A 52,922-nucleotide genomic window follows, 5' to 3' on the forward strand; every position below is an offset into this window, starting at 1 on the left:
GATACAGATGTTGAAGATCGAGTGATCATCAACCTGGCCGGACAGTTGCGGGCCGCCGCCGTTTCGTTGACAGAACTAGGCCAGAAAACGCTGGTGCGGATGTACAAGAACAAAGACGTGCTGGACATCATGCGCCTGAACTATCTGCTGGATCGTAACGAGCTCAAGGCAAGCAAGATCGTTGATCGCAAACAATCGGGAAAAGGCCAGAAAAGGTCGTTTCTGGATGTTTATTCGATCAGCGACAGCGCCGATAACACGCCGTTGTGGCACGCGCATTTTCACTACGACGCCGAGAAGAGCCTGCCTCTGAGCTTCAAGGTCGATGGCGCTCATCTCAAGACGCTTGAACAAAGCAGACGAGGTATCGAGTCTCAGCGCCGAGATGAACGGGCCGGTTTGCCGCACGTCGGCATCTGGCGGCAAAGGTTCGATGGCAGAACAGCGAGCAAAATATTCGCCCTGGCAGACAGTCACGCCGCAGCCTCCGAGTAAATGCGCAAAGCCCGAACAGCAGGCTTTGATGTAGCCCCAGTACAAACAGGCAATGACGCCGAACGCTTATCAGCACGCCCTCGCGGGCGCGGATAAACACCCCATCAAGGAAGAAAGAATGTCACCAAAACCACCCGTCAGAGGCAACGCCACTGTCGATATACACCATCGCCCAGGCCCATCGCCGCAAGAAAATACGCCGCGCATCAACACTGGCGCGCCCCCCCTGCACCTGGGTGACAATCCGACGGTATCGGGCAGAAACACCGGCGGTGTCGATCTCGATGCAATCAGGCCGGCACCACAGATCACGGTTCACGAAACAACTGAAACAATGACGCTCGGTGCCACCCCCACACCCGCTGTGGAGTCGCTGGAGCATTACCGGATCAGCGCGCCGCCCACGTTGGCGGCCGCCGATGCCGAGGGTTTCAGGACATACAGGGGGCGCCGATACGTCGACGAGCCGGGGGGCGCCATCGTGCCGGTCAAGCAAGATCCGGACACGGGACTGTACCGGGCCGCCCTGGCGAAAGAGTCGAAACCAACAGGTCCGGTGATGCTGCGTGACACCGCCAGCGGCCTGTGGCACCCGCTGGAAGACTTCGAGCCCATTACCTTTGCGTTATCTTCCACACGCCTGGAGGCTTTCCGCACCGGGCTGGACTTGAGTGACGCAACACCCGATAGCAATGGCCTGCATCAGTTCGACGGCAAACTCTACGTGGTGATCGAGAATCACACGTACCAGGTACTGCACGATCCAGACGCATCAACCCCGCTGGCCACCGTAATGCGTATCGTGCGAGGCGAAGATCCTGTGTCCAGCGACAACGGCAATCTGTATGTCGCGACACGCCCGGGAAGGTCGGAGCCCATCGTTTTCGATGCCATACAAGGCTGGGTCGGGATTACGGTAGCCGGTGCCGGCGGGATGGTGCGCAGTGACGCCAACCCCACAGCATCCCTGAGCCTGCCGGAAAGACTCTCGCTGATGCTCACTCGACTGCGCAGCCCAGAGTCCCGTGCCCGAAAACTGTTCCCGGATCACACCGAGGATCAGATCAGAGACTTTATCCGCTCACTGGGCAGTGATGTCCGCGACGTCTTGACCCGTCGCGAAACCGACTACAAGACACTCAAGGCCGAACTGAAGATCTGGATCAGAAACACGTCCACCGCTTCGCCCCAGGCAACAGCAAAAGGCTGGGCGCAACAGGTCGCCAATGACATCAAGCGCTGCTGGCGCCAGCAGACAGGGGATACATTTCGACTTGAGCCGGGCGATGGAACGCTACCGGCATTAACAGCGGATTTCAGCCATATCCGGCGCCTGGATCTGGACGCCGTCACCTGGTCAGACACCGCCGATACATTCCTCAGTGGATTCTCCGGCCTGGAGCGTCTGACAGTGACCCACTCTTCGCTCGATACACTGCCCGCCGCCGTTACTCATATGCCCCACCTGAGCACACTGGATCTGAGTTCGAACCGTATTGTGCTCAATGCACAAACCGCGGCAAAACTGAGCGCACTCGGCCAACTCAAGAACCTTGATCTGTCGGACAACCCGTTGGGCAAGCCACCTGACTTCACCGGCATGAGCGAACTCAAGACCCTGAACCTGAGCAATACACAATTGGATCAGTGGCCTATCGGCTTGCAGCACCAGACCGGACTCGAACACGTCGACCTGCGCAGGAACCGGCTGACAGAAGTCCCATCGGCCATCCTTTCCCCCTCCCCTGATCAGTTCGAAGCGATCGCCCGGATCAACAGCGTCACGCTGTTTGAGGGCAACCCATTCCCTGCCGGCTACTGGAAAACGCTTGAATTGTATTGGCAACGTGTCACAGCCGATCATCCAGGGCTGGGCACCAACAGCCTGCCCGGTGCGTTCAGGCTTGACGGTGATATCCCGGAGGTCGCCAACGTACAGCGGCTGTACCCGGACAAGTCGGCACAAGAGGCCAGAGAGTTTTTTATCGGATTGGACCCTGAGACAGAAGCCAAACTGGGTCGACGCCTTCAGGAACTGGATGTACTGGAAAGCCAGCTCGATGCCTATGTCGCCGACAGTCAACCCGAGCCGTCCGCCGTCGACACGCCGGCCAAAATACAGGCGCAACGTGTCGCCCAAACCCTCAAGAACTGCTGGCTTCAGGACTCGGACGAAATACTCAAGCTGCCTTCCATCAACGCGCCACTCCCGGCCCTGAGCGTGGACTTCAGTCATGTAAAGCAACTCAGTCTCAGCGCTGTTATCTGGTCGGGCGATGCCGATACATTTCTGTCCGGTTTTCCCAATCTGGAGCGTTTGTCCATTACCCGATCCAGGATTGAAACGTTACCCGGGCAAATTGGCGCGATGGACAAATTGAACAATCTGAACCTGAGCAACAACTACCTTGCACTGGACGAGCAAAGCGCTGCAACGCTCAGCGCCATGAGTCATCTGGAGATCATCAATCTTTCTGACAACCCAACGCTCACGCTAACCCCTGACTTCAGCAAGATGTCCAAGCTGAAATACCTGATGCTGAATAACACGGGAATCAATCAATGGCCGACTGGATTGCAGGACAAGACCGGGCTGCTCATTTTTGATCTGCACAATAATCGCTTGAATGAAGTACCGCAGGCATTTATCAATCCTGCGCCTGAACAGTTGCTGACGATCGCCCGGATCAATAGAGCCGCGTCACTCGGTGGCAACCATTTCCCTGCCGATTACTGGAGAAAATTCGACGACTACTGGCGTCGAGTGAACGAGGAACACCCCGATCTGCTGACCTCTTACCATGGAGTGATATTTGATACCGACAACTCCCCGGCGCAGCGGTATCGGCGATTATTTCCAGGCAAGGACATCAAGAAGTGCAGGGAATACCTCTGGAGCTTTGAGAGTGAAACCGCGGCAGCAACGAAACTCCAAAGTCTTGAACGGGAACACCGCGTACTGAAAAGTCAGCTCGACGATTGGGTTTTTTCTGGAGGCGGCAACCGCGGGGGCTACATTCGGGCGAATCAGTTAGCGGTCAACGCGCGAACCCGTCCTGACCGTGTCGTGGCAAGTGAGCGGATTCTGAGTTGCTGGAGGGGGGAAACACCGCAAAAACATGCCAATGACGGTACACCCATCGGCCTGGAACTGAATCTCGGCGGCCTGCGCCTGCCGAGCCTGCCAGACATCGACGCGGACTTCAGTCACGTCGGCTCGCTCAAACTGAGCAACATGAATCTGAGCACCTCGCCAGAAGGTTTTCTGACCCATTTTCGCCATGTGCGCTGGCTGGATCTTTCGCACAACCAATTGCGTGAATTGCCTCCTGCAGTTGGAGAAATGAATGGGCTGACTCGCCTGTTTCTGCAGAACAACCGGATTATCCTGACCGCCGACACTGCCCGCGTTCTGTCGCAGCGCACAACATTGCGAGCCTTGTGGCTGCACGAAAATCCGCAACTCGGTATCACCCCGGACTTCACCCTGATAACAGACATGCGCGAGATTGATCTGGCAAACACAGGCATCAACACCTTCCCTGCCGGGCTTGCCGATCAGCCACTGCTGGGCATTGTGAATCTGAACAACAACCGGATCGAGGAAATCCCCGATGCGGTCATAACCCCGCCGGCTGAACGACTCGCCAACAGTGCGCGGGTCAATAACGTGACCAGCATCACTAACAATCCATTGTCAGTGGCCACCCGCACGCGGCTGGAACAATACAACAACCGTCTTATCGAAGCCCAGATACCGATGACTAGCCAGCGCGATCTGGTCGCTACGGCGCGCGGCCATGTCCGGGCAGTCATCCGGATTGCGGCAAATGATCCAATGACGCGCTGGACAATAGGGCTATCGGAAGATCAGGTATCAGCCAGAAGAGTCCAATGGCAAACACTGCGTGATGAACAACGCTCGGATGGTCTGTTCAATACGCTTGCACGCTTGCTCGAGGTTCCCGACGGCCACAATGAGCTTCAGCGCCGGGTCTGGAAGCTGATCGACAGCATTACCGAAAACAATCCGGCGTCCGAACGCCTGCGCAAGGAGGTATTTGATCGGGCCGGCGAAGCGGCCTGCTGTGATCGGGCAGCCTTCACGTTCGCTAATCTGGAAACCCGGGCAATGGCGCACGATGCGCGTGCCCAGGCTCAAGACGAAGCACGGGGCCCGCAATTGTCTGCGCTTTCCAAAGCGTTGTTCCGCTTGCATGAAGTCGACAAAATCGCATCGGCGGACATTGCGCAGCGTGAGGCAAGAATCATCGAAGCGAGGGGGCCTCAGAGGGGCGCGGCCGCTCCAGCGCCACACGTGTCAGAGGAAGTCGAAATCAGACTCGCCTATCGATACTTCCTGAAAGACCGGCTGCAACTGCCGGGACAACCCGAACAAATGGGATTTGCCCGGCTGGCCAATGTGTCAAAAGCGCAATTGAATGCCGCGTACAAAAAAGTCATCGCTATGGATAACTCCCCTGAAGAATTCAAGGCGTTGGTGTCGAGGGAGTTCTGGCAGGAATTCATCACTCATAAGTACCGGGCACAATTCGAAGCGCACCGCCAGACGTTCCAGGATCGACAAGCCACCCTCGACGACGCGCACGTAGCTAACACGCTTGGGTTTAACGATTACGACGCACAATCCAGGGCGCTGCAAAAATCACTGGCGACCGAGGAAGAGGCACTGATCGAGTCGTTGTCCCGACAGGAACTGAGCGAGCATCCAGCCACCAACACTGACGAGGAAGCAGACGGCACAACTGAATAACACGCAAAAAGAGGAGCGCTGGCCGAATGATTTCGGCCAGCCATCACTCGTCGTCGTCGAAGTTGTAACTGCCCGGCGCGAGGTTTTCGAAACGCGTGTATTTACCGATGAACGCCAGGCGGATAAAGCCGATAGGGCCGTTCCGCTGCTTGCCGATGATGATTTCGGCGATGCCCTTGTGCTCGGTTTCCGGGTGATACACCTCGTCCCGGTACACAAACATGATCACGTCGGCGTCCTGCTCGATCGCTCCGGATTCGCGCAAGTCGGAGTTTACCGGGCGCTTGTTGGGGCGTTGTTCCAGGGAACGGTTGAGCTGCGACAGAGCCACTACCGGGCAGTTGAATTCCTTGGCGAGGGCTTTCAGGGATCGCGAGATTTCGGAAATCTCGTTGGTCCGGTTGTCACCGCTGGAGCCGGGGATCTGCATCAGTTGCAAGTAGTCGATCATGATCAGGCCGACATCGCCGTGCTCACGCACCAGGCGTCGAGTACGCGCGCGCATTTCCGACGGGCTGATACCGGCGGTGTCATCGATGAACAGCTTGCGATCGTTGAGCAGGTTCACCGCTGAAGTCAGGCGTGGCCAATCATCGTCTTCCAGTTGGCCGGAACGCACCTTGGTCTGGTCGATACGGCCGAGCGAGGACAGCATACGCATGATCAGCGATTCGCCTGGCATCTCGAGGGAATACACCAGCACGGCCTTCTCACTGCGCAACACGGCGTTTTCCACCAGGTTCATCGCAAAGGTGGTTTTACCCATCGACGGACGACCGGCGACGATGATCAGGTCGGACGGTTGCAGACCGCTGGTTTTCTCGTCGAGGTCGGTATAACCAGTGGACAGGCCGGTGATGGCGTTGTCGGTGTTGAACAACGTATCGATGCGGTCGATGGCTTTGGTCAGCAAATCGTTTACGCCGACCGGGCCACCGGTTTTAGGCCGGGCCTCGGCGATCTGGAAGATCTGGCGTTCGGCTTCGTCGAGAATCTCGGCGGCCGTACGGCCTTCCGGGTTGAAGGCGCTGTCGGCAATTTCAGTGCTGATGCCGATTAACTGGCGCAAGGTCGCTCGCTCTCGAACGATCTGCGCATAGGCTTTGATGTTGGCGACGGACGGTGTGTTTTTCGCCAGTTCGCCGAGATAACCGAGGCCACCGACTTGCGACGTCTGACCTTCCTTGTCCAATTGCTCGGCAAGGGTCACGACATCGATCGGCATGTTCTGATCGGCCAGTTTGGCGATCGCACGGAAAATCAAACGGTGGTCATGTCGATAGAAATCGCCATCGGAGACTTGATCGAGCACGCGTTCCCAGGCGTTGTTGTCCAGCATCAGACCACCGAGTACAGCCTGTTCGGCTTCGATGGAATGCGGCGGCACCTTCAGGGCGGCGGTTTGCAGATCGTATTGCTCAGGAGCGGATATTTCGTTCATGGCCACTTGGAGTCAGGGTTGAAAACGGGAGTACCAGAAAGACAAAGGGCACGACCTGTAAACAGGATCGTGCCCGATGTTAACCGTCTGACGGGCAAGCCGCCAGCCGATCAGGTGTTACTTAAGCTGCTACCACGACAACGCGTACGGTGGCTTCAACTTCGGCGTGCAGGTGCACGGCTACGTCGAATTCGCCTACGTTGCGGATGGTGCCGTTCGGCAGACGAACTTCGCTTTTCGCAACTTCAACGCCGGAGGCGGTCAGTGCGTCAGCGATGTCGTGAGTACCGATCGAACCGAACAGCTTGCCTTCGTCGCCAGCGGTGGCAGTGATGGTCACTTCCAGCTCGGCCAGTTGGGCAGCACGGCTTTCAGCCGATGCTTTACGGTCTGCGGCAGCTTTTTCCAGCTCGGCACGACGCTCTTCGAACGCAGCCAGGTTGGCAGCAGTCGCAGCGGTCGCTTTGCCGAAAGGCAGCAGGTAGTTACGGCCGTAACCGGCCTTAACGTTTACTTTGTCGCCCAGGTTGCCCAGGTTGGCGATTTTTTCCAGAAGGATCAGTTGCATGTGGAAATCCTCTTAACTTTTAACCTTCACCGTTCGCGCTGTCGGTGTCTTTCGACACGTGACGACCGCGAAAATCAATCAGGCTGTCGACAATGGCCAGAACCACGAGCAACGGATAGATCAGCTGCATGAACAGCAACAGCGTGACGTACAACCCCACCAGCCAGAAACCGGCCAGTCGCTTCTGCCCGACCAGCCCGTGAATCAGGGCAAGTCCGGCGAACACCAGCGGTACACTGCACAACGGCGTCAACATGGCCATCTGTGCACCGAGATTCGGGCCCAGAAGCATCAACGCCAGCAGTAACATCGCCGGCCCCAGCGGGATTCGGATGGCGCGAAACTCGCGACCAAAACCACCCGGGTTGTACAACAACGCCTGCCAATGACGCCCGACAATCAGGCTCAGCACGCTGACGATCTGCAACAAAGCCGCAATCAGCCCGGTCAGGACCGGTGCAATCAGGGACGCGAAACGCGCTTGCTCATCGACCGACAATTGCTTGTAGGTCTCACCGAGAAGCGCTGGCATGACCTTTATAAGGGCCTGCGCGAGCATCTCGATCTGGGCTGCAAACGCCGCCCCGAGCACCACTGAAAACACCACTCCAATGGCTACGCTGACCAGCAGCGTGCGAACCCAGGACTCACTTGCGCGCAAAACCAACGCAAGCCCCGAAGACCCCAGCAGCACTAAAAGTGCGCGTGGATCATCGGCATACAACCACCAGACCAATGCCGGCAGCAGCCCCAGGGACAGAACGCCAAGGGCGTCCGTCAATCCGCGCCGCAGAAGCACAAGGCTCCCGGCGGCAGCACCCAACCAATACAACAACGGCAATGTTGCACATCCGGCCACCACGAGAGTGGCCTGCATACGGCCTCGCATGATGAACTCAGCTAAGGCACGCATGCATTCAATCCTTTGCTACTTGTCGACTGCCCGGTCTCAGCGGCCGTGGCTGTCGGTGTAGGCCAGCAGGGCCAGGAAGCGGGCGCGCTTGATAGCGGTAGCCAGCTGACGCTGATAACGAGCTTTGGTACCGGTGATGCGGCTTGGAACGATTTTGCCGGTCTCGGATACGTAGGCTTTCAGAGTGTTGAGATCTTTGTAATCGATCTCTTTCACGTCTTCAGCGGTGAAGCGGCAGAATTTACGACGACGGAAGAAACGTGCCATTTGATAGGCTCCTTAAAAGGTCCGTGGATTACTCGTCAGCGTTATCGCTGTTGTCGCTGTCATCACTATCAGCGCTATCAGCGCCTTCGTGCTCAGGACGGTCGCGACGCTCACGGCGCTCACTGCGGTTTTCTTCAGCCTTGAGCATCTCGGATTGGCCGGTAACGGCTTCTTCGCGACGGATGACCAGGTTACGGATCACTGCATCGTTGTAGCGGAAGTTGTCTTCCAGCTCGGCCAGGGCCTTGCCAGTGCACTCAACGTTCAGCATCACGTAGTGAGCCTTGTGAACATTGTTGATTGCGTAGGCCAGTTGACGACGGCCCCAATCTTCCAGACGGTGGATTTTGCCGCCGTCTTCTTCGATCAGCTTGGTGTAACGCTCAACCATGCCGCCGACTTGCTCGCTTTGATCCGGGTGGACCAAAAAGATGATTTCGTAATGACGCATGAATGCTCCTTACGGGTTGTAGCCTGCCGCTCAAAAACGGTCAGACAAGGAGTGAATGACACTTATGGACTTGCCGGTGCGGGGCACATGCGTGCCTGCCGTGACAGCAAGGGGCGCAATTGTAGAGAAGGGACTGAAGAGGTGCAAGGCAATTGGTGATTATTTGAACAATCACCAATCCTGCCTTCACCACAAACCAATGTGGGAGCGGGCTTGCTCGCGAATGCGATACATCAGGCAACATTGTTGTCGACTGACACTGCGCTTTCGCGAGCAAGCCCGCTCCCACAATTGATTGCATACAACTTTATTTCTTGGCGGAGGCCTTGGCTTTGACGCCACGCTGGCGCTGCGCTTCGAACAGGCATACACCCGTCGCCACGGACACGTTGAGACTGCTGACGCTACCGGCCATCGGCAGATTCACCAGATAGTCGCAATGTTCGCGAGTCAGGCGACGCATGCCTTTGCCTTCGGCGCCCATGATCAGGATGGTCGGGCCGGTCAGGTCCTGGTCATAAATGCTGACCTCGGCCTCGCCCGCCGTACCGACAACCCACAAACCGCGCTGCTGCAGCTTTTCCAGCGTGCGCGCAAGGTTGGTCACTGCCACCAGCGGAATTACTTCCGCCGCACCGCAGGCCACTTTACGCACGACGGGCGTCAGGGTCGCCGACTTGTCTTTGGGCACGATCACGGCGAGCGCACCAGCAGCATCCGCCGAACGCAGACAGGCACCGAGGTTATGCGGATCGGTCACGCCGTCGAGCACCAGCAACAGCGGCGCGCCTTCGGTGCGATCAAGCAACTCGTCGAGCATCGCCTCGCCCCAGACCTGGCTAGGACTCACGTCCGCGACCACGCCCTGATGCACGCCTTCAACCCAAGCGTCCATTTCACGTCGCTCTGCCTGACCGACCTGGACACGATTTTCATTGGCCAGTTCGATCAGGGTCTGCACACGCGGATCGTTACGGCTTTCGGCCAGCCAGATCTGCTTGACGCGCTTGGGGTGGTGACGCAACAACGCTTCTACCGCGTGAACGCCGTAGATTTTTTCCAACTGACTCATGACTTCGCCTTCGGTTTACGTGCTCCGCCACTTTTGGCTGGAGCAGAACCCGCCTTCGGCGGGCCTTTACGGTGCTTGCTCGGTTTGGCTGGCTTGCCGCCGGTCGCCTTTTCAGGCGCCGACCGCCCGGTCTTTCCCCCGGACGCCGCTTTACCACCGTTTTTGGCGTCGGAAAGCAGCGCTTTCTTCATTTCACGGCTTTTACGCAGCTCGGCATTTTTCGCCACGGCATCGCTTGGGTGATAGGCTTCGACAGCTTTTTCCTTGGCCGGACGGCGACTGGCGGTTTTTGCCGGCGCCTTTTCTTCCGAAGCCTTGGCGGCTGGAGCAGCCGTTTCGTGACCGCGTTTTTTGCGACCAATCGGTGCGCTGATGGTTTTTTCCGCCATCTCGAAGTCGATCTTGCGCTCCTCAAGATCGACGCGCATCACGCGCACTTCAACGGTGTCGCCGAGACGGAAGCTACGACCGGTGCGCTCGCCCGCCAGGCGGTGATGCACAGGATCGAAGTGGTAGTAATCACCCGGCAGCGCGGTGACATGCACCAGGCCTTCGACGTAGATATCGGTCAGTTCGACGAACAGGCCAAAACCGGTCACGGCGGTGATCACACCCGGGAACGATTCGCCCACGCGGTCTTTCATGAACTCGCACTTGAGCCAGTTCACTACGTCGCGGGTCGCTTCGTCGGCACGGCGCTCGCTCATCGAGCATTGCTCGCCGAGTTGCTCCAGTGCCGCTTCGTCGTACGGATAGATGCGCGCTTTCGGAATGGTCATCGCGCCGGCACGACGAACGTGCGGGGTGTCCTGTTTCGAATGGATCACGCTGCGGATCGCGCGGTGCGTAAGCAGATCCGGGTAACGACGGATCGGCGAAGTGAAGTGGGTATAGGCTTCGTAATTCAGGCCGAAGTGGCCCTGATTGTCAGCGCTGTACACCGCTTGGCTCAGCGAGCGCAGCATCACGGTCTGGATCAGATGGAAATCCGGACGGTCCTTGATGCTCGCCAGCAAGGCCTGATAGTCCTTCGGCGACGGGCCGTCCTTGCCTTTGTGCAGGGACAGGCCAAGTTCACCGAGGAAGGCGCGCAGTTTTTCCAGACGCTCCGGCGGCGGACCATCGTGGACACGATACAGCGCCGGGATTTCGTGTTTCTTCAGGAATTCGGCAGTGGCCACGTTGGCCGCCAGCATGCATTCCTCAATCAGCTTGTGCGCATCATTACGGGTGGTCGGGCGGATTTCGGCAATCTTGCGCTCGGAACCGAAGATGATCCGGGTTTCCTGAGTCTCGAAATCGATCGCGCCACGCACATGACGGGCGGCCAGCAACACTTTGTACAGCGAATAAAGCTGCTTGAGGTGCGGCACGACGTCGGTGTATTCGCCACGCAATTTACGCGCTTCGGCAACCTTCGGCGTTTCCAGCATCGCGCTGACCTTGTTGTAGGTCAGACGAGCGTGAGAATGAATCACCGCCTCATAGAAGCAGTAGTCAGTCATTTCGCCAGACTTGGAGATGGTCATCTCGCAAACCATGGCCAGACGATCGACATGCGGGTTCAGCGAGCAGAGGCCGTTGGACAACTGCTCTGGCAGCATCGGCACTACGCGCTCAGGGAAGTACACCGAGTTGCCGCGCACCTGGGCTTCGTTGTCCAGCGCCGAACCGATTTTCACGTAACTGGAAACGTCGGCAATCGCCACGTACAACTTCCAGCCACCGGAGAACAGTCGCAGCTTGCCAGGCTTGGCTTCGCAATAGACCGCATCGTCGAAGTCGCGGGCATCTTCGCCGTCGATGGTGACGAACGGCAGATGGCGCAGGTCGACGCGCTTCTCTTTGTCTTTGTCTTCCACTTCCGGCTTGAGCTTGGCGGCTTCTTTGAGAACCGCTTCAGGCCAGACGTGCGGAATATCGTAGGTACGCAGGGCGACATCGATTTCCATGCCCGGCGCCATGTAGTTGCCGACCACTTCAACCACATCGCCTTGCGGCTGAAAGCGTGGTGTCGGCCAGTGAGTGATCTTCACCTCAACGAACTGGCCGATCTGGGCGTTGGCATTGCGACCCGGGGTCACCAGCACTTCTTGCTGGATCTTCGGGTTATCCGCAACGACGAAGCCGATGCCGCCCTCTTCAAAGTAGCGACCGACAATGCTTTCGTGAGCACGGGTCACCACTTCAACGATCACACCTTCGCGGCGACCGCGACGATCGAGGCCGGAAACACGGGCCAGCGCGCGATCACCGTCGAACACCAAGCGCATTTGCGCCGGGCTCATGAACAGGTCATCGCTACCGTCGTCCGGCACCAGGAAGCCAAAGCCGTCACGGTGACCGCTGATGCGACCGAGGATCAGGTCGAGCTTATCCACCGGCGCGTAAGTACCACGACGGGTGTAGATCAGTTGAGCGTCGCGCTCCATGGCGCGCAGACGGCGGCGCAGGGCTTCGACCTGGTCTTCTGTGGTCAGACCAAACTCTTCGACCAGTTGCTCGCGGGCAGCAGGCGAACCCCGATCGGCGAGATGCGCCAGGATCAGTTCGCGGCTAGGAATAGGGTTTTCATATTTTTCCGCTTCACGAGCGGCCTCGGGATCGAGGGACTGCCAATCGGCCATTAGATAGTTTTCACCTTGTCTATATACGGGTTAGTTTGGCATAGGCGCCATCAAACGGGAAATTTCCGACTCTATAAGGCCCTTCTGAAGCCCTGTATCGAAGCTGGAAAGCCGTTTTGAACACCGCCGGTAAAAAAAACCATTTTTTTTGCTGGCAGGGGTTTACAGTTAAAAAGACGCTCCGTATAGTGCGCGCCATCGACGACGCACATGCGCTGCCGATACTGCCCAGATGGTGAAATTGGTAGACACGCCAGCTTCAGGTGCTGGTGACCTTACGGTCGTGGAAGTTCGAGTCTTCTTCTGGGCACCAATTTAGAGCTTGAGACTAGATCAGTTTCAAGGCTCACACAAAACCCGCGAAAGCGGGTTTTTTGCATTCTAAGGAACGGTTTTCTTAAAACTGATTTATTAAAATTAAATCAGGGGTTTACAGATTAAAACGCGCTCCGTATAGTGCGCCACATCAACAGCGGCAACGCTAGCGATGATTGCCCAGATGGTGAAATTGGTAGACACGCCAGCTTCAGGTGCTGGTGACCTTACGGTCGTGGAAGTTCGAGTCTTCTTCTGGGCACCAATTCAAATTCAAGGTTAAGGCCTTGGATTTCACAGAAACCCGCGAAAGCGGGTTTTTGCGTTTCTGGCATTTGAAAATCCATTCCCCTCGCCTTAGCAAACCTGCTCGTACGCCACAAGGCGCATTTGAGAAACAATATCGTTTATCATTGTTGCAAGTTTTTGCAATGCGACAGTGAGGAACCCTGCGAATGACGTTTCGAAATACCCTGCGCCGAGGCTTTACCTTCACCCTCCTCGGCCTGGCACTCGCCACTCCCCTCGCCCAGGCTGCCGATGCGGTTTCCCTGACTCTCTACAACGGCCAACACAAGGAAGTCGGCGACGCGATCGCCAAAGCCTTTGAAGCCAAGACCGGCATTCACGTCAATGTCCGCAAAGGCAGCAGCAATCAGCTTGCCAGCCAGATCATCGAAGAAGGCGACCGCTCCCCCGCCGACGTGATCTACACCGAAGAATCCCCTCCACTGAATAACCTCGGCGAACAAGGCCTGCTGGCCAAGACCGATGACGCCACACTGGCCGTACTGCCGAAAAAATACGTCGCTGGCAACGGCACCTGGATCGGCGTCACCGCTCGCGTTCGCGTGGCGGCGTTCAACCCGACACTGATCGACGAAAAAGACCTGCCGAAGTCGGTAATGGAATTCTCCGAGCCGAAATGGCAAGGCAAGATCGGCTTTGTGCCCACCAGCGGCGCCTTCCAGGAACAGGCCGTGGCCATCATCAAAATGCACGGTCGCGATGCCGCCGAAGAATGGCTGACCGGCCTGCGCGCTTTCGGCAAGACCTACAGCAACAACATGGTCGCGCTCAAAGCCGTCGAGAACGGTGAAGTCGCCGCCGTACTGGTGAACAACTACTACTGGTTCGCCCTGCAACGCGAGAAAGGCCAACTGGATTCCAAACTGCACTACTTCACCGGCGGCGATGTCGGCGGCTTGATTACCGTTTCCAGCGCTGCCGTGCTGAAATCCAGCAAACACCCAAAAGAAGCGCAGCAATTGCTCGCCTACATGGCCAGCGAAGAAGGCCAGCGCGTGATCACCCAAACCACCGCCGAATACCCGCTGCACAAAGGCATGGAATCGGATCGCGGCCTCAAGCCGTTCAGCGAACTGGAAGCGCCGAACGTCACACCGGCCGATTTGGGCAATGCTGAACAAGCACTGGAGCTGGAACGTGAAGTTGGCTTGAACTGATGACCGCATCGTTATCCGCCCCCGCCGCGCGCGGGGGGTACGTGCCACGGCGCAAGCGACCATCGATCTGGCTGGTACTGCCGGTATTGCTATTGGTGGTCTTGAGCCTGTTGCCGCTGGCCTACGTTGGGATAAAGACCTGGCAGGCCGGCTGGGCAGAGGCGCTGCATTTGTTGTGGCGCCCCTATGTCTTCGGTCTACTGCGCAATACGCTGGCCTTGATGGTCGGCGTGACTATCACCTGCGGCGTGATCGGCCTGTCGCTGGCCTGGCTGCTGGAGCGCAGCAATCTGCCGGGGCGGCGTTTGTGGGGTGTGATCCTGTGCCTGCCGTTCGCGGTTCCGGCGTTTGTCAGCAGCTTCACCTGGGTTTCGCTGAGCGCACAGTTCGAAGGCCTCGGCGGCGCGATTCTGGTGATGAGCCTGTCGAAATACCCGCTGATCTTTCTCCCAGTGGCGGCAACCCTGCGCAATCTCGATCCTTCTCTCGAAGAGTCAGCCCGCACCTTGGGGCAGAATCGCTGGGGCGTTTTTTTCCGGGTCACCCTGCCCCTGCTCTGGCCATCGCTGCTAGCGGGCTCGCTGCTGATCGCCTTACACATGCTGGTGGAGTTTGGCGCACTGTCGATCATTGGCCTGCAAACCTTTACCACGGCGATCTACCAACAATTCGAACTGGCATTCAGCAACGCCAATGCAGCAATGCTGTCCGCCGTGCTGCTCGCGCTGTGCCTGGTGCTGCTGTGGCTGGAACTGCGAGTGCGCGGCAAGGGCCGGCACGTGCGCACCGGGCAAGGTGCGGCGCGTCAGGCTGAACAGGTTCAGCTGGGGCCTTGGGCGGCGGTCGGCCAGTTGTATTGCCTGATCCTGGCGATCATTGGCAGCGCGATTCCACTGGGCATGCTGGCGTACTGGCTGGCTGTGGGCTCTTCGGCTGCATTCCCGGTTGCGGCCATTTCCGAGGCGCTGCTGTCATCGCTGGCGTTATCGCTGGGTGGCGCGGCACTGTGCCTGTTGCTGGCAGTGCCGGTCGGGCTGCTGGTGGTGCGCTATAAAGGCCAACTGGCGATCTGGGCCGAACGCTTGCCGTATCTGCTGCATGCGTTGCCGGGTTTGGTGATTGCGCTGACGCTGGTGTATTTCGCCCTGCACTACGTGCCTGTGCTGTATCAAACGTCCGGCCTGTTGCTGATCGCTTATGCGCTGTTGTTCCTGCCGCTGGCTCAGGCTCCGATCCGCACGGCACTGAACAAGGCAGCGCCGCAACTGGAAGAGGCTGCACGCACACTGGGCGCATCGTCGTTTACGGCGTTTTGCCGGGTGACACTGCCGATCATCTTCCCGGCATTGGGCGCAGCGTTTGCGTTGGTGTTTCTGGATGCGATGAAGGAATTGACCGCGACGTTGCTGCTGAGTCCGACCGGTCTCAATACGTTGGCAACCGAGGTGTGGGCGCATACGGCGAATGTCGAGTTTGCGGCCGCAGCGCCTTATGCGGCGCTGTTGATTGTGGTTTCTGGATTGCCGGTTTATCTGCTGACAACCCGGATGTACCTGAGCCGCTGAAACGGCCATCGCGAACCGACTCACTCCCACAGTGGAATGCATCCCCCTGTGGGAGCCAGCCTACTGGCAATCGGATCTGAATCACGCCCTGAACTGCCCCAGGCTCGCCTTGAGCTGGGCCGCCAAACCATCCAGCACCTTGCCACTGGCCGTGGTCTCCACCACCGCTTGAGCCGCTTTCTCGGCTTGAGCATGAATCGTCTCGACCCGCCCACGCACTGCCTGTGCACCTTGCGCCTGATGCGCCGCCGCCTGCGTGGCCAAACCAATTGCCGCGTGCACCTGCTCGACCGACACCTGCACAGATTGCTGTAAGCGCGCACTGTCACGCAGCACCAGCAAACCTTCGCTGGCCTGACGCCCAGCCTGACCAATCGCCTCCACCGCCTCCCGCGCGCCCTGCTGCAAAGCCACAATGTGCGCTTGAATGTCGCCGGTAGAACTCTGGGTTTTACTCGCCAGTGCACGAACCTCGTCCGCCACCACGGCGAAACCGCGCCCGGTCTCGCCCGCCCGCGCCGCTTCGATAGCCGCGTTCAGCGCCAGCAAATTGGTTTGCTCGGCAATCCCGTGAATCACTGTCAGCACGACTTCAATCTGCTCGCTCTGCTGCGCCAGTCGCTCGATGACTTTTGCCCCGGTATCGACCTGTCCGGCGAGCGCCTCGATCAGGCTGCCGACCTTGGCCGACGTGCGGGTGTTTTCATCGGTGGCCTGTCGAATGTCGACCACCTGCTTCAACGCCGCCTGCATGGCATGGCTTTCCGATTGCGCCTCATCAGCCATTTGCGACAGTGCGCGCAGACTTTCCGCCACTTCGTCGCGCTGCATCCCGGCCGCAGCATCCGCGCCGGCATTGCGCAGGGTCATCGCACCGATTTCCACACCCGTGCGCTGAGCCACGTCGCCCGCCTCGCGCACGATCGGCTGCAACTTATCCACAAAGCGATTGACCGCCGAGGCCATGTCGCCGATCTCATCCTTGCTGTTGATTTGCACACGCTTGGTCAGATCGCCCTCACCCGCTGCGAGATCATCCATCGCCACGTTGAGCATCTTCAGGCGATTGACCACACGATGACCCAAAACCACGGCCAACAACAGCAGCACACCCGCACCGACCAGCGCCAGGCCCATGCCGATCCGCCAGCGCAGAGTCGCGGCGGCGTCCTGCACGGTACTGGCAGTATTGGCTTTCATTTCTACCGCAGTCGATTGCGCCGATTGCAGGCGCGCGCGCATCGCGGTCGCACTGTCGGCTGCCGCGCCTTTGAGGCTGTCGCCAACCAACTGATCACTGCTGGCGATCAACGCCGAGAAGCGCTTATCCAGCGCCGCCAGATCGGTCTCTACGGACGCCGTGGAGACCCCCATCAACACCTTGCCGATTTCCACGCCATTGGGATTGATCGACGCCTCCAGGTAATAGACCGACGGATCGTGCTTCGCCGCATCCAGCACTTTATCCAGTGCACGCTCACCCTGGCCCTTTTCCAGCAAGGCCTTGTTGATCGGGTTTTCGCGATTGAGATAACGGGTCAGGTGCTGACCGGTCGCATCGTCGTACACAACGAACAGCACGCTGGGGTTGCGCTGGGCGCGCCGGGCGAATTCAGACAAGGTCGGTACATCGCTATCCCACATGGCGCGAGGTGCAACGGAAGCCAGCAATTGGGCCATGTCATTGGCCGAATCCTGCAGATCCTTTTCCAGTGTCGCGCGAAGTTGCGCCTGCTCTTCCTTCAAACGCGACGACAGACCCGCGGTCAGCCGCTGACGAGTGTTGGCGGACAAAGCATCAAGACTCGACGTGACTTCACGCCCTGCCTGCTCCAGTTCGCCGGAAAGTTTCTGGCTGTCAGCACCGAGCCGCACCGCCAGATCAGCTTCCAGCGCGGTGACCGTGCTCCGTGTCAGGGCGACGGCCACCAACACCTGCACCAAAAGGGCGATACCAAGGGTAACGAATACAGGCCGCAATAAACGGCTTTGTAACAGTGAGAGAACGGCCGACACTGTGAATACCTCTACGTCTGACGCCATTAATTTGATGGCACTCTTGTAGACAGAATCACAGCAAAGGTCATGCCGTCCAACAGGCATAAACGACAAAGGCCCCAATTAAGGGGCCTTTGTTTTTTACATCAACGACTTATCAAGCAAACGGATGGCGCAGAACGATGGTTTCGTTGCGATCCGGGCCCGTCGAAATAATGTCGATCGGCGCGCCGACCAGCTCTTCGATGCGTTTGATGTAGTTACGCGCAGCCTGTGGCAGCTCTTCCAGGGTCTTGGCACCCAGGGTCGATTCGCTCCAGCCCGGCATTTGCTCGTACACCGGCTCAAGGCCAATGTAGCTATCAGCGTCAGTTGGTGCGTCGATCACTGCACCATCAGCGTTCTTGTAGCCAACGCAGATGTTGATGGTTTCCAGACCGTCCAGTACGTCCAGCTTGGTCAGGCACAGGCCCGAGATGCTGTTCACATCGATAGCGCGACGCAGGATGACGGCGTCGAACCAGCCGCAACGACGGGCACGACCGGTGGTTGCACCGAACTCGTGGCCACGCTTGGCCAGGAATGCGCCAACGTCGTCGAACAGTTCAGTCGGGAAAGGCCCCGAACCTACACGAGTGGTGTAAGCCTTGGTGATGCCGAGGATGTAGTCCAGGAACATCGGACCAACGCCCGAACCGGTGGCGATGCCGCCGGCCGTGGTGTTGGAGCTGGTGACGTACGGGTAGGTACCGTGGTCGATGTCCAGCAGCGAGCCTTGGGCGCCTTCGAACATGATGTCTTTGCCTGCGCGACGCAGGTCGTGCAGTTCGGCAGTGACGTCGAGCATCATCGGCTTGAGCAGCTCAGCGTATTCCATGCACTCGTCGAGAGTCTTCTGGAAGTCGATGGCCGGCTCTTTGTAGTAATTGACCAGTACGAAGTTGTGGTAATCCAGCAACTCGCCCAGCTTGGCGGCGAAACGCTCGCGGTGGAACAGGTCACCGATGCGCAGACCGCGACGTGCAACCTTGTCTTCGTAAGCCGGGCCGATGCCGCGACCGGTCGTACCGATCTTCAGCTCGCCACGGGCCTTCTCACGGGCCTGATCCAGCGCAACGTGGTAGGACAGGATCAGCGGGCAAGACGGGCTGATACGCAGGCGCTCGCGCACCGGCACGCCTTTCTCCTCCAGCTTGTTGATTTCCCGCATCAGAGCGTCAGGTGCAACCACCACGCCGTTACCGATCAGGCACTGCACGCCTTCGCGCAATACGCCCGACGGGATCAGGTGCAAGACGGTTTTTTCGCCGTCGATCACCAAGGTGTGACCAGCGTTGTGGCCACCCTGGTAGCGCACTACGGCGGCAGCATGTTCGGTCAGCAGATCAACGATCTTGCCTTTGCCCTCATCACCCCACTGGGTGCCCAGGACTACGACATTCTTACCCATAACACTTGTCCTCATTCGCGCAAACTTGGTGCCGGCGATGGCCGGCAGGAAAACTCAAGAAGCCAGTGGCGATACTTGCCAAAGCCCGTTCTGCTGAATCAATTGCCGGTCGCAGTCCGCATCACGGGCGGCGGCCAAAGGTTGTCCAGGCAACGCCTGAACAACACGCTGACCCTCACTGCGCAACTGGCAAACCTGCTGCCAGAGTGCCGCATCCGTACTGTCAGGCATCCAGATACCGCCAGACGGTAGCTCGATTTCAGCACGCCCCAGGGTCACCAGGGTTTTCAAATCGGTAGAGAAGCCGGTCGCCGGACGGGCGCGACCGAAGTCGGCGCCGATGTCGTCGTAACGACCGCCTTGAGCGATGGACTGGCCAACGCCCGGCACGAACACCGCGAACACCACACCAGTGTGGTAGTGGTAGCCGCGCAGCTCGCCCAGATCAAAGTACAGCGGCAACTGCGGGAATCGCGCCGACAGACGCTCGGCGATTGCCAGCAAATCTTCCAGTGCCGCCAGCACCGGCGCCGGCGCATTGGCCAAACGCTCACGGGCGGCGACCAGCACCTCGCGGCCACCACACAGGTCGACCAGCGCACGCAGCATGCCGGACAGATCGGCCGGCAAGCCTTCGGTCAACGTAATGACCTCGTCGATCGCCTTGCGTTGCAGCGCATCGAACAACTGCTGCTCAACTTCACCGGACAGGCCGGCGGCGCGCGCCAGACCACGGTAAATGCCGACATGGCCAAGGTCCATGTGCACATCCGGCACATCGGCCAGGTGCAGCATGGCCAGCATCAGGCTGATCACTTCAACGTCGCTGCTCGGGCTGGCGTCGCCGTACAACTCGGCACCCAACTGGATCGGGCTGCGAGAAGACGACAGTGCACGCGGCTGGGCATGCAGCACGCTACCGGCGTAGCACAGACGACTCGGGCCTTCGCGACGCAGGGTGTGTGCGTCGATGCGCGCCACTTGCGGCGTGATGTCGGCACGGAACCCCATCTGCCGGCCCGATTGCGGGTCGATGACCTTGAAGGTACGCAGATCCAGATCCTGGCCCGCGCCGGTCAGCAGGGATTCCAGGTACTCGATATGGGGGGTCACGACAAACTCGTAACCCCAGCTCTGGAACAGATCCAACACCTGACGACGCGCCACTTCAATGCGCGCAGCTTCCGGTGGCAGTACTTCTTCGATGCCATCTGGCAGCAGCCAGCGGTCTACCGTTGCCATTACGCCTTCCCCTTTGATCCGGGCGGCCAGCACTAGGGCGAGCCTTGAGTGAAGCAGAAAATGATCAGGCCATTCAAAACGCACGCGCATGAACGACGCAGCGAAAGGCCTGATACCGGCCTCGCCCATCACTTTCCTCGAAAAACTGTCGAGCTATTCAGCCCGATGTTCTGCAGCAAAAACAGCAATCAAACGTGCAGACGCAAAAAAGCCGGGAATTTCCCGGCTGCCGCATCATACACACGTTTTCCCAAAGGATCACCCCGCCCGAGGTTTTAGCCGCCGGGCGGAATGATTCAGGTCAACGTCGTATCAAGGCTTGGACTTTTCCAGGTAACGGAAAAAGTCGCTGCTTGGGTCGAGGACCATGACGTCGGATTTGTTCGCGAAGCTTTCACGGTAGGCACGCAGGCTACGATAGAAAGCGTAGAACTCCTGATCCTGACCGTAGGCCTTGGAGTAGATCGCAGCAGCCTGGGCATCACCGTCACCACGAACCTCTTCGGATTCACGATAGGCTTCAGCCAGCAGAACGCGGCGTTGACGATCGGCGTCGGCACGGATGCCTTCAGCCAGCTCGTTACCCTTGGCGCGGTGCTCGCGAGCTTCACGCTCACGCTCGGTGCTCATACGCTCGAACACGCTGCGGTTAACTTCTTTCGGCAGATCGATACCCTTGACCCGGACATCGACCACCTCGATACCCAGCTCTTTCTCGGCCATCGTGTTCAACGAAGCAGTGATATCAGCCATCAGCGCGTCGCGCTCACCGGATACCACTTCATGCAGGGTGCGTTTACCGAACTGGTCACGCAGGCCGGATTCCAGACGACGGGACAAACGCTCGTCGGCGATCTGCTTGAGGCCGGAAGTCGCGGTGTAGAAGCGCTCGGCATCTTTCACACGCCACTTGGCGTAAGCATCGACCATCACGGCTTTCTTTTCCAGGGTCAGGAAGCGCTGCGTCGGTGCATCCAGTGTCATCAGACGTGCGTCGAATTTACGCACCTGGTTAACGTAAGGCACTTTCACATGCAGACCTGGCTGAACATCGGCCTCTACCACACGACCGAATTGCAGCATAACCGCGCGCTCGGTCTGAGACACGATGTAGAAGCAGTTCCAGCCAACCAATACCACAACGACGCCAACGATCAGGGCGATCAGCGATTTATTGCTCATCAGCGGGTCTCCCTTGTACGCGACTGCGGCAGGTCAGTGACATGCGGCGTGACATCCGAGTTTTTACTGGCAGCAGCCGAACCGGCGACCGGCGCATTGCTACCCGAACCGCTCTGAATCATCTTGTCCAGCGGCAAATACAGCAGGTTGCTCTGGCCGTTCTTGTTACCAGTCACAAGCACCTTGCTGGTATTGCTGAATATTTCCTGCATGGTGTCCAGGTACAGACGCTCACGGGTAACTTCAGGTGCCTTGCGGTATTCGGCGACCAGTTTAGTGAAGCGATCTGCCTCACCCTTGGCGCGAGAGACCGTTTCGTCGCGGTAACCGTTGGCATCCTCAAGGATACGCTGGGCCTGACCACGCGCCTCAGGCACGACGCCGTTGGCGTAGGTTTCCGCCTGGTTGCGCGAACGCTGTTCGTCTTCACGCGCGCGGATCACGTCATCGAAGGCTTCCTGCACTTCACGCGGGGCTGCCGCGTTCTGTACGTTCACCTGAGTCACGGTGATACCGGTGCGATAGGTATCGAGGAAGCGTTGCAGACGCTCCTTGATTTCGCTGGCCATCAACTCACGACCTTCGGTCAGCACCTGGTCCATGGCGGTCGAACCCACCACATGGCGCAGGGCGCTGTCGGTTGCATGCTGCAAGCTGATTTCAGGTTGATCGACGTTCAGCACGAAGTCCTGAAGGTTGCTGATCTTGTACTGCACGGTCAGCGGCACTTCGACGATGTTCTCGTCTTCGGTGAGCATTTGACCCTGCTTGGTATAGGCACGCTCACGCGTAACGTTTTCCATGTACTTTTTATCGATCGGCGGGAAATAGATGTTCAGACCCGGGCCAACGGTTTCGTAGTATTTGCCGAAGCGCAGCACGACGGCTTGCTCCTGCTCGTCGACTACGTAGACCGCGCTGTACAGCCAGACAGCCGCCAGCACGACCAGTCCGATGCCGAGCAGACCGCCGAAGCCGCCTCCACTCTTGCCCGAACCACCGCCGTCATCACCACGTTTCTTACCACCACCGAACAACCCGTTCAGGCTTTCCTGCAGCTTACGGAAGGCCTCGTCGAGATCTGGTGGCCCCTTGCGGTCGCCATTATTGCGGCGCTTGCCACCCCAAGGATCCTGATTGTTCGAGTTGCCACCCGGCTCATTCCAAGCCATAGCGCTCTCCATCTGATAAAGCAAAGACGCACCCACGGCGCGCCGACCAATGCTACAGAATGCCTGCCTTCACGGCACAACCGCTTTTTCAGGCTTTTATTGCAAAGTGTGTTGCTCGATGAACTCCATCGGCTGCAATCCTTCGCGGCTTACCAGTCGATTCAACTCGACCCGGGGCAAACGAACGGCCAGCAGACAGATGCCTTCTTCGTCGTGTTCTTCTTTCTGCACCGCACCGAGCTCAAAGAACTGCGCACGCAGTCGAGCGAATCGCTGCGGCAAGCGCAAGGTTCCCACAAACAAATCACTGCCGAGCAACTCGGCAATGGCTTGCTCAAGCAACTCCAGACCACTACCGTCCCGCGCCGACAACCAGACCCGCTGCGGTTTGCCATCGGCATCGCGCTGGATCTGCGGCTCAACACCCTCAAGCAGATCGAGTTTGTTGTATACCTCAAGGATCGGCAAGTCTTGCGCCCCGATCTCACCCAGCACCACCATCACCTGCTCGATCTGCAACATGCGATCCGGCTCGGCCGCATCGATCACATGCAACAGCAAATCAGAGTTGCTGGACTCTTCGAGCGTAGACCGAAATGCTTCGACCAGCTTGTGGGGCAAGTGACGTATGAAACCCACAGTGTCGGCCAGAACGATCGGCCCCAGGTCGTCCAGTTCCAGACGGCGCAAGGTCGGGTCCAGCGTGGCAAACAACTGATCAGCCGCGTACACGTCGGATTTCGTCACGTTATTGAAGAGCGTCGATTTACCGGCGTTGGTATACCCCACCAATGAGACGGTAGGAATATCCGCACGCGATCGGCCGCGTCGCGATTGCTCGCGCTGGCTGCGTACTTTTTCCAGGCGGCCCTTGATCTGTCGCAGGCGAACCCGCAGCAGACGGCGGTCGGTTTCCAGTTGGGTTTCACCCGGACCACGCATGCCGATACCACCACCTTGACGCTCAAGGTGAGTCCAGCCACGAACCAGCCGGGTGCTCATGTGGTCAAGCTGGGCCAGTTCGACCTGAAGCTTGCCCTCATGGGTACGGGCGCGTTGGGCGAAAATATCGAGAATCAAACCGGTGCGGTCGATCACGCGACACTCGAAAACACGTTCGAGGTTACGTTCCTGACTGGGCGTGAGAATGTGATTGAAAATCACCAGATCGGCCTTCTCGGCATGGACCAGGTCGCGTAGCTCCTCGACCTTGCCGCTGCCAATCAGGAATTTGGCGGTTGGCCGATGACGCGGCACGTTAAAAAACGCAACGGTCTCGGCGCCCGCCGAATTAGCCAGTTCCTGAAACTCCTGCGGATCTTCGCGCGCCTCAGGGTCCTGTCCATCCAAGTGAACGAGGATGACTCGCTCACCACCACCGTGGCGCTCAAAGAACAAAGGAGACTCCTATCAGGCGTTACCCGGAGCTGGATCAGCGTCGCCTTGTTCGTTTTCGGTTGCGCTAGGCAGACGAATTGGACGAACCGGCACTACTGTCGAGATAGCGTGTTTGTAGACCATCTGGCTGACGGTGTTTTTCAGCAGGATCACGAACTGGTCGAACGACTCGATCGTGCCTTGCAGTTTGATACCGTTGACCAGGTAGATGGAAACCCCAACTTTCTCTTTACGTAAAGTATTCAGGTAAGGGTCTTGTAGCGAATGCCCTTTTGACATGTGCCGCACTCCTTTAAGGATTCAATAATAAAAAATAGGTAATTCAGATGGCTTTGGCCGCCACACCCCCAAGGATAGACGGCAATTGCAAGGACTCAGCTCAATATGGAGATGGTCCCAAGGTATTTCAAGGCGCGTGGCAGATTGTCGCAATCAAGACTGTCCAGCCAGTGTAAATCTTCCCAACTGCGCAGCCAGGTGAACTGGCGCTTGGCCAATTGGCGCGTGGCGATGACACCGCGCTCCTGCATTTCGGCCAACGTCAGCTTGCCATCCAGATAATCCCAGACTTGGCGATAGCCTACCGCACGTATAGACGGCAACCCTGAATGCAGGTCACTTCTTTTACGCAGGGCTACGACCTCGTCGATGAACCCCTGTTCCAGCATATTTGTGAATCTTTGTTTAATACGCTCATGCAATACCTGGCGATTTGCCGGGGCAATGGCCAAGTTTGCGACAGTATAGGGCAATTGTTGCTGACCAGAAGCTGATGCTTCAGTACTTTGCACAGATTGTTGCTGGCGAAGGGCAGTCATGCTCTGACCGCTGACCCGATAAACTTCCAGCGCCCGACTCAAGCGTTGCGGATCGTTCGGATGAATACGCGCTGCAGACACCGGATCGATCACCGCCAATTGATCGTGCAGGGCTTGCCAGCCAAGGCGTGCAGCCTCTTCTTCGATTTGCGCACGCACCTCGGGATCGGCGGCCGGCATATCGGCCAGACCTTCGACCAAAGCCTTGTAATAGAGCATTGTGCCGCCGACCAGCAGCGGAATTTTCCCGCGGGAGGTGATCTCTGCCATCGCTTGCAGGGCATCGCGACGGAAATCCGCAGCCGAATAGGCTTCAGCCGGGTCGAGAATGTCGATCAAACGATGCGGAAATTCAGCCAGCAGCTCTTTCGAGGGTTTGGCCGTGCCAATGTCCATGCCTCGATAGACCAGCGCGGAATCGACGCTGATCAGCTCGCACGGCAGCACTTTGGTCAGTTCGATGGCCAGGTCGGTCTTGCCCGCAGCGGTCGGGCCCATCAGGAAAATCGCTGGAGGAAGCTGCTTCATCAACGACCGCGCAAGAACAGTTTGTCCAGATCGTCCAGACCCAATTGGGTCCAGGTCGGCCGGCCATGATTACATTGACCGCTGCGCTCAGTGTTTTCCATGTCACGCAGCAGGCCGTTCATTTCGGGCAAGGCCAGGCGCCGGTTGGCGCGGATCGCGCCGTGGCAGGCCATGGTGCCGAGCAGTTCGTTCAGGTGCGCCTGAATCCGGTCGCTGGTGCCGTATTCCATCAGGTCCGACAGCACATCGCCGACCAAACGGTTGGCTTCAGCCTGCTTCAGCAAGGCCGGAATCTGCCGAATCGCCAGCGTCTCCGGGCCCAGGCGCTGCAATTCAAAACCCAAACGCTGGAACCACGCTGCGTGCTCTTCGGCGCAGTCGGCCTCGCGCTGACTGACCGCCAGCGACTCCGGCACCAGCAACGGCTGGCCGCTGAGGCCTTCGCTGGCCATGGCGATCTTAAGGCGCTCGTACATGATCCGCTCGTGAGCGGCATGCATGTCCACCAGTACCAGGCCTTGGGCGTTCTCGGACAAGATATAGATGCCCTTGAGCTGCGCCAGCGCGTAACCGAGCGGTGGAATGTCTTCCTGTCCAGCGGGTAGCGCGTTGGCATTCGCTTCAGGCAGCGGCGCAAAAAACTCCCGGTAGGCGGCCTGAGCCTCGGCGGCCGGCGGCATCGCAGATTGCGGACGTGGCGTGTATTGATACTGATAAGCGCCGCCAGCGCTAGCGCCAGAGGAGGCATTGAGCGTCGGTTGCGCCTGCGGTTGCTCAAGCAGCGCATTGGCCGCCAGGCGCATTTCGCCCTGAGGTCCGAATTCACCGGCATCAAGGCCGCTTGGCCTGACGATGGCAGTGGTGACGGCGCCGGCAAGTTGGTCTTCCGGGCGCACATCGCCCAAAGCACGGTGCAGCGTGCCGTAGAGGAAGTCATGCACCATGCGTCCATCACGGAAACGCACTTCGTGCTTGGTCGGGTGCACGTTGACGTCCACTGCCGCCGGATCGACCTCGAAAAACAGCGCAAAGGTCGGATGACGGCCGTTGAACAGCACATCGCGATACGCCTGACGCACCGCGTGGGCCACCAGTTTGTCGCGCACCGCGCGACCATTCACGAAGAAATACTGCAAATCTGCCTGACTACGGTTGAAGGTCGGCAAACCGACCCAGCCCCACAGGTGCAAACCGTTGCGTTCGATCTCGATCGGCAACGCCTGTTCAAGGAAACCAGAACCACAGATGGCCGCCACACGTCGTGCGCGGGCCGCGTCATCATGGGCTTCGTGCAGGCTGAGAATGGTCTTGCCGTTGTGGCGCAGATGGAAAGCCACGTCGAAACGCGCCAGCGCCAGGCGCTTGATCACCTCTTGCAGATGATCGAATTCGGTTTTTTCGGTCTTGAGAAATTTACGCCGCGCAGGGGTATTGAAGAACAGGTCACGCACTTCCACCGACGTACCGACCGGGTGTGCCGCCGGCTGAACCCGAGGCGCCATGTCCCGGCCTTCGGTTTCGACCTGCCAGGCCTGATCGGCATCACGGGTGCGCGAGGTCAGGGTCAGACGCGCGACAGAGCTGATCGATGCCAGTGCCTCACCGCGAAAACCCAGACTCATGACCTGTTCGAGGTCTTCGAGATTACGGATCTTGCTGGTGGCGTGACGGGCCAGAGCCAACGGCAGATCATCGGCAGAAATACCGTTGCCATCATCACGCACTCGCAGCAGTTTGACGCCGCCCTGCTCGACATCGACGTCGATGCGTTTGGCACCAGAATCGAGGCTGTTTTCCAACAGCTCCTTAATGACCGAAGCCGGACGCTCAACCACCTCACCGGCGGCGATCTGGTTCGCCAGCCGTGGACTGAGCAGTTCGATGCGGGCTGCGCTCAGCTCCTGATTCATTCTTTGGACGCCAGTTCGGTGCCAGGAATGGTCAAGTGCTGACCAACCTTCAGTTCATCGCTTTTCAAATTGTTGACATTGCGCAACGTGACTGGCGACACCTGATAACGCACGGCGATCATGGAGAGCGTTTCACCCGGGCTTACCCGGTGATCCCGAGGTCCCTTGGCGATTTTCCCCGAATCACGCAGCCAGGCAATGTAAGTTCCCGGCGGTGGATTCTGCTGGAAGAACTGGCGCACGCCACTGCTGATCGACCGTGCCAGCGCCTGCTGGTGGCTCGATGCAGCAAGCTTCGAGGCTTCCTTGGCATTGGAGATGAAGCCGGTTTCAACCAAAATCGACGGAATGTCCGGCGACTTCAACACCATAAAACCGGCCTGCTCGACGCGCTGTTTGTGCAACGGCGTAACCCGGCCGATGTTGGTCAGGACTTTCTGGCCGACGTTGAGGCTGGAGGTCAGCGACGCGGTCATCGACAGATCGAGCAGCACGCCTGCCAGCATGCGGTCCTTGTCGTCGAGGCTGACGTTACCGGCACCACCGATCAGGTCGGAACGGTTTTCGCTGTCGGCCAGCCAACGGGCGGTCTCCGACGTAGCACCGCGATCAGACAGGGCAAACACCGAAGCACCAAAGGCTGCCGCGGAAGGCGCAGCGTCGGCGTGAATCGAAACGAACAGGTCGGCGCCCTTCTTGCGGGCGATTTCGGTACGACCACGTAACGGGATGAAATAGTCACCGGTACGGGTCAATTCGGCACGGAAGCCTTTCATCCCGTTGACCTGACGCTGCAATTCGCGAGCAATCTGCAACACCACGTCTTTCTCACGCTGACCGCGCGAGCCGGATGCTCCCGGGTCTTCGCCGCCATGGCCGGCATCGATCACCACAATGATGTCGCGCTTGCCAGCCGGGGCTGGCGGCAACTTGATTTCGGGCTTTGTCGGGGTGACTGGCACCGCCGGTACGGTGGCCACCGATGGCGTTGGCGCAGGCGGCGGCGCGGCGTCGGCCGGGTTATCAAACAAGTCGACCACCAGACGGTTGCCATACTGCGCATTCGGCGCCAGCGAGAAGCTTTTCGGGGTGACGGCTTTCTTCAGGTCGACGACCACTCGCAGGTCGGTCGGCGTACGCTGGGCCGAGCGTATCGCCGTGATCGGCGTGTTTGCAGTCTGTACATTCAAAGGCGCCCCCAAGGTGGCGCCATTGATGTCGATTACCAACCGGTCCGGAGCGGTCAGGGTGAAGACACTGTGCTGCACCGGGCCGCTCAGGTCGAAAACCAATCGCGTGTTGTCCGGCGCCCGCCACAGGCGCACGCTGTTGACCTTTGAGTCGGCCAAAGCGTTGACGGTTACTGCCATCAACAACAGTCCAGCGGCAGCCACCAACGCGCGAAAGCGCATACCTAACCCCATCATTTAATTGGATTCCAATGCCAAAGCGGCACACCAGGCCTCGCCACGCGAGCCTTGGGATGAAATTTTCAGCGAACGCCCGCTGTCTTGCGGGCTAATGGTAATGGTCAGGTCCGGCTTTGGCAAAAAGCCTGCACCTTTATCGGGCCACTCGATCAGGCACAGGGCATCGTCCTCGAAGTAATCACGAATACCGAGGAACTCCAGCTCTTCCGGATCGACCAGTCGATACAAGTCGAAGTGGAAGGCGCGGATTTCGCCCATCTCATAAGGCTCGACCAACGTGAAGGTCGGACTTTTTACCGCCCCGACATGCCCCAACCCACGAATAATCCCCCGGGACAGGGTCGTTTTGCCCATGCCCAGGTTGCCCTCAAGAAAAATCAGGCCATGGCCTTGGGTAACGCGGGCGATCCGTGCGCCAAAGTCGCTCATGGCCTGTTCATCGGCCAGGTACAGGGTTACTTCAGACACGGTGCAAGCTCCTCCAACAACTGACGAATGGCTGGAATCAGATCACTGGCCGCCAGCCCACGGCCGCATTTTCCTTGTTGCGCCCCGGCGTTGGCGTGCAGCCAGACCGCCAGGCACGCGGCATCGAAACCGTCCATGCCTTGTGCCAGCAACGCGCCGGTCAAACCTGCCAGCACATCGCCGAGCCCGGCAGTGGCCATGGCCGGATGCCCCTGGTGACACAACGCCAGACGACCATCGGGGTGCGCGATCAGGCTGCCAGCACCTTTGAGCACCACCACTGCGGTGTATTTTTTGCTCAATGCCAGCGCTGCGGCGGGGCGGTCGGCCTGCACCTGGGCGGTGCTGATCCCCAGCAAACGTGCCGCTTCGCCGGGATGCGGAGTGATCACGCAATCCTTGGGCAGACTGACGAAACCGCTCGCCAGCAGATTCAGCGCGTCCGCATCCCATACTTGCGGTAACGGCGCATTGGCGGCGGCTGACAATAACGCCCGGCCCCAACTCGCCTGTCCAAGCCCCGGCCCTACGACCAGCGTCGACACCTTCTCCAGCAAGCCCATCAACTGGTTGGCCGAAGAAACGCCGAGCGCCATGACTTCAGGAACGCGGGTCAGCGCCGCCGGCACATGCTCAGGGCGCGTTGCCAACGACACCATACCCGTACCGCTGCGCAGAGCGCTTTCACTGCTGAGCAGAATCGCCCCGCCAAAGCCATGATCGCCGCCAACCAACAGCAAATGACCGAAGCAACCCTTATGAGATGTCGGCTCGCGAGGGCCCAATAGCGCAAGATTAGCTACGTTGAGGCGCCGGGCACGGACAGCAATGTCACTGTAGATTTCAGCCGGGGCCTGCAGATCATTGAACACCCACTTGCCGACATGATCCGCCGCGTCGCCCGTGAACACCCCCACTTTCAAGCCTATAAACGTCACCGTGAGATCGGCACGCACGGCAACACCCAGCACTCGCCCGGTATCCGCGCACAATCCCGAAGGAATATCGACCGCCGTTACAGGCAAGCCGCTGGCGTTGATCGCATTGATGGCAGAGGCATAAGGCTCACGCACTTCGCCACTCAACCCCGTGCCCAGCAAGGCATCGACAACCACACCGCGCAACTCGGACCGGGCACTCCAGCCCTGCACAACGACACTCTCGGCCAAAGCCTCGGCGTGCGCCTGTGCTGCGTCACCCTGCAAGAGTTGCGGGTCGCCGACCGCCAACACCTGCACCGTCCAACCGGCCCGACGCGCCAAGGCAGCGACCAGATAACCGTCGCCGGCGTTGTTGCCATGGCCGCAAAGCACGGTCAGCTCGCTGGCGGTGGGCCACTGCCGAACCAGCGAACGCCAGGTCGCCTGCGCCGCGCGCTGCATCAATTCGAAGCCCGGTGTGCCGGCAGCCATGAGCCGTGCATCGAGTTCGCGCACCTGTGCGGCGCCGTACAGCGCGTCGGGTAATTCATCTTTCGTGTGCGGCATGCGTCTTCGGGCTCCGATGTCTGGCAGAATTATACGCACCTCAGCTCCGGTTTCTCTCGCCTCATGTCCGCCATTACTACAGACCTGCCCGCCCTCGCCCGATCCATCAAGGAATGGGGCCGCGAGCTGGGCTTCCAGCAAGTCGGCATCAGCGGCCTGAACCTGGCCGAGCATGAGCAGCACCTGCAGCGCTGGCTCGAAGCCGGCTACCACGGCGAAATGGACTACATGGGCGCCCATGGCAGCAAACGCTCGCACCCCGAAGAGCTGGTGCCGGGCACATTGCGCGTGGTGTCACTGCGCATGGACTATCTGCCCGGCGACACAAAAATGGCGCAAATGCTGGCGCAACCGGAAAAAGCCTACGTGTCGCGTTATGCCTTGGGCCGCGATTACCACAAATTGATCCGTAAACGCGTGCAACAATTGGCCGACAAGATTCAATCCGAGATTGGCCCGTTCGGTTTCCGCGCGTTTGTCGACAGTGCCCCGGTGCTGGAGAAAGCCATCGCCGAACAGGCCGGGCTGGGCTGGATCGGTAAAAACACCCTGGTGCTGAATCGCAAGGCCGGCAGCTTTTTCTTCTTGAGCGAACTGTTCGTCGATCTGCCATTACCGGTAGATGAACCGCACAGCACCGAACACTGCGGGCGCTGCACCGCGTGCCTCGATATCTGTCCGACCAATGCCTTCGTCGGCCCCTACGTGCTGGACGCGCGACGTTGTATTTCCTACCTGACCATCGAACTGAAAAGCGCCATCCCCGAAGACCTGCGCCCGCTGATCGGCAATCGCGTATTTGGCTGTGATGACTGCCAGATCGTTTGCCCGTGGAACCGTTTCGCCAAGCCCTCCGGGGAAAGCGATTTCAAGCCAAGGCACAACCTCAACAACGCCGAATTGGCCGAGCTGTTTTTGTGGGATGAAGAGAAGTTCTTGAGCAGCACTGAAGGTTCGCCGTTGCGGCGAGCGGGCTATGAGCGCTGGTTGCGGAATCTGGCCGTGGGGCTGGGCAATGCGCCCTCAACGATTGCGGTGCTGGAAGCGTTGAAGGCGCGACGGGATTATCCGTCAGAGTTGGTCAGAGAGCATGTGGCGTGGGCGCTGGAACAGCATGCCCGACCTGTGCACGCAGAACCGGCCAGTAAAGTGCTCAAATCCTGGCCGGGACATTGAGGCTCTCGGCTCATGCTGAACACTGCCTCGCCGCGTTATTTATGTTTATTTTTTTTCTTTGTAGTGCCCACCCATCTGTTTGATGATGACAATCCTGTCCTTCGCATTTTCAGTGAGATACACGCGATCACCCTTTGACAAATAAAGATGCATCAACCTGGACGATGAACTGGATGGCCCCTTCAATGGCGTGTATTCGGCGTGAAGGAGCGCGGCAGCGGAGGTCGGAGAGTTACCCTCCTCAATGAGCTGAATGAATAACTTAACCCTGGTCTCAGAGGCATTCCGCGCCTCTATATTAAGAAAATTCATCTTGTCTTTAGGCCTGACCACTGTCCATTTCTGTTCGACCTCGTCCTCAACCCGTGCGGTGGCTTTCGCAGACTGGGCTTTTGCCGCAGCCTTGGCGCCTTTTCCTTTGGCAAACGCTTTGGCCGCTTTACCCGCGCCTCGTGAACTAAGCCCTGACTGAAAGGCTGAAGCCAGCTTCCTGCCCGCGTTGACAGCAGCCTTGGCTCCGGCCGCCAGACCGGTACCCAGCGAAGCCAAGCCTAGCCCAGCACTGATCCAGCCCAATGCCTCTCCTGCCGAAGAATCCGGTGCATAGTGATTGACCAATTCGCTGGCAATACCCGCCAAGCCTGAAGCAACGGCCAGCCCCAATGCCGCCGCCGCCCATGGCGTCGCGGCCCCCATCGTCAGCACACTGGCAACAATCCCGAGCACACTGAGTCCGATGCCCAGAATCGATTGCCAGGAGATATGCCCGGTAGGATCAACACGATTGACGGGGTCGCCCAGGCAATAAGCGTAGGCATTCAATCCGCCCTCACCGAATGGACTCATGTTGTCGGGGGCGAGGAACCGCATCAATGTCGGGCTATAAGCCCTGTAGCCATTGCCCAATAGATACAGCCCGGTTACCGGATCCAACTGCTCGCCGTTGAACCCCGCCAGACTGAACAAACCACCCTCGGCGGGACGATGCCCGTAAGGGCTGTAAGTGCAATCAGTCAGTTGTTCTTCACCCAGTGCTGCCAACACACTTTGCTGCTGATCGGTGCCGAACAACTGCGCGCCGGCCTTCAATCCGAGTTGTTGCTGGCCCACGAGCAATCCACCGTGACGCAGGACACTGGATGAATTTTCACCGCTGACTTCATTGGCGACCCGGCCTTCGTGGTAATAACGCTGGGCAGTGGTGGTATTGGGTTGCGACAGTTCAACCAGGTGGTCAAAACCGTCGTAATGGTAGCCGCGAATAACCGAACCTGCGGCGCTGGTCAGTTGTTCCAGACGCCCGAACGCGTCATAGGCCAGGGTTCGCGCCTGATCATCCTTGATCATCCTGCCGTTGGCGTCGTATTCCAGGGTCACGGCCGATGGATAGTCGACATGAGAATGTTTGACTGCGCTGAGTTGTACTGGGTCCGGATTGTCGTAACTGAAGGTGGTCAGGTTCACACCCAGAGGGAACCGCGTCTGTACGGTGAGAAGATTATCAAGCGCATCGAATGTGAACGTCTGCTGAGCAATTTCTTTGCCGTACGGGTCCCGGGGCTTTAGGGGGCCGGCACAGTCGTACTGGATCAGGCGCCCACGCACATCGTAGACAAATTGCTCATCGCGCAACACTTGCGTGCCACGCCTGGACACTTTCTGCGCTAGTTTGCCGGCGAGCGTATAAGTAGACGCCAGCGTCTGGTCGGGCTGGCCCTTCACCTGGAAAGTACGGCAGATTTCACGACCGATATCATCATAGGTAAACCGAGTGATCATTTGACGTTTGATCGACGTCTCTTCGGTCTTCGTCCATTCCAGCATCCCCGTCTGGATGTTGTAGTGGAATTCGGTTTTCAGCGAACCCTGCAAGGTTGATAACAAGCGGCCATGGTCATCGTATTCGGATCTGCGTTCGGATCCGAGTACATCGATGCAGGTGATCGGTCGCCCCTCCAGGGAATAGGTAAAGGAGGTTGCTTTGCTGATAGCGCCGTAGGTCGTCGTTTCGGATTTGACGCGCCCGGAAGGGTAATACGTAAAACGACGCTCTCTGCCATTTTCGATACAGGTCAAGGGATGGCCGTTGACGGGGTCGTAAGTCAGGGTCGTGAGCAATGCCCCCGCCTTGCGCTCAGTCAGTAAACCGCCCCTATGGCGCAAATACGTGAATTCGATTTTCTTGCCGTCAGCGCTCTTGTACCACTGCGGCTGGCTGAAACCTGCTTCATAACCGGCCTCGGACTTGCGGCCGCCTACTGTACTTTGCGTCAGGCGATTCAATCCGTCATAGGTTTGCCGGCCCAACACTTTGCCATCGACCTGAATGCCGACCGGCAGCGCTTCGTCACTGTGATCGGCGTAGTCGGTGACCACCTCGCTGGCGTCGGGCAGGACACTGCGAATCATCCGGTCAAAAACGTCGTACTCATATCGAGTGGTATTGCCGGCCGGATCGGTCTGGCTGGTTGTACGCCCGAATCCGTCATAGGTGTAATCGGTTTTGCCAAGACTCTTGTGCTTCAGATTGAAGCTCTCGACCCTCAGGGGTTTACCAAACTCGTTGATGAGGGTAACGGTCTTGCCCATCCCCTGAAGCCAATTCGTTTGCTGGCGAAGGACCGGATCGGCCTCGCTATGTTCGACACGCCCATCGGCATGGAACGTCTTGCAGACCTGGCCCCAGTTATCGAATTCGTAGCGGGTGATCAACGGATAAGGCTTGCCATCGCGCCAATCGGTCAGCGTCACTTCTACCTTGTGACCCGCCGAATCATGAAGGGCGCAATAAAGAGTACGAGACGCAATGAGCCCATCCTCGTCCGGACGGTCGCAGTCCTTTTCCTGAACGGCGATCACTCGTTCCAGGCCATCATAGGTCACTCTTTGTTCGCCGCCGGCGGGATCCGTGGTGACCATCGTGGCCGGTTGTTGTTTGCTGGCGGCCAAAAAGGCCCACCTGGTAGCGGCCGCGTACGGGGTGCCGGGGGCAACCGTTTTGCACACTGCTCGGCCGATCGCGTCGTACTCATGTTCGATACGCTCGCCATCGATACCGACTTCTGACACCTGTAGCCCAGTGAGCGTCGAGAGCACGGCCTCACTGGTCTGCAGCGAGCCATCGAAGCCCTGCGTGCTGGACGTCACCCGCAGCCTGATACCTTCAAGCTCATAGGAGAATTGCGTGCAGGTCTTTTTATCGTTACGGGTAATGCTTTGCTGTTTCATGGCCCCGTGCTTGAGCGGGTCCTTTGGCGTATTCAGGTAACTCCTTTGGGTTTTCGAACGCAGGATCTCAACCCCCTCCACGCGCTCGAAATAACGCTCTTCAACCGGAAAGACAGATGCCAGTTCTGCGCCTTCCAGCGCAGGATGCAACGCATAGTCGTAGTACGTGACAGACGAGGCGCCACTCGCGGCCGCAGCGCTGACCGTTCTCTTTTTCTGGAACCTGGTGAAACCCAGCGGATCCTCCGGGCAGTTGTCCCCACCGCTTGCAGGATAATACTCCGACAAAGTCGTCACCCCACTCGGCTCGACATGTTTGAGCAGGTTGCCTTCGCCGTCGAACTCGGTGACGGTGGTTTCCTCGCGCTTCTGTTGGGTGCGCCGATCGAAATAAGTCACCGTCTGAACTTTCGGCATGCGGAACTGAGCCGGTTGCTCATTGAACAGTTTGGTAACCGAACAGTGATACTCGGTGGCGATTGTGGTCTGGGCATTGCCACATGTCGTGACCTCTGCGACCAGCAAATGGAATTTGTTGTAGGTGCGGTTAATCCGGGTGTGCACCTTGCCATTGACCACTAATTTCTCGTCCGAGGTATAGACGTAGTGGTCGGGCGCCAGGTAGAGAGGATCTATGTCATTGTCCCTGGCCGGGATGAGGCCCTGCCCGAGAAAGTTATGGTTGGAATACGTATATACCTTGCAAAGCCTGGGTTGGCGCCGGCCTGGGTAAATATCGTGAGCGATGACAAACGGAAGTGTTCGCTGCACGCCACTTACGAAGCGGTGACCTTGACGCTTGTAGCGAATGATTTCTACGCCGCGCAATGGATTGACGACGCGGCACAGATAGCTGGCCTCATCAATGACTTCATATTCCAGATCCCAACCTTTGCCGAGCGGAAGTTCGATTGCCGTTACCCGACTATTTTTCAGGATCAGGTTGTAGTCGGAACTGGACGAGGTATCGGGATGCCGGGTCAATGTCACCTGACCGGCCTTGCGCGTAACTCTCAACAGGCATCTCTTGGCGTCACAGACTTCGGTCAACATGGCAAACTGATTGAACGTCTCATGCTTGAGCGTGATGCTCACACCGTTCGCCGCGACAATTTTTTCTGCTACCGCGATATGAGTGCCGGCCTGAACTTTAAGCAGTTCACGCCGACCATCGCGGTATCGAACTTCATAGCGCCCTGCCCCGGCCACCAGTACCCTGGCAGTTTGCAGTTTCATTTCCTTGAACTTCAGGCCCGCAGATGTCTCGACAGCCTTGTAGCGCTCGCCGTTGGACAGCGTCATGACTTTGCTGCGCACGTCATACTGAGTCATGGTCAACGACCAGCCGAGGCCGAAACCGGCATCCACCTGATTGAGCGGGTTGAAACCCAGTGAAAGTGCAACCTCAGGGCCATTGAGATCCGCCGAACACAACTTGCCTAACGAAAAGGCGCACGTATACATGCCCGTGCGGGGGTCAACGCCTCCGGAAACAAACTCACCAAAGTTGAAAGCATTCGAGTGAACGGCGGAGGATGAATTACTTTTCATTGAAAACGTCCTTTATTTCCAGATTCAGATATTGGCCAGTCAGGTTGGCCAGCGAAAACTCGCTGGCCATGTATCGAAATCAGACAAGCTGTTTCATTGACCGCTTGGACTCACCCAGAACAAAAGTACGTTGTTCTTTATCACCATCAATACTAAGCCTGTGCTCCGAACCGAACTCATCGACCACTGCAAACTCGAATGCGCTTTCATTCTCCCGCGCCACTTGCAGGTCCGCGGAAACATACTGAACAAGCGTCAATTGTCCAGGCACTTTGTTAATCGGGACGGTTATGTAGCCGAGCGGGCTGCGAAACGTTGTTTTCAGCCCATAAATCGGCGCCATGTAACCATAAAAACATCTGCGACCATCCTGTGTGTCGGGAATATTGCCGGACACATAAACCTGCACCGCATTTTCGGAATCATAAGGGTCAAGTTTCACCTCACTGCTATACCAGTCAAGGAGGTGAATCTGCCGGCCCTCTGCTTGCAGAGCAATATGATAATGCTGGACCCAGTCATATTGGGCACGCTGCTGTTTCTCATCATATTTACTCAATGAAAAACTACTCAGCGGATACTCTTTAGGCGGAATCGCCTCCAGCGTCACACTGCTGTCAAAGCCGACTCCATTGCTTCGCAATACCACTGAGTCCATGACGATTTCGGCAGCGACTTCCATGATTCCAGGCCTGGAGGCGGAAACCCAAAACTCAAGAATTTGTACAGGATCAGAAACGTCACTTTTGCGATTGTCATTAACACGCGGAACTTCTATAGCCCGCGGTGCCCCACCCGACATTTCATGGGCATACCGATTTTCCTGCACGGATACGCTCCAGTCACCTTCAAGAGGTCGAGCGCCGTTATAGGCAATCAGCCGCAGTGTTTGTAATGCAGGATGCCCATACAGTGACGCGCCGTCTCCATTGTTATCGACACCGTGTAAAAGCACCAATACGCGTACTTGCATGCGACCGTTGGCGTAAAGAATCTTATGTTGACCAGACCTTGTGGAGTCGGTTTTCACCTCGATACGGGAAATATTAAGCTGCTCATCAAACATTCAATAACACCTTGGCTAATTAATAAGTTTCGCCTCCATCAGGACGCGCCGAGGCATTGAGACACGGCACTAAAAACAATAAAAGACAGGACATTCGACAAATTAAAACCACGAAAACACCTGAACATAGAAACCAACAACACACATAAACTCTAAAACATTCTAAAAATCCGGATCTCCTGTCACCCGATTTGAAATCAATCCTGCCAACCCTTTAATTCCGGCCTTGCCAGAGGTTCCTCCCCTCCTGACCACGGCAAAATCAAAAGCAGAAGGGGAGCCAGCGCGTTATTTATATTTATCAGACTATGTTAGACCGGCAAGAAAACAGTTACTTCCCCCCACATTCAGTCACTCTCTGAGCCCGTCGAAAATCCACTCTCTGAGGATTCACTGTCAGACTCTACATCCGACAGTGGCTCTTCCATTTCAATTTCAATTTTCCGGTCCATGCTGGCGTTTTCCAGATACTCGGTAATCCGCTGCCTCGACGCGTCACTCAAGGGATTATTCACCAGACCAACGAATAAATTCTGTGTATCCGGGATATCGAACAGCTCATCCCCCACCTCTGAAATATTATTATTCTGCAACGCCAACACCTCGAGTTCTTTCAGCGAATCTATTCCTGAAGGAACGCTGGAAAGATTGGCGTCATACAGCATCAATTCCGTTAAATCCGGCATGAAGCCTACAGGTGGAGCAACTGTCAGAGGATTGCGTGCCAGGTTCAACAATGTAAGCGTTTCCATTCTTGCCAGCCCTTCAGCCGTCATATCAGAAAGTCTAAGCGAGCAACTATCCAACGTGAGTTGCAGCAGTTCACGCATTTGAAAGATCCCTGACGGGAATTCCTGCATCTCTACACCAGTCACCTTCAAGTATTTAACATTGGGAAAACTGTCAAGAAACGCGCCTATCCGTGCGCCTGGTTTTTCTGCGGTCAATATTAACTCTGTTACATATTCAAACCTGGCAGACAGCCTTGGTAGCTCACCGGAAAAATCGACGCTGGAAGAAAAATGATAGTCACCGTACCCCCATCTCGAAACGGACTTGCGCCGCCAGATATCTTGCAGCTTTGCGCTGAATTGCTCGCGAGCCTGACGTTGCTCCGCGGGGGTTGGCGCTCTCCCCTGTCCCGACGAATCCGCATGAGGTGACGGCTTATCGGCACTCCATATCGACAATTCACTGCACAACGTCGCGAACTCTTTTTCCAGCCTCATCATTACGCCGGCCAGATCACTCTTTAAACGCTCGTTGATAAACGTCGTCACCTCCTCACCCGAAAGCTGCGGATAAAGATCATGTACGCGGTCAACAACGGTCTTTGCCGATGTCGGATTGTTATCGGCGCCGCCTCGCAGCTTCCACGCTTGCCTGTATTGCGCGGTGGCAGAGTCGACCGTCATTGGAATCGGCGCCAGCCCCAGCAGTTCGCTCACAGCCTGGCGCGATGGCAACGGCTGTGCACGAATCAATCGCTGCAGCGTTTGCCCTCCTCCCTCCGCCACACCGAAGGCCTGACGCTGTACGGGCAGTAACAGGAACCAGACAGCCGAATACAGATCGCTCATGCCTTTGGACGATGAACCCTCGGGGCTGCTGATGACATACCCGGCGTCCTGCTGGACCAGAACGTGATGGAACGAAGTCAGCACATCGCCGATAGCCGTCAAGACCTTCCCGTCAAACACATCCTGACGAATCTCGATACGGACATCTCGCGGCCACTGCGCAAGGCGTCCGATCATATGCAACGCCAGTCGGTCACTGTCCGGACTGGATACCGAATCCAGATAAATCCCTTCACAGGCTCTTGCGAGACGAACATCGCGCAGCACCAACAGCGCCTCTTCTGCCATTTGCCGTGGCATTCCCGGTTGGTTATGCATATGCAGACGCTCGGCGGCACTTGCATCGCGCCACAAGGCCTCGGCTGCCGCTTTGGGCAAGTCAGGAAAAATCCGCCGCATCTGCAACGTGTTTTCATCACAGTCAAGTTCGAACGCACGCTCATGATTCTGAAAGAGCGCGGCGCGGTCGCGCTGGGCAATGCTTGCGCCAGGCTCGCCTTCGCGCAACTGCAGCAGAGCCTGCAACTGCGGATCGACCTGGGCGCGCACTAGCGGATCGGGATGTTGCATTTGTGTGATGAACGTGTGGATTTTCTGATCGAGGCTCAAGCGCCTGAGAGCGTCCTGCAGCAAGACGAGGGACCGAGCGTAAGCGGGGGAATCGCGTGCCAGCGTTTCATCCATCCCACTAACGGCAAGAATGCGTGTAATCGTGACCTCGGAAAAGCCGTCCACTGAATACCCGACGCGGTGAAACAGTTCTGCCGTTCGCCTCCTTAACGAATTGAGTCTTGCAGGGTGATTACGCGAATCACTGCTTTGCAGAGGGACCCAGAACCTGCCCTCGCTATCCGGCTTCAGAAGCGGGCCGGAAGGGTTGAGTTCTCTGGCTAGCGTGGCGCGAAACAGGCCACTCTCGGCGTCCAGGACAACTTGCACGAAATGGTTGTCGGCTACGGCCACATACTGACGCTGCCTGAACCTCCGGATGCCCTGCGCATCGGGCTCGCCGAGGCTTTTGTCGGTGTGTATCCAGTAATCTGCCAGCGAGGGCGTCGCGGCAAGCTTCGAAAAATCGTCGAACGCGAAAGACAACGGGCTCACACTCAAACTGCTCGCCTGCGTCACCGCGACCAAATCTGGCCGGTAGGACGGGTGCAAGTGTTCCGGGCGAGGGGGGAGAGGTAAATGCGGCATTGCTGGAGAGGGGTACGCTGGGCGATGTGGTTCATTCGCGCTGAAATCGGGTGTTTTGGCAGGGGCAGGAACAGGTTTGATCTTTGGCGGTTTACCAGCCATGAATGCTCATCCTTGAGGTTTGGTTAGTTGGGCCCCGTAACACTGCAGGGCCGTCAGTACAATCAGTTTATCGGCTTATCCGGTGTAAACCGGTATATAGGTGTACTACATTTATCGCATTAATAAACAACGACGCCAATTAGTTCTCGATGTGTGACTCGCGAAGCTTGTTGACGTAGACGAAAGCGCAGTCACTATCAACTAGCTTATTCGACCTGTTTGTTTTTAGCCCCTCAGGTGCTGGCCCAGGTATAAGTGCCCGACACGAATACCGGTAATTCACATCCGCGCCAGACCACAAACGTGCGCAGCCACTTAATGGAATAATTTTGAAGTTGCTGTAATGCCGGCTCGACAAAGCATTGCCACTGCTACGGACAACCTACCCGTTGAACTTGATGGCGACACCGATCTGGAAGGTTTTCCCGCTTTGGCTGGAAACCCGGAACGCACGTATACAAGGCAGGACCGGACCCTCCTCGTTTTCATCATCCACACGATCTATTACAGCGACAGTGTTCAGTACCGCCAGAGTGAAACGTCCCTTTTCATTACTGGCTCGCCAACCATTTCGCAATGGTTCTCCCAGTCTCATATTGAATCAGCGGCAAGACTCAGAAATAACATGCCCCCTACTAATTCCGCTTGAGCAGAAAGGCAAGAAACCTCAACAACCGGTAAAAACAGATAAAAACCCGCCGCCACCGTCAATTCGCAAAACCCGGCAGAACTGTATTTTTTATTCGATAGCAGGCGGAATCAATGCTCATCGTTATAAACGAACTTGGGCATTTCCCAATGAAAACGAATGGCCAGCAGACGTAACAAAAACCCGCCGAACAGGGTAATCAGAATGGCTTGTTCACCTGGCACGTTCAGATACAGGCACAACATGTAACACCAGGCGGCGGCGAACGACACGCTGGCATACAGTTCTCGGCGGAAGATCAACGGGATGTCATTACAGAAGATATCGCGCAGGATGCCGCCGAAGACACCGGTGATCACACCGCTGACCGAAGCCACCAGCATGCCGTGGCCCATTTCCAGAGCGGTCATGCAGCCGATCAGGGTAAACGCCACCAGACCGACGGCATCGAGCACCAGAAACAACGAACGCAGATGCCGCATCCAACGTGCAGTGAACACGGTCAACATTGCCGCAGCGGAGGTCAGCACCAGGTATTCCGGGTGTTTGACCCATGTCAGCGGGTAGTGCCCGAGCAGCACGTCACGCACCGAACCGCCGCCCAGCGCCGTGACACACGCAATCAGCACCACGCCGAACCAGTCCATGCCGCGACGGCCCGCAGACAGCGCGCCCGTCATGGCTTCAGCGGTAATGGCGATCAAATAGAGCATTAGCAACATGGTGGCGATCCTGGCAGGAAGGCGCGCAGTCTAGCCATTTCGGTGCAGCACCAAAAGAGGGCGAGAACACCCGCCACAAAAAGCCGCCAACCCGGTATCAGAACTTGATGAAGTGCTTGCGGTAATGCTGCAGTTCGGCGATCGATTCACGGATGTCGTCCAGCGCCAGGTGCGTGCTGCCCTTCTTGAAGCTGTCGCGTACGTCCGGCGCCCAGCGTGCGGCCAGCTCTTTGAGTGTGGAGACGTCAAGGTTGCGGTAGTGGAAGTAGCTTTCCAGCGCCTTCATGTGGGTATAGAGGAAGCGGCGATCCTGGCAGATGCTGTTGCCACAGATTGGCGACTTGCCCTTGGGCACCCACTTCTCCAGAAACGCGATGGTTTCGGCTTCGGCTTCGGCCATGCTGACGCGGCTGTCGCGAACGCGTTGGGTCAGGCCGGAGTTACCGTGGGTACGGGTGTTCCACTCGTCCATGCGTGCCAGCACGTCGTCGCTGTGGTGAATGGCGATCACCGGCCCTTCGGCCAGCGTGTTGAGGTCACTGTCGGTGACGATGGTGGCCATTTCGATGATGACGTCGTTATCCGGATCAAGGCCCGTCATTTCCAGGTCGATCCAGATCAGATTCTGTGGGTTCTGCATATTTCGGCTCCTAGGCAATGCTGCGCAGTTTAGCCTAGGCCGGTGCCCCGGCGTGCTAAACTCGCGGCCGTTTTACCTAATCGCTGCATTCTTCAGACGGAACACCCATGGCCAAACGCCAACTCAATCGTCGTCAAAACTGGCGCATCGAAAAGATTCAGGGCGAGCGCGCCGCACGCGCCGCCAAACGTGAGTCCTCGGCAGTCGAGGCGCTCGAAGGTGGCGATCTCGGCCCTGAGCAACACGGCCTGGTGATCGCTCACTTCGGTGTGCAGGTCGAGGTCGAGGCCAAGGACGGCGAACTCGCAGGCCAGGTGTTCCGTTGCCACTTACGCGCCAACCTGCCAGCGCTGGTGACCGGCGATCAGGTCGTCTGGCGTGCCGGCAACCAGGGCATCGGTGTGATCGTCGCGCAATTGCCGCGTACCACCGAACTGTGCCGTCCGGACAGCCGTGGCCAGCTCAAGCCTGTAGCGGCCAACGTCGACATGATCGTCATCGTCTTCGCCCCGCTGCCCGAGCCCCACGCCAACCTGATCGACCGCTACCTCGTAGCGGCCGAACACGCTGGCATCCGTCCGCTGTTGCTGCTGAACAAGTTCGACCTGATCGACGAGCAGAATGCCCCGGCACTCAACGCCCTGCTGGCGGTTTACCGCACGCTCGGTTATCCGGTGCTGGAAGTGTCCGCGCACCACGGCAACGGCATGGAACAACTGCAAAAGCAGCTCGACGGGCGCATCAGCGTGTTCGTCGGCCAGTCCGGCGTCGGCAAGTCGTCGCTGGTCAACAGCTTGCTGCCTGAAGTTGAAACCCGTGTCGGGCCGTTGTCCGAGCTGTCCGGCCAAGGCACGCACACGACGACCACCGCGCGCCTGTTCCATTTTCCGGGCGGTGGTGAACTGATCGACTCCCCGGGCATCCGCGAATTTGGCCTGGGCCACGTCAGTCGTGCCGACGTCGAAGCCGGCTTCATCGAGTTCAATGACCTGCTCGGCACCTGCCGCTTCCGCGATTGCAAGCATGATCGTGAACCGGGTTGTGCACTGCTCAAGGCTCTGGAAGATGGCCGCGTGCAGCAACAACGAATGAACAGCTACCGCTCGATCATCGCCAGCCTGCCTGAAAACGGCTATTAAACAGGCGCACCGGCAGCCCTGAAACACAGGGCTGCCGGCTGTAGGATCACGCCTGACAAATCCTCAGAACGCCTAAACGTCAGACCTTTCTGTAGGGCTTTAGCACGCCTGTTTGCAGGACATTTCTCTTTTACCGCCAGCACCTTGTAGGCCTCACGCAGATGCCTACATTCAGTTCCTCCTTCGCACTGTCGCGACCTCCGAGGAACCCCATGCAAACCTATCATTTGTTCATCAGCCATTCGTGGAACTATTCCCACGCCCACGACAACCTCGTACGCCTGCTCAGCGCGCAACCCGGTTTCACCTTCAAGAATTTCTCCGTGCCACCGCACAACCCGATCATGGGCGCGCAAACCGACAAGCAACTGGAAGAGGCTATCGAGAACAAGATCCGCCCTTGCTCGGCAGTGCTGATCATGGCCGGCATGTACTCGACGTACAGCAAGTGGATCAACAAGGAAATCGAAATCGCCAAGCGCATGGGCAAAGTGATCATCGCGATCAAGCCGTTCGGGGCCGAGCGGATTTCCACCGTCGTACGCAACGCCGCTGATGCCGAGTGCGCGTGGAGCACCAAAAGCATCGTCGCCGCCATTCGCCTGCATACGACGGTGTAATCATGCGCAAGGGACTGTTTATCGGCATCAACCACTACGCCCACGTCACGCCACTGAGCGGCTGCAACAACGATGCAATGGCCATGGCTTCGGTGCTGGAGCGTCACGCCAGCGGGCGCCCGAACTTCAGCAGCAAAGTGCTGACCTCATCCGAGGAGAACCTGACGCTCACGGCCATGAAACAGCACATTCAAAGTCTGTTCTCGGGCGACTGCGATGTGGCGCTGCTGTACTTTGCCGGCCACGGCCAGTTCGACACCAGCATCGACGAAGGGCTGCTGATTCCACAGGACTTCAAACACGGCGGGGAAGGCATTCGCATCAGCGACATTCTGGAGTGGGCGGACAAGGCCCCGCACATCAAGAACAAAATCATCATTCTCGATTGCTGTCAGGCAGGCGCAGCCGGCGCCATGCGCAATTTGCGCGGTGGCAGCAGTGTGATCGGCGAAGGCATGACCATTCTCACCGCGTGCAAAAAAGAACAGTCCGCCCTCGAAAGTCGCGGCCACGGCGTATTCACCGACCTGCTGTTACAGGCGCTGCACGGTGGCGCCGCGAACGTGCTCGGCAAGGTCACGCCGGGTAGCGTTTACTCGTTTGTCGACAATGCCTTGGGTGCCTGGGAGCAGCGCCCGGTGTTCAAGACCAACGTGTCGCAGTTCGTGCCGTTGCGCGAGGTAGCACCGCTGATTGCCGAACAAACCCTGCGCAAACTCAAGGACTGGTTCCCCGAGCCGAGTTTCGTCTTCAGGCTCGATCCCAGCTACGAGCCCACCGAAGCAACGTTCGACCCCGATCACGGCGCCGTCTTCAAGCAACTGCAAATGTGTAACCGCCACAGCCTGGTCGAACCGGTCGATGCCGAGCACATGTATTACGCCGCCCTCAACTCCACCGGTTGTCGCCTCACCGCCCTCGGCGCCTACTACCGCGAACTCGCCCTCAAAGGACACTTCTGATGCCTGTCTTCATCAGCTACCGCCACATGGATCGCGCCCACGCCATCGCCATCAACACCCGACTGATGCAGGCCAACATCAAAACCTACCTCGACGTACTGGATCCGGAATCCCAGACCACCGAAGACATCACCGGGGTCATCACCCGCAACATCACCGAATGCACGCACCTGTTGGCGGTGGTTTCGGAAAAAACCGCGCTGTCGTGGTGGGTGCCGTTTGAAATCGGTGAGGCGACGATCAGCAACCGGCGGATCTGCTCGTTCAAGACCGGGCCGACGGAATTGCCGTTGTACCTGGATAAGTGGCCGAAGCTGAGCACAGAGAGTGATCTGAATTTCTTTATCGATGCGTATCGTGAGGAAGTGTCGAGCAAGCGTTCAATGACGCTGGACTCGAGCAACGAATCGTTCAGCGGCACCTATAAACGCAACGCCGAGATTTTCCATGAACAACTGAAAAACCGGATTCGGCGGGGGTTCTGACCGACGTAAAAAAGCCGCGACACCATCGCGGCTTTTTAACTTTCAAAGGCTGGGTGCGACTCTATCCAGCTTCCAGCCCAACGCATCCAGTGCGTCACAGCCGTTCTGAAGCAGGATATGCGCGGCGCTGGCGAAGTGTTCCAGATCATGACCTTCGGCATCGTTGACGCACAGGCAACTGACGCTGTTGAGCATATTGCGCAGGATGTTCAAGCGATGCTTTGAGGTTTCGAGAAGGGTCGAGGCCTTGGCTTCGGTGTCGATGTAGAGCGTGGGGGTGGTGCTTATGTTGCCTTGCAGCGGACGATAAATAGCCATGGTCTGATCCTGGCTCGGCGTCATGAGTTGTACGAGCAAGCTCGGGAGAAATGCCCGGAACGCTGGTCTGGCCAGACAAGAAACTGGGAGCCGATGGGCACTGTGATGTTGAACCCGGATCGGCAGCAGCAGACCGAGAAAAGCGCGGCATAGTTAGACGGCGACGCGACAACAACCTTGAAAAACGCCGGAAGCTTGAACACCAAGGAGCCTGAAATGCTTCATTTTCTGGACGCCGTTCCCATTCTGTTTGGGGCGCAATCTGTCAAGTGAACCGGCAAGAGCGCCAATTGGGTCTACACAAGTAGAGAGCTAAAGGGGGCGAAAGTATTTTCCGGAAATCCCCCCTTTTTACCTGTCCTCTTTCTTCTCGGGGCAATAGCCGTTCCGGACGAATTTCTACTCTTGGCCGATTGCGGCTGCTGGTTGGGGACGCCTGACCGGGTTTTTGGAAATAGCCTATTTTTGGCGACTCATGAAAGAAATGTTCTAAGTCGTGACGGAATGGCGACAACCTCTTTGGTTTCTGGCGAGACGCAGACATGAGTGATATTCGCTACGAAAGATAATGTTCCATTGCTGATAAACCCCTCGACCAGAAAAGTGAAAGAGTGAATCCCTACTTTTGCCACGCTGACCTTGATGTTTAACTCATCATCCCACGTCAGAGGTGCCAGTAACTCCAATGACATGGCGCGTACCGGCGGCAATATATCAAAGCCCATCAGATTTCTAAGTCCTGGTGCGCCCAGCCACTTGTCAAGTGCAGCATATACAGCTTCTACCGAAAAATATGAAAAACGGGGAGTGTAAACTAATCCTGCGGGATCACAGTCTCCAAACAAAATGGTTCTGCTGACAAAAACTGCATTGGGCATTGGTCTGTTTTCCTTGATTTATCCGATGCCGGAAGTTATCCGCGCGCTGGTGCTCTTTATTGCCGCTCAAGAATGATGCTCGTCATGTTGATGCGGCAAGTCCATAACATAGCATTACCCTCGACGGGTATCCGCAGCGTTCATCAGATCAAGCAGCCGCTGACATACCTAAGTGAGACGGGTGTTCCAATTCCTATCGGTATATTTAGTCATTTCTGTTTCGCATATCATGATTGTGGTGGTTAAGCAATTAGCTAAAGGTCTTATGATTGGCCTTTAATTAGCTCATTTTTTTGGATCCAACGTCTATATACTCGCCTCGCCGTGACCACTGGGTGGTTTTCGGTCTATAAGCTGACCCTGTGGTCAGGGTGCTGGTGCGGCATGCTCAAGTGCCGATATGGAGATGTAAACATTGCAAAGGACTTCTATGAATATCTTTTACCTTTATTCCGGTGAAGTTAACTCTTCCGCTATCTCGCTCGTTGATCGCAAGGGTAATGCTGTAGTCGAAAAAGCCATTCATGAGTTTGTAGTTGATGTGGATTCGCAGAATTCCAACTGCTCGGTCATTCTCATTGCTTCTGACAAGTTGCATGAAGTTGAACAAGTTTTGGAGGCTATCAAGAAGCCGGGGCTGTTGGTCAGTACCCGGGTTATATTAGTCAGCGATGATCCGAAAGTGTGCGCTCTCGGAGATTCGGTGAAATATGACATTCAAGATGTCGTTTCTGCCAAAACCGAAATATTGGATATTGAAAAAGTTATCGAGAAAGCGATTTTTGCTTTTACCACGCTTCAGTCAAAACACAACATCAAAGAGTTTTATCTAGACAATAAATTCAACGAGGTTTTTGACTGGTTTGAACAATCGCGATGGGAGTGGTCAGAAATTGGCGACCTTTCCGGTATCGACAGAAGCTTGTTGACCGACGAGGACATTCAACTTCTGCACGATGGTGCTGTTGTAGAACATACGACATTGCCGGGGTCGCACAACTTCCTCAACGAGTGGCGTGACGAATTCGGCTTTTCCACCTGGTCGTTGATGTGGGGAGCCGAAGAGGCTCGGCATGCCCTGGTGCAGGCCAAATACCTGAAGCAATTGGGTATTGAGGTTCGTTCAAAACACGCCATGTTTACGCGTAAACCGTATGAGGTGGGTGACTACCCGTCCGCCACGCTGATGATGAACGTGATTTCTGAATACCGTGCGGCCAACTACTACAACCTACGCGCCCACCGAACGAATGAGCCCACCCTGAAGAAAATCTGGCGTTTGCTCAGCAAGGACGAGTCTCGCCATGCCAAGGCGTTCTATGTCTTTTGCAAAGAGTTGTGCGACGAAAGCGACGTGAATATGTTGGAAGCACTGAAAATGGCTTACGTCTGGCTGATTGATGCCTCCTATGGCGTCAAACACCCTGCAGGTTTGTTCTTCCCGAATGCGGACTCACCCGACTCGGTCAAGACAATTGAACAGGATGTGGTGGGCGACGATGACAATGAACGTGGTGATGCCAATGTCTACCGCGCCTTGCGCAATCTCACCGGCAATAAAGCAATCGTCGATACACGCTCACTGAAAGCCGAGATCCGCGCCAGAATGTAGGTGATACATCATGAACGACACGCTTGTAGAAGAATCAGGTGTCACCTCGAATTGTTTTGGTTGCAGCGAACAAAATGATATCGGCTTGAAGTTAGTGTTTGACGACGGTGTGGATGAGGTCTCTGCGCGAGTATCACTGGATCGTCAGTATGAATCTTATCCAGGCATCGTCCACGGTGGAATTGTTTCGACCGTTCTGGATGAAGCCATGGGAAGAGCCATTATGGTCTTCACCGGAAAAATGGCAGTCACGATGGGACTCCGAGTGCGCTTCATCAGTATCTGCGAGTCATTTGCAGAGTACCGGGTGGAAGGAAAAATCGTCTCGATTACCGGCAGTATGATCAAAGCTGAGGCACGGCTCCTGACACAAACCGGCGATCTGGTTGCCTTGGGGGAGGCGTCGTGGATTGTGATTGAGCCCGAAGATGTTTTTAGTGGGCAGACTAAAGTCCCGCATAGAACGTTGTTGTATATAAACCATGAAGTTAGCCGCGAGGGAGCGATTTGTGAACGAAATTGAATTCGACATACTGGACATTCTTACTACGGTTGTTGGGCTGGAAGCCGGCACTGTGACCAAAAGCACCAGTATCAGAGACCTTGGTGTAACGTCGATGAAGATCGTTGAAATGATTTTGATGATTGAGAAAAAATACGATGTGGAAATGCCCGATGATGCAACTTACACGATCGAAACCGCGGAGCAGCTGATTGCCGCTGTTCAGCGGCTGATTAAAGCTAATCAGGAAGAGTCTCTCGCTATTAATTGACCGGCGACTGATGTGGCGCTTTGCAGTCAGTCAATAGACGGCAAGGCGCTTTTTGGTGGTTTGTAAAATCAGGGAATGATGTGAATACAATACTGACTGCACTTACACGTACAGCCGAACTGTCACCAGAGCGTGGATTTCACGTCATCAAGAATGGCAAGGTTTCGTCGTTTTTGAGTTATGCCAGCCTTCATGGGCGCGCACAGGCCCGCGCCAGTGCAATGCAGGAATGCGTGACGTTCAACGAACGAGTGGGATTGATATTTTTCAACGAACTCAGCTTTATCGAAAGCTTCTTTGCAGTCTTGTTTGCCGGCGGTGTGCCGGTCCCCATCGCACCACCGCAACCTTTTTCGCCGTTGCAGAGCTTCTATAGGCGCGTGGGTCTTATTGCCAGGCAGTCAACGATCCACAGGTTTCTGGTTTCTGAATCGCTCAGTGAAGAGGTCAAAGAATCTCTAGGTGCTCAAACCGCCTCGATCGTACAGACGCTTGATGAGTTCAGCGCTCTGGGTGAAAGCGATCCAGTGGCACCCCGTCAGCGCCCAAATGCAGTCAGTGACACCGCGCTGATCCAGTACACCTCGGGCAGTACTTCGGACCCAAAAGGGGTCGTGGTTTCTCAAGAAAATCTGATTTTGAATGTTGCCGCAATGTGCGAATCATTTGAAATGAACGCAGAGTCTGCCGGTGTTACCTGGTTGCCGTTCTTTCATGACATGGGCTTGATCGGTGGGTTGCTACTGCCTGTGTTTGCTGGCTCGGACTCTTACATAATGCGAACCGCAGATTTTGTAAAAGCACCGTTAAGCTGGTTAAAGGCCATCTCCGACTTTTCCCTGGAGATTTCACCAGCACCCAATTTTGCCTACAAGTATTGTCTTGAACGCTTCAACGTTGATGCCTTGTCGGATCTGAATTTAACCTCCTGGCGCTCTGCCACGAGTGGGGCGGAACCCATCAACCCTAAAGTCATGCGCGCTTTTACCCAGACTTTTGCGCCTTACGGATTCTCCGCACGCTCGATCATGCCCCTTTATGGAATGGCCGAAGCGACGCTGGGTGCAACGTTCACCACGGTGGGTGAGGGCATGCAAAGTGTATTTGTCGATCGTGAGGCATTGAACAACGGCAGGGTCGTGCTCGCGGACCGCGATGCACCGGGGAACAAAGAGATCGTTTCGTGCGGAAAACCCATTCGTCATGTAGACGTCAGTATTCATGTCGACAACCTGGATTTCGTGGATACCTCACTGCTGTTGGGTGAGATTGCGCTGAAAGGGAATTCGGTGTGCTGCGCCTATGACAATGACCAGAAAAATACCGCTGCAATGCTTGAAAACGGCTGGTTCTTGACCGGTGATATAGGCTTCCTGTTTGAGGGGAACCTGTATGTCGTCGGTCGAAGCAAGGAAGTCATCATTATCAATGGCGCCAATTACTTCGCCAATGACATTGAAAGTTACGCCGCTGAAGTCGAAGGTGTCCGGGGTGTTGCAGCAGTTCCACTGACTGAGTCGGACACTGAAGAATGCGCGTTACTGATCGTCCCAGCCAAAGGCCATGACACATCAAGCCTGACCCAAATCGTGCGCAGAAAGATCAGTGACGAACTGGGAATCCAGATAACCACTATCGACATCATTGCGGCGAGTCAGCTGTCCAAGACGACCAGTGGGAAAATCGACCGAGCCAAAATCAGATCTCTTTACAACAACCTCTCACGATCCGCCGAGTCCGTTAGCCAATGAACCTGTTTTTCAGATTATTTGTCATGTCGTTGGTAGGTTTTATCAAGAGATGGCGCAAGCCTGGCCACTTCAGGAGCGCGACGACGATTGGATTCACCGCCACACCGCTTGATATCGATTTGAACATGCACATCAATAACGGTCGTTTTCTATCGCTCGCTGATTTGGGCAGGCTGCATTTCCTGTGGTCTGTCGGCACGCTTGGAGGGATTCTGAAAAACGGCTGGATGCCTCTGGTAGGCAATGTTGACATTGAATACAAAAAGTCCATAAAGCTGTTTCAGCGGTTTGAAATTAAAACCGAACTGCTTTACTGGGATGAAAAGTGGTTTTACTTCCAGCATGTTTTCATGGTTGGGTCGAAAGTGTCGGCAGTGGCCAACGTCAAGGCACTCTTGGTAGACCGTTCACGCAAAGTCGTAGAGCCTGCCCGAATATTTGCTTTGATTGGTGAATCCCCTGAACCCCCGGAAGTGCCGGAATCCATTGCTGATTGGGTTGTACGTCCACGCGCACAACCACAAACGGCTGCACTCTGACATTCAAGAATGAGCGGATAGCAGATCGGGTGGCGGGTACAGCTTCTTCCTTTGCAGGTAGGTGGCGAGAGGAGCATTGAAGATGAATACGCCAAAGACACCTTCCCACAACAGGGTCAAAAACCAGCCACGTTCTTTGGCTATATCCTTCATGTAATCGATGTAGTAACGCAGGTTTGCCCCTGAATTAAGCGCTGCGGCATCCGGTGCCGCCTCTGGCCCGATCTCCATATAACTGCGCATGCATTCCCACAACGCCATTGCCGTAGTGCCGCCGCCACAGTTGAAGCCCAGCGAAAAGTGCTTGTTGTCTTCCGTGGCTTGCGAGTCGGTGTTTTCGAAAGCGATGACCAGTAGACCCATCGTGGCTTTGCCGGCCTGACTGACTGATGAATGCTGGGTGGCGGCGGCTGTCACGGTCTCCCAAGGGACGATCCAGTATTCGCCACTGTTACGGGGGACGCAGACTTCGCGGCGTTGGCGATTGAAGCGTATGGGTAAGGGGACTTCGCGGAACAGGCCTTGGATCAAAATCAACGTAGGGACACCCAATATAACGGCCCCTAAGATCAAAACGTCTCGGCTGTATTCAGGATCGAGATGTCGAGTAAAAAAAGAGATAGCTAAAAACACCATCATCGTCGGCCACATCACCATCACTGCCGAGCCGATGCTGTAGTTACCGATATCGAGTGGACTTGCCCCTACCAAACCGGACACCAACTCCCCGTTAAATTGATGCTGCCGCTAAGCGCCTGAACTCCCTCGGAGAGCGATAGTTCAAGGCGCTGTGTGGATGCTGCTCGTTGTAGTGCTCGAAGGCAATTGCCAAGTTACGCAACGCCGTTTCTCGATCCGGCTTGGGCATGTGCGCCACGTAATCTCGCTTAATCGTCT

General features: G+C 57.0%; 41 protein-coding genes, 2 tRNA genes and 1 pseudogene (1 of these 44 running past the window's edge). 16 read left to right on the top strand and 28 right to left on the bottom strand.

The features are described 5' to 3' along the window. Together AACY50_RS04630 and AACY50_RS04635 are read left to right on the top strand one after the other, a co-directional pair. Nucleotides 1-495 carry the 3' portion of a hypothetical protein gene (locus AACY50_RS04630; RefSeq protein WP_339433669.1) on the top strand. It extends 2,229 nt beyond the left edge of the window, so 495 of the gene's 2,724 nt are visible here — the last part of the coding sequence; its start codon lies beyond the left edge, outside the window; it ends in the stop codon at nucleotides 493-495. A 52-nt stretch (nucleotides 496-547) separates the two neighbouring features. Next, the gene (locus tag AACY50_RS04635; RefSeq protein WP_339538221.1) at nucleotides 548-5,269 is read left to right on the top strand and encodes an NEL-type E3 ubiquitin ligase domain-containing protein; all 4,722 of its coding nucleotides are present in this window, start codon (nucleotides 548-550) and stop codon (nucleotides 5,267-5,269) included. A 43-nt stretch (nucleotides 5,270-5,312) separates the two neighbouring features. Here AACY50_RS04635 and dnaB read toward each other — a convergent pair whose 3' ends face one another. The 7 genes from dnaB to rnr form a co-directional block, all read right to left on the bottom strand. Then, on the bottom strand, nucleotides 5,313-6,710 hold the full coding sequence (gene dnaB / locus AACY50_RS04640; RefSeq protein ID WP_339433667.1) for a replicative DNA helicase: 1,398 nt from the start codon (nucleotides 6,708-6,710) through the stop codon (nucleotides 5,313-5,315). Between the two features lie 121 nt (nucleotides 6,711-6,831). After that, complete coding sequence (gene rplI / locus AACY50_RS04645; protein WP_003186385.1) at nucleotides 6,832-7,278, bottom strand: 50S ribosomal protein L9; 447 nt, start codon at nucleotides 7,276-7,278, stop codon at nucleotides 6,832-6,834. A gap of 19 nt (nucleotides 7,279-7,297) precedes the next feature. After that, nucleotides 7,298-8,191, bottom strand: a complete 894-nt coding sequence (locus AACY50_RS04650) for a hypothetical protein (protein ID WP_339433666.1) — start codon at nucleotides 8,189-8,191, stop codon at nucleotides 7,298-7,300. A gap of 36 nt (nucleotides 8,192-8,227) precedes the next feature. Continuing rightward, nucleotides 8,228-8,458 (bottom strand): 30S ribosomal protein S18, encoded by a 231-nt coding sequence (gene rpsR, locus AACY50_RS04655; protein WP_002551829.1) that lies wholly within the window; start codon nucleotides 8,456-8,458, stop codon nucleotides 8,228-8,230. 28 nt (nucleotides 8,459-8,486) lie between these two features. Next, nucleotides 8,487-8,909 (bottom strand): 30S ribosomal protein S6, encoded by a 423-nt coding sequence (gene rpsF, locus AACY50_RS04660; RefSeq protein ID WP_003236224.1) that lies wholly within the window; start codon nucleotides 8,907-8,909, stop codon nucleotides 8,487-8,489. A gap of 307 nt (nucleotides 8,910-9,216) precedes the next feature. Beyond that, on the bottom strand, nucleotides 9,217-9,981 hold the full coding sequence (gene rlmB, locus AACY50_RS04665; RefSeq protein ID WP_221733085.1) for a 23S rRNA (guanosine(2251)-2'-O)-methyltransferase RlmB: 765 nt from the start codon (nucleotides 9,979-9,981) through the stop codon (nucleotides 9,217-9,219). Then, nucleotides 9,978-12,608 (bottom strand): ribonuclease R, encoded by a 2,631-nt coding sequence (gene rnr / locus AACY50_RS04670; protein WP_339538222.1) that lies wholly within the window; start codon nucleotides 12,606-12,608, stop codon nucleotides 9,978-9,980. Before rnr ends, rlmB begins: the two co-directional genes overlap by 4 nt. A gap of 226 nt (nucleotides 12,609-12,834) precedes the next feature. On the opposite strand from rnr, the gene AACY50_RS04675 reads away from it, so the two are divergent. From AACY50_RS04675 to AACY50_RS04690, 4 genes are all read left to right on the top strand, one after another. Then, nucleotides 12,835-12,921: transfer RNA gene (locus AACY50_RS04675), tRNA-Leu, on the top strand. A 180-nt stretch (nucleotides 12,922-13,101) separates the two neighbouring features. Beyond that, a tRNA-Leu gene (locus tag AACY50_RS04680) sits at nucleotides 13,102-13,188 on the top strand. 190 nt (nucleotides 13,189-13,378) lie between these two features. Continuing rightward, nucleotides 13,379-14,389 carry an extracellular solute-binding protein gene (locus AACY50_RS04685; RefSeq protein WP_339433664.1) on the top strand — a complete coding sequence of 337 codons (1,011 nt, stop codon included), beginning with the start codon at nucleotides 13,379-13,381 and terminating at the stop codon, nucleotides 14,387-14,389. Beyond that, nucleotides 14,389-15,954 carry an ABC transporter permease gene (locus AACY50_RS04690; protein ID WP_339538223.1) on the top strand — a complete coding sequence of 522 codons (1,566 nt, stop codon included), beginning with the start codon at nucleotides 14,389-14,391 and terminating at the stop codon, nucleotides 15,952-15,954. Before AACY50_RS04685 ends, AACY50_RS04690 begins: the two co-directional genes overlap by 1 nt. A gap of 81 nt (nucleotides 15,955-16,035) precedes the next feature. On the opposite strand, the gene AACY50_RS04695 is transcribed toward AACY50_RS04690, so the two are convergent. From AACY50_RS04695 to AACY50_RS04750, 12 genes are all read right to left on the bottom strand, one after another. Continuing rightward, nucleotides 16,036-17,970: a methyl-accepting chemotaxis protein gene (locus tag AACY50_RS04695; protein ID WP_339433662.1), complete on the bottom strand. Its 1,935-nt coding sequence runs from the start codon at nucleotides 17,968-17,970 to the stop codon at nucleotides 16,036-16,038. A gap of 139 nt (nucleotides 17,971-18,109) precedes the next feature. Further along, the gene (locus AACY50_RS04700) at nucleotides 18,110-19,402 is read right to left on the bottom strand and encodes an adenylosuccinate synthase (RefSeq protein WP_221733090.1); all 1,293 of its coding nucleotides are present in this window, start codon (nucleotides 19,400-19,402) and stop codon (nucleotides 18,110-18,112) included. Between the two features lie 54 nt (nucleotides 19,403-19,456). Further along, nucleotides 19,457-20,644, bottom strand: a complete 1,188-nt coding sequence (locus tag AACY50_RS04705) for an ATP phosphoribosyltransferase regulatory subunit (protein WP_221733091.1) — start codon at nucleotides 20,642-20,644, stop codon at nucleotides 19,457-19,459. A 312-nt stretch (nucleotides 20,645-20,956) separates the two neighbouring features. Next, nucleotides 20,957-21,826: a protease modulator HflC gene (gene hflC / locus AACY50_RS04710; protein WP_221733092.1), complete on the bottom strand. Its 870-nt coding sequence runs from the start codon at nucleotides 21,824-21,826 to the stop codon at nucleotides 20,957-20,959. Next, nucleotides 21,826-22,998: an FtsH protease activity modulator HflK gene (gene hflK / locus AACY50_RS04715; RefSeq protein ID WP_339433661.1), complete on the bottom strand. Its 1,173-nt coding sequence runs from the start codon at nucleotides 22,996-22,998 to the stop codon at nucleotides 21,826-21,828. Before hflK ends, hflC begins: the two co-directional genes overlap by 1 nt. A 96-nt stretch (nucleotides 22,999-23,094) precedes the next feature. Next, nucleotides 23,095-24,396: a ribosome rescue GTPase HflX gene (gene hflX, locus AACY50_RS04720; RefSeq protein WP_339433660.1), complete on the bottom strand. Its 1,302-nt coding sequence runs from the start codon at nucleotides 24,394-24,396 to the stop codon at nucleotides 23,095-23,097. A 12-nt stretch (nucleotides 24,397-24,408) separates the two neighbouring features. Continuing rightward, complete coding sequence (gene hfq / locus AACY50_RS04725; RefSeq protein WP_095109354.1) at nucleotides 24,409-24,675, bottom strand: RNA chaperone Hfq; 267 nt, start codon at nucleotides 24,673-24,675, stop codon at nucleotides 24,409-24,411. Nucleotides 24,676-24,770: 95 nt separating this feature from the next. Continuing rightward, nucleotides 24,771-25,742 carry a tRNA (adenosine(37)-N6)-dimethylallyltransferase MiaA gene (gene miaA / locus AACY50_RS04730; protein WP_339493931.1) on the bottom strand — a complete coding sequence of 324 codons (972 nt, stop codon included), beginning with the start codon at nucleotides 25,740-25,742 and terminating at the stop codon, nucleotides 24,771-24,773. After that, nucleotides 25,742-27,652 (bottom strand): DNA mismatch repair endonuclease MutL, encoded by a 1,911-nt coding sequence (mutL, locus tag AACY50_RS04735; RefSeq protein ID WP_339433657.1) that lies wholly within the window; start codon nucleotides 27,650-27,652, stop codon nucleotides 25,742-25,744. The genes miaA and mutL overlap by 1 nt, the downstream gene beginning before the upstream one ends. Next, complete coding sequence (locus tag AACY50_RS04740; protein WP_445261467.1) at nucleotides 27,649-29,022, bottom strand: N-acetylmuramoyl-L-alanine amidase; 1,374 nt, start codon at nucleotides 29,020-29,022, stop codon at nucleotides 27,649-27,651. Before AACY50_RS04740 ends, mutL begins: the two co-directional genes overlap by 4 nt. A 57-nt stretch (nucleotides 29,023-29,079) precedes the next feature. Continuing rightward, complete coding sequence (gene tsaE, locus AACY50_RS04745; protein WP_339433656.1) at nucleotides 29,080-29,550, bottom strand: tRNA (adenosine(37)-N6)-threonylcarbamoyltransferase complex ATPase subunit type 1 TsaE; 471 nt, start codon at nucleotides 29,548-29,550, stop codon at nucleotides 29,080-29,082. Further along, on the bottom strand, nucleotides 29,538-31,037 hold the full coding sequence (locus tag AACY50_RS04750; protein WP_339538225.1) for an NAD(P)H-hydrate dehydratase: 1,500 nt from the start codon (nucleotides 31,035-31,037) through the stop codon (nucleotides 29,538-29,540). Before AACY50_RS04750 ends, tsaE begins: the two co-directional genes overlap by 13 nt. 63 nt (nucleotides 31,038-31,100) lie before the next feature. Between AACY50_RS04750 and queG the strand changes: the two genes are divergently transcribed. Beyond that, the gene (gene queG / locus AACY50_RS04755) at nucleotides 31,101-32,213 is read left to right on the top strand and encodes a tRNA epoxyqueuosine(34) reductase QueG (protein ID WP_339538227.1); all 1,113 of its coding nucleotides are present in this window, start codon (nucleotides 31,101-31,103) and stop codon (nucleotides 32,211-32,213) included. 45 nt (nucleotides 32,214-32,258) lie between these two features. Here the strand turns inward: queG and AACY50_RS04760 are convergent, their stop codons facing one another. From AACY50_RS04760 to orn, 5 genes are all read right to left on the bottom strand, one after another. Then, nucleotides 32,259-36,992 carry an RHS repeat domain-containing protein gene (locus AACY50_RS04760; protein WP_339538228.1) on the bottom strand — a complete coding sequence of 1,578 codons (4,734 nt, stop codon included), beginning with the start codon at nucleotides 36,990-36,992 and terminating at the stop codon, nucleotides 32,259-32,261. A 79-nt stretch (nucleotides 36,993-37,071) separates the two neighbouring features. Next, nucleotides 37,072-38,058 carry a hypothetical protein gene (locus AACY50_RS04765; protein ID WP_339433652.1) on the bottom strand — a complete coding sequence of 329 codons (987 nt, stop codon included), beginning with the start codon at nucleotides 38,056-38,058 and terminating at the stop codon, nucleotides 37,072-37,074. A 347-nt stretch (nucleotides 38,059-38,405) separates the two neighbouring features. Next, the gene (locus AACY50_RS04770) at nucleotides 38,406-40,937 is read right to left on the bottom strand and encodes a hypothetical protein (protein WP_339433651.1); all 2,532 of its coding nucleotides are present in this window, start codon (nucleotides 40,935-40,937) and stop codon (nucleotides 38,406-38,408) included. A gap of 759 nt (nucleotides 40,938-41,696) precedes the next feature. Then, the gene (locus AACY50_RS04775; RefSeq protein ID WP_221733102.1) at nucleotides 41,697-42,308 is read right to left on the bottom strand and encodes a trimeric intracellular cation channel family protein; all 612 of its coding nucleotides are present in this window, start codon (nucleotides 42,306-42,308) and stop codon (nucleotides 41,697-41,699) included. A 97-nt stretch (nucleotides 42,309-42,405) separates the two neighbouring features. Continuing rightward, on the bottom strand, nucleotides 42,406-42,948 hold the full coding sequence (gene orn / locus AACY50_RS04780; protein ID WP_339538231.1) for an oligoribonuclease: 543 nt from the start codon (nucleotides 42,946-42,948) through the stop codon (nucleotides 42,406-42,408). A gap of 107 nt (nucleotides 42,949-43,055) precedes the next feature. Here orn and rsgA point away from each other — a divergent pair, with 107 nt between their 5' ends. From rsgA to AACY50_RS04800, 4 genes are all read left to right on the top strand, one after another. Then, nucleotides 43,056-44,087: a small ribosomal subunit biogenesis GTPase RsgA gene (gene rsgA, locus AACY50_RS04785; protein ID WP_339433650.1), complete on the top strand. Its 1,032-nt coding sequence runs from the start codon at nucleotides 43,056-43,058 to the stop codon at nucleotides 44,085-44,087. A 212-nt stretch (nucleotides 44,088-44,299) separates the two neighbouring features. Further along, nucleotides 44,300-44,707 (top strand): TIR domain-containing protein, encoded by a 408-nt coding sequence (locus AACY50_RS04790; protein ID WP_339538232.1) that lies wholly within the window; start codon nucleotides 44,300-44,302, stop codon nucleotides 44,705-44,707. A gap of 2 nt (nucleotides 44,708-44,709) precedes the next feature. Then, entirely contained in the window at nucleotides 44,710-45,669 is a 960-nt protein-coding gene (locus AACY50_RS04795; protein ID WP_339433648.1) for a caspase family protein, read from the top strand. Beyond that, entirely contained in the window at nucleotides 45,669-46,154 is a 486-nt protein-coding gene (locus AACY50_RS04800; RefSeq protein WP_339433647.1) for a toll/interleukin-1 receptor domain-containing protein, read from the top strand. Before AACY50_RS04795 ends, AACY50_RS04800 begins: the two co-directional genes overlap by 1 nt. Nucleotides 46,155-46,196: 42 nt before the next feature. Here AACY50_RS04800 and AACY50_RS04805 read toward each other — a convergent pair whose 3' ends face one another. Together AACY50_RS04805 and AACY50_RS04810 are read right to left on the bottom strand one after the other, a co-directional pair. After that, on the bottom strand, nucleotides 46,197-46,472 hold the full coding sequence (locus tag AACY50_RS04805; protein ID WP_339433646.1) for a hypothetical protein: 276 nt from the start codon (nucleotides 46,470-46,472) through the stop codon (nucleotides 46,197-46,199). A gap of 473 nt (nucleotides 46,473-46,945) precedes the next feature. Then, nucleotides 46,946-47,350 carry an acyl-CoA thioesterase gene (locus AACY50_RS04810; RefSeq protein WP_339538233.1) on the bottom strand — a complete coding sequence of 135 codons (405 nt, stop codon included), beginning with the start codon at nucleotides 47,348-47,350 and terminating at the stop codon, nucleotides 46,946-46,948. A 430-nt stretch (nucleotides 47,351-47,780) separates the two neighbouring features. Between AACY50_RS04810 and AACY50_RS04815 the strand changes: the two genes are divergently transcribed. From AACY50_RS04815 to AACY50_RS04835, 5 genes are all read left to right on the top strand, one after another. Next, nucleotides 47,781-48,962: a ferritin-like domain-containing protein gene (locus AACY50_RS04815; RefSeq protein ID WP_339433644.1), complete on the top strand. Its 1,182-nt coding sequence runs from the start codon at nucleotides 47,781-47,783 to the stop codon at nucleotides 48,960-48,962. Nucleotides 48,963-48,972: 10 nt separating this feature from the next. Beyond that, nucleotides 48,973-49,485, top strand: a complete 513-nt coding sequence (locus AACY50_RS04820) for a PaaI family thioesterase (RefSeq protein ID WP_339433643.1) — start codon at nucleotides 48,973-48,975, stop codon at nucleotides 49,483-49,485. Further along, nucleotides 49,472-49,735, top strand: coding sequence for an acyl carrier protein (locus AACY50_RS04825; RefSeq protein ID WP_339433642.1), 264 nt, complete (start codon nucleotides 49,472-49,474; stop codon nucleotides 49,733-49,735). Before AACY50_RS04820 ends, AACY50_RS04825 begins: the two co-directional genes overlap by 14 nt. An 80-nt stretch (nucleotides 49,736-49,815) precedes the next feature. Further along, nucleotides 49,816-51,486, top strand: coding sequence for an AMP-binding protein (locus AACY50_RS04830; RefSeq protein ID WP_339538234.1), 1,671 nt, complete (start codon nucleotides 49,816-49,818; stop codon nucleotides 51,484-51,486). After that, nucleotides 51,483-52,025 carry an acyl-CoA thioesterase gene (locus tag AACY50_RS04835; protein ID WP_175554138.1) on the top strand — a complete coding sequence of 181 codons (543 nt, stop codon included), beginning with the start codon at nucleotides 51,483-51,485 and terminating at the stop codon, nucleotides 52,023-52,025. The genes AACY50_RS04830 and AACY50_RS04835 overlap by 4 nt, the downstream gene beginning before the upstream one ends. A 21-nt stretch (nucleotides 52,026-52,046) precedes the next feature. On the opposite strand, the pseudogene AACY50_RS04840 reads toward AACY50_RS04835, so the two are convergent. Further along, a pseudogene (locus tag AACY50_RS04840) lies at nucleotides 52,047-52,718 on the bottom strand (DUF6708 domain-containing protein); the annotation flags it as partial. A 37-nt stretch (nucleotides 52,719-52,755) separates the two neighbouring features. Next, a partial coding sequence (locus AACY50_RS04845; protein WP_339466725.1) for an integrase core domain-containing protein occupies nucleotides 52,756-52,922 on the bottom strand: 167 nt, incomplete at its 5' end.

Origin of the sequence: Pseudomonas sp. RA_15y_Pfl2_54 (assembly GCF_963971015.1) — a bacterium.
Lineage (GTDB): Bacteria > Pseudomonadota > Gammaproteobacteria > Pseudomonadales > Pseudomonadaceae > Aquipseudomonas > Aquipseudomonas baetica_A.

What these genes read in the sequence shown, in the direction of transcription:
- AACY50_RS04820 (WP_339433643.1), top strand. Translation starts at nt 48,973, where the DNA reads ATGAACGACACGCTTGTAGAAGAATCAGGTGTCACCTCGAATTGTTTT.
- AACY50_RS04795 (WP_339433648.1), top strand. Translation starts at nt 44,710, where the DNA reads ATGCGCAAGGGACTGTTTATCGGCATCAACCACTACGCCCACGTCACG.
- rpsR (WP_002551829.1), bottom strand. Translation starts at nt 8,458, where the DNA reads ATGGCACGTTTCTTCCGTCGTCGTAAATTCTGCCGCTTCACCGCTGAA.
- rsgA (WP_339433650.1), top strand. Translation starts at nt 43,056, where the DNA reads ATGGCCAAACGCCAACTCAATCGTCGTCAAAACTGGCGCATCGAAAAG.
- queG (WP_339538227.1), top strand. Translation starts at nt 31,101, where the DNA reads ATGTCCGCCATTACTACAGACCTGCCCGCCCTCGCCCGATCCATCAAG.
- hflC (WP_221733092.1), bottom strand. Translation starts at nt 21,826, where the DNA reads ATGAGCAATAAATCGCTGATCGCCCTGATCGTTGGCGTCGTTGTGGTA.
- AACY50_RS04815 (WP_339433644.1), top strand. Translation starts at nt 47,781, where the DNA reads ATGAATATCTTTTACCTTTATTCCGGTGAAGTTAACTCTTCCGCTATC.
- rnr (WP_339538222.1), bottom strand. Translation starts at nt 12,608, where the DNA reads ATGGCCGATTGGCAGTCCCTCGATCCCGAGGCCGCTCGTGAAGCGGAA.
- AACY50_RS04700 (WP_221733090.1), bottom strand. Translation starts at nt 19,402, where the DNA reads ATGGGTAAGAATGTCGTAGTCCTGGGCACCCAGTGGGGTGATGAGGGC.
- AACY50_RS04805 (WP_339433646.1), bottom strand. Translation starts at nt 46,472, where the DNA reads ATGGCTATTTATCGTCCGCTGCAAGGCAACATAAGCACCACCCCCACG.
- dnaB (WP_339433667.1), bottom strand. Translation starts at nt 6,710, where the DNA reads ATGAACGAAATATCCGCTCCTGAGCAATACGATCTGCAAACCGCCGCC.
- AACY50_RS04835 (WP_175554138.1), top strand. Translation starts at nt 51,483, where the DNA reads ATGAACCTGTTTTTCAGATTATTTGTCATGTCGTTGGTAGGTTTTATC.
- AACY50_RS04765 (WP_339433652.1), bottom strand. Translation starts at nt 38,058, where the DNA reads ATGTTTGATGAGCAGCTTAATATTTCCCGTATCGAGGTGAAAACCGAC.
- AACY50_RS04685 (WP_339433664.1), top strand. Translation starts at nt 13,379, where the DNA reads ATGACGTTTCGAAATACCCTGCGCCGAGGCTTTACCTTCACCCTCCTC.
- AACY50_RS04770 (WP_339433651.1), bottom strand. Translation starts at nt 40,937, where the DNA reads ATGGCTGGTAAACCGCCAAAGATCAAACCTGTTCCTGCCCCTGCCAAA.
- AACY50_RS04740 (WP_445261467.1), bottom strand. Translation starts at nt 29,022, where the DNA reads ATGGCAGTAACCGTCAACGCTTTGGCCGACTCAAAGGTCAACAGCGTG.
- rlmB (WP_221733085.1), bottom strand. Translation starts at nt 9,981, where the DNA reads ATGAGTCAGTTGGAAAAAATCTACGGCGTTCACGCGGTAGAAGCGTTG.
- AACY50_RS04650 (WP_339433666.1), bottom strand. Translation starts at nt 8,191, where the DNA reads ATGCGTGCCTTAGCTGAGTTCATCATGCGAGGCCGTATGCAGGCCACT.
- miaA (WP_339493931.1), bottom strand. Translation starts at nt 25,742, where the DNA reads ATGAAGCAGCTTCCTCCAGCGATTTTCCTGATGGGCCCGACCGCTGCG.
- AACY50_RS04760 (WP_339538228.1), bottom strand. Translation starts at nt 36,992, where the DNA reads ATGAAAAGTAATTCATCCTCCGCCGTTCACTCGAATGCTTTCAACTTT.
- AACY50_RS04800 (WP_339433647.1), top strand. Translation starts at nt 45,669, where the DNA reads ATGCCTGTCTTCATCAGCTACCGCCACATGGATCGCGCCCACGCCATC.
- AACY50_RS04810 (WP_339538233.1), bottom strand. Translation starts at nt 47,350, where the DNA reads ATGCCCAATGCAGTTTTTGTCAGCAGAACCATTTTGTTTGGAGACTGT.
- hflK (WP_339433661.1), bottom strand. Translation starts at nt 22,998, where the DNA reads ATGGCTTGGAATGAGCCGGGTGGCAACTCGAACAATCAGGATCCTTGG.
- AACY50_RS04750 (WP_339538225.1), bottom strand. Translation starts at nt 31,037, where the DNA reads ATGCCGCACACGAAAGATGAATTACCCGACGCGCTGTACGGCGCCGCA.
- mutL (WP_339433657.1), bottom strand. Translation starts at nt 27,652, where the DNA reads ATGAATCAGGAGCTGAGCGCAGCCCGCATCGAACTGCTCAGTCCACGG.
- hfq (WP_095109354.1), bottom strand. Translation starts at nt 24,675, where the DNA reads ATGTCAAAAGGGCATTCGCTACAAGACCCTTACCTGAATACTTTACGT.
- AACY50_RS04705 (WP_221733091.1), bottom strand. Translation starts at nt 20,644, where the DNA reads ATGGCAACGGTAGACCGCTGGCTGCTGCCAGATGGCATCGAAGAAGTA.
- AACY50_RS04690 (WP_339538223.1), top strand. Translation starts at nt 14,389, where the DNA reads ATGACCGCATCGTTATCCGCCCCCGCCGCGCGCGGGGGGTACGTGCCA.
- AACY50_RS04790 (WP_339538232.1), top strand. Translation starts at nt 44,300, where the DNA reads ATGCAAACCTATCATTTGTTCATCAGCCATTCGTGGAACTATTCCCAC.
- AACY50_RS04635 (WP_339538221.1), top strand. Translation starts at nt 548, where the DNA reads ATGACGCCGAACGCTTATCAGCACGCCCTCGCGGGCGCGGATAAACAC.
- AACY50_RS04775 (WP_221733102.1), bottom strand. Translation starts at nt 42,308, where the DNA reads ATGTTGCTAATGCTCTATTTGATCGCCATTACCGCTGAAGCCATGACG.
- orn (WP_339538231.1), bottom strand. Translation starts at nt 42,948, where the DNA reads ATGCAGAACCCACAGAATCTGATCTGGATCGACCTGGAAATGACGGGC.
- rplI (WP_003186385.1), bottom strand. Translation starts at nt 7,278, where the DNA reads ATGCAACTGATCCTTCTGGAAAAAATCGCCAACCTGGGCAACCTGGGC.
- rpsF (WP_003236224.1), bottom strand. Translation starts at nt 8,909, where the DNA reads ATGCGTCATTACGAAATCATCTTTTTGGTCCACCCGGATCAAAGCGAG.